This window comes from Deltaproteobacteria bacterium (assembly GCA_026712905.1).
Classification (GTDB): domain Bacteria; phylum Desulfobacterota; class Binatia; order UBA9968; family JAJDTQ01; genus JAJDTQ01.
In genome coordinates this window covers 1-56,931 of record JAPOPM010000067.1, presented here as the reverse complement: position 1 = coordinate 56,931, position 56,931 = coordinate 1, and the positions used below count along the sequence as shown (strand labels likewise).

The 56,931-nt window shown below is 67.3% G+C and carries 53 protein-coding genes (1 of these 53 only partly in view); 30 read left to right on the top strand and 23 right to left on the bottom strand.

Annotated features, from left to right (window positions below; all coding sequences use genetic code 11):
• A protein-coding gene (locus OXF11_05280; GenBank protein ID MCY4486514.1) for an iron-containing redox enzyme family protein crosses the window boundary here: on the bottom strand, positions 1-580 show its 5' portion. Its footprint begins 89 nt before the window's first position; only the first 580 of its 669 coding nucleotides appear in the window; it begins with the start codon at positions 578-580; its stop codon lies beyond the left edge, outside the window.
• A 112-nt stretch (positions 581-692) separates the two neighbouring features.
• Between OXF11_05280 and OXF11_05275 the strand changes: the two genes are divergently transcribed.
• The 5 genes from OXF11_05275 (at position 693) to OXF11_05255 (ending at position 6,186) form a co-directional block, all read left to right on the top strand.
• The gene (locus OXF11_05275) at positions 693-1,862 is read left to right on the top strand and encodes an amidohydrolase family protein (protein ID MCY4486513.1); all 1,170 of its coding nucleotides are present in this window, start codon (positions 693-695) and stop codon (positions 1,860-1,862) included.
• A gap of 58 nt (positions 1,863-1,920) precedes the next feature.
• A complete protein-coding gene (locus OXF11_05270; protein ID MCY4486512.1) occupies positions 1,921-3,381 on the top strand; it encodes a hypothetical protein in 1,461 nt (486 codons plus the stop codon).
• A gap of 69 nt (positions 3,382-3,450) precedes the next feature.
• Positions 3,451-3,933, top strand: coding sequence for a CinA family protein (locus OXF11_05265; protein MCY4486511.1), 483 nt, complete (start codon positions 3,451-3,453; stop codon positions 3,931-3,933).
• A 16-nt stretch (positions 3,934-3,949) separates the two neighbouring features.
• Positions 3,950-5,284, top strand: a complete 1,335-nt coding sequence (locus OXF11_05260) for an amidohydrolase (GenBank protein MCY4486510.1) — start codon at positions 3,950-3,952, stop codon at positions 5,282-5,284.
• Positions 5,285-5,427: 143 nt separating this feature from the next.
• Positions 5,428-6,186: an outer membrane beta-barrel protein gene (locus OXF11_05255; GenBank protein MCY4486509.1), complete on the top strand. Its 759-nt coding sequence runs from the start codon at positions 5,428-5,430 to the stop codon at positions 6,184-6,186.
• 58 nt (positions 6,187-6,244) lie between these two features.
• On the opposite strand, the gene OXF11_05250 is transcribed toward OXF11_05255, so the two are convergent.
• Entirely contained in the window at positions 6,245-7,612 is a 1,368-nt protein-coding gene (locus OXF11_05250) for a sodium:alanine symporter family protein (GenBank protein MCY4486508.1), read from the bottom strand.
• Between the two features lie 73 nt (positions 7,613-7,685).
• The gene (locus OXF11_05245; protein ID MCY4486507.1) at positions 7,686-8,969 is read right to left on the bottom strand and encodes an amidase; all 1,284 of its coding nucleotides are present in this window, start codon (positions 8,967-8,969) and stop codon (positions 7,686-7,688) included.
• A 119-nt stretch (positions 8,970-9,088) separates the two neighbouring features.
• Here OXF11_05245 and OXF11_05240 point away from each other — a divergent pair, with 119 nt between their 5' ends.
• The 3 genes from OXF11_05240 (at position 9,089) to OXF11_05230 (ending at position 10,133) form a co-directional block, all read left to right on the top strand.
• Positions 9,089-9,493: a VOC family protein gene (locus OXF11_05240; GenBank protein ID MCY4486506.1), complete on the top strand. Its 405-nt coding sequence runs from the start codon at positions 9,089-9,091 to the stop codon at positions 9,491-9,493.
• A gap of 66 nt (positions 9,494-9,559) precedes the next feature.
• Positions 9,560-9,784, top strand: a complete 225-nt coding sequence (locus OXF11_05235) for a type II toxin-antitoxin system prevent-host-death family antitoxin (protein ID MCY4486505.1) — start codon at positions 9,560-9,562, stop codon at positions 9,782-9,784.
• Positions 9,771-10,133: a type II toxin-antitoxin system VapC family toxin gene (locus tag OXF11_05230; GenBank protein MCY4486504.1), complete on the top strand. Its 363-nt coding sequence runs from the start codon at positions 9,771-9,773 to the stop codon at positions 10,131-10,133. The genes OXF11_05235 and OXF11_05230 overlap by 14 nt, the downstream gene beginning before the upstream one ends.
• A gap of 4 nt (positions 10,134-10,137) precedes the next feature.
• On the opposite strand, the gene OXF11_05225 is transcribed toward OXF11_05230, so the two are convergent.
• The 6 genes from OXF11_05225 to OXF11_05200 form a co-directional block, all read right to left on the bottom strand.
• Positions 10,138-11,817, bottom strand: a complete 1,680-nt coding sequence (locus tag OXF11_05225) for an iron ABC transporter permease (GenBank protein ID MCY4486503.1) — start codon at positions 11,815-11,817, stop codon at positions 10,138-10,140.
• A 123-nt stretch (positions 11,818-11,940) separates the two neighbouring features.
• Complete coding sequence (locus tag OXF11_05220) at positions 11,941-12,669, bottom strand: SDR family NAD(P)-dependent oxidoreductase (protein MCY4486502.1); 729 nt, start codon at positions 12,667-12,669, stop codon at positions 11,941-11,943.
• Between the two features lie 126 nt (positions 12,670-12,795).
• Positions 12,796-13,524 carry an SDR family NAD(P)-dependent oxidoreductase gene (locus tag OXF11_05215; GenBank protein ID MCY4486501.1) on the bottom strand — a complete coding sequence of 243 codons (729 nt, stop codon included), beginning with the start codon at positions 13,522-13,524 and terminating at the stop codon, positions 12,796-12,798.
• Between the two features lie 597 nt (positions 13,525-14,121).
• Positions 14,122-15,423, bottom strand: coding sequence for an MATE family efflux transporter (locus tag OXF11_05210; GenBank protein ID MCY4486500.1), 1,302 nt, complete (start codon positions 15,421-15,423; stop codon positions 14,122-14,124).
• 67 nt (positions 15,424-15,490) lie between these two features.
• Entirely contained in the window at positions 15,491-15,895 is a 405-nt protein-coding gene (locus tag OXF11_05205) for an FxsA family protein (protein MCY4486499.1), read from the bottom strand.
• A gap of 15 nt (positions 15,896-15,910) precedes the next feature.
• Entirely contained in the window at positions 15,911-16,786 is an 876-nt protein-coding gene (locus OXF11_05200) for a cobalamin-binding protein (protein MCY4486498.1), read from the bottom strand.
• Between the two features lie 151 nt (positions 16,787-16,937).
• Between OXF11_05200 and nuoB the strand changes: the two genes are divergently transcribed.
• The 7 genes from nuoB (at position 16,938) to OXF11_05165 (ending at position 22,122) form a co-directional block, all read left to right on the top strand.
• On the top strand, positions 16,938-17,438 hold the full coding sequence (gene nuoB, locus OXF11_05195) for an NADH-quinone oxidoreductase subunit NuoB (protein MCY4486497.1): 501 nt from the start codon (positions 16,938-16,940) through the stop codon (positions 17,436-17,438).
• Positions 17,439-17,561: 123 nt separating this feature from the next.
• Positions 17,562-17,870, top strand: a complete 309-nt coding sequence (locus OXF11_05190; protein ID MCY4486496.1) for a non-heme iron oxygenase ferredoxin subunit — start codon at positions 17,562-17,564, stop codon at positions 17,868-17,870.
• A 64-nt stretch (positions 17,871-17,934) separates the two neighbouring features.
• Positions 17,935-18,258 (top strand): Grx4 family monothiol glutaredoxin, encoded by a 324-nt coding sequence (grxD, locus tag OXF11_05185; GenBank protein ID MCY4486495.1) that lies wholly within the window; start codon positions 17,935-17,937, stop codon positions 18,256-18,258.
• A gap of 28 nt (positions 18,259-18,286) precedes the next feature.
• Positions 18,287-18,688: a group 1 truncated hemoglobin gene (locus OXF11_05180; protein ID MCY4486494.1), complete on the top strand. Its 402-nt coding sequence runs from the start codon at positions 18,287-18,289 to the stop codon at positions 18,686-18,688.
• Positions 18,685-19,638, top strand: coding sequence for a VIT1/CCC1 transporter family protein (locus OXF11_05175; GenBank protein MCY4486493.1), 954 nt, complete (start codon positions 18,685-18,687; stop codon positions 19,636-19,638). The genes OXF11_05180 and OXF11_05175 overlap by 4 nt, the downstream gene beginning before the upstream one ends.
• 36 nt (positions 19,639-19,674) lie before the next feature.
• Positions 19,675-21,234, top strand: a complete 1,560-nt coding sequence (locus tag OXF11_05170) for a SagB/ThcOx family dehydrogenase (protein MCY4486492.1) — start codon at positions 19,675-19,677, stop codon at positions 21,232-21,234.
• 90 nt (positions 21,235-21,324) lie between these two features.
• Positions 21,325-22,122: a hypothetical protein gene (locus OXF11_05165; protein MCY4486491.1), complete on the top strand. Its 798-nt coding sequence runs from the start codon at positions 21,325-21,327 to the stop codon at positions 22,120-22,122.
• A gap of 132 nt (positions 22,123-22,254) precedes the next feature.
• Here the strand turns inward: OXF11_05165 and OXF11_05160 are convergent, their stop codons facing one another.
• Positions 22,255-23,784: a mercuric reductase gene (locus OXF11_05160; GenBank protein ID MCY4486490.1), complete on the bottom strand. Its 1,530-nt coding sequence runs from the start codon at positions 23,782-23,784 to the stop codon at positions 22,255-22,257.
• 112 nt (positions 23,785-23,896) lie between these two features.
• The gene (locus OXF11_05155; protein ID MCY4486489.1) at positions 23,897-24,595 is read right to left on the bottom strand and encodes a TVP38/TMEM64 family protein; all 699 of its coding nucleotides are present in this window, start codon (positions 24,593-24,595) and stop codon (positions 23,897-23,899) included.
• A 285-nt stretch (positions 24,596-24,880) separates the two neighbouring features.
• On the opposite strand from OXF11_05155, the gene OXF11_05150 reads away from it, so the two are divergent.
• The 4 genes from OXF11_05150 to OXF11_05135 all read left to right on the top strand — a co-directional run bounded on the left by OXF11_05150 (position 24,881) and on the right by OXF11_05135 (position 28,791).
• The gene (locus OXF11_05150) at positions 24,881-25,555 is read left to right on the top strand and encodes a TIGR04282 family arsenosugar biosynthesis glycosyltransferase (protein MCY4486488.1); all 675 of its coding nucleotides are present in this window, start codon (positions 24,881-24,883) and stop codon (positions 25,553-25,555) included.
• Positions 25,556-25,801: 246 nt separating this feature from the next.
• A complete protein-coding gene (locus tag OXF11_05145; protein MCY4486487.1) occupies positions 25,802-26,530 on the top strand; it encodes a hypothetical protein in 729 nt (242 codons plus the stop codon).
• Positions 26,531-26,575: 45 nt separating this feature from the next.
• Positions 26,576-27,154: a hypothetical protein gene (locus tag OXF11_05140; protein MCY4486486.1), complete on the top strand. Its 579-nt coding sequence runs from the start codon at positions 26,576-26,578 to the stop codon at positions 27,152-27,154.
• Between the two features lie 176 nt (positions 27,155-27,330).
• Positions 27,331-28,791, top strand: a complete 1,461-nt coding sequence (locus OXF11_05135; protein ID MCY4486485.1) for a mannose-1-phosphate guanylyltransferase/mannose-6-phosphate isomerase — start codon at positions 27,331-27,333, stop codon at positions 28,789-28,791.
• Here the strand turns inward: OXF11_05135 and OXF11_05130 are convergent.
• The 7 genes from OXF11_05130 to OXF11_05100 all read right to left on the bottom strand — a co-directional run bounded on the left by OXF11_05130 (position 28,749) and on the right by OXF11_05100 (position 40,754).
• The gene (locus OXF11_05130) at positions 28,749-30,455 is read right to left on the bottom strand and encodes a hypothetical protein (GenBank protein ID MCY4486484.1); all 1,707 of its coding nucleotides are present in this window, start codon (positions 30,453-30,455) and stop codon (positions 28,749-28,751) included. The genes OXF11_05135 and OXF11_05130 overlap by 43 nt on opposite strands.
• A 68-nt stretch (positions 30,456-30,523) precedes the next feature.
• Positions 30,524-32,488: a tetratricopeptide repeat protein gene (locus OXF11_05125; protein MCY4486483.1), complete on the bottom strand. Its 1,965-nt coding sequence runs from the start codon at positions 32,486-32,488 to the stop codon at positions 30,524-30,526.
• Entirely contained in the window at positions 32,469-34,910 is a 2,442-nt protein-coding gene (locus OXF11_05120) for a tetratricopeptide repeat protein (GenBank protein ID MCY4486482.1), read from the bottom strand. Before OXF11_05120 ends, OXF11_05125 begins: the two co-directional genes overlap by 20 nt.
• Before the next feature lie 127 nt (positions 34,911-35,037).
• Positions 35,038-37,509, bottom strand: coding sequence for a tetratricopeptide repeat protein (locus tag OXF11_05115; GenBank protein ID MCY4486481.1), 2,472 nt, complete (start codon positions 37,507-37,509; stop codon positions 35,038-35,040).
• An 82-nt stretch (positions 37,510-37,591) separates the two neighbouring features.
• On the bottom strand, positions 37,592-38,719 hold the full coding sequence (locus tag OXF11_05110) for a glycosyltransferase family 2 protein (GenBank protein MCY4486480.1): 1,128 nt from the start codon (positions 38,717-38,719) through the stop codon (positions 37,592-37,594).
• 122 nt (positions 38,720-38,841) lie between these two features.
• Positions 38,842-39,804, bottom strand: a complete 963-nt coding sequence (locus OXF11_05105) for a hypothetical protein (GenBank protein MCY4486479.1) — start codon at positions 39,802-39,804, stop codon at positions 38,842-38,844.
• A 74-nt stretch (positions 39,805-39,878) separates the two neighbouring features.
• Positions 39,879-40,754, bottom strand: a complete 876-nt coding sequence (locus tag OXF11_05100; GenBank protein MCY4486478.1) for a polysaccharide deacetylase family protein — start codon at positions 40,752-40,754, stop codon at positions 39,879-39,881.
• Positions 40,755-41,150: 396 nt separating this feature from the next.
• On the opposite strand from OXF11_05100, the gene OXF11_05095 reads away from it, so the two are divergent.
• The gene (locus OXF11_05095) at positions 41,151-42,281 is read left to right on the top strand and encodes a nitronate monooxygenase family protein (GenBank protein MCY4486477.1); all 1,131 of its coding nucleotides are present in this window, start codon (positions 41,151-41,153) and stop codon (positions 42,279-42,281) included.
• A gap of 184 nt (positions 42,282-42,465) precedes the next feature.
• Here the strand turns inward: OXF11_05095 and OXF11_05090 are convergent, their stop codons facing one another.
• A complete protein-coding gene (locus tag OXF11_05090; protein ID MCY4486476.1) occupies positions 42,466-43,278 on the bottom strand; it encodes an enoyl-CoA hydratase/isomerase family protein in 813 nt (270 codons plus the stop codon).
• 4 nt (positions 43,279-43,282) lie between these two features.
• Positions 43,283-44,161, bottom strand: coding sequence for a polysaccharide deacetylase family protein (locus tag OXF11_05085; protein MCY4486475.1), 879 nt, complete (start codon positions 44,159-44,161; stop codon positions 43,283-43,285).
• A 234-nt stretch (positions 44,162-44,395) separates the two neighbouring features.
• Here OXF11_05085 and OXF11_05080 point away from each other — a divergent pair, with 234 nt between their 5' ends.
• The 6 genes from OXF11_05080 to OXF11_05055 all read left to right on the top strand — a co-directional run bounded on the left by OXF11_05080 (position 44,396) and on the right by OXF11_05055 (position 51,009).
• Entirely contained in the window at positions 44,396-44,680 is a 285-nt protein-coding gene (locus OXF11_05080) for a hypothetical protein (protein MCY4486474.1), read from the top strand.
• Positions 44,681-44,685: 5 nt separating this feature from the next.
• Positions 44,686-45,105 carry a retropepsin-like aspartic protease gene (locus OXF11_05075; GenBank protein MCY4486473.1) on the top strand — a complete coding sequence of 140 codons (420 nt, stop codon included), beginning with the start codon at positions 44,686-44,688 and terminating at the stop codon, positions 45,103-45,105.
• 49 nt (positions 45,106-45,154) lie between these two features.
• A complete protein-coding gene (locus OXF11_05070; protein ID MCY4486472.1) occupies positions 45,155-45,802 on the top strand; it encodes a hypothetical protein in 648 nt (215 codons plus the stop codon).
• Positions 45,803-47,088: 1,286 nt separating this feature from the next.
• Entirely contained in the window at positions 47,089-47,295 is a 207-nt protein-coding gene (locus OXF11_05065; protein ID MCY4486471.1) for a hypothetical protein, read from the top strand.
• Positions 47,296-47,438: 143 nt separating this feature from the next.
• On the top strand, positions 47,439-48,872 hold the full coding sequence (locus tag OXF11_05060; protein MCY4486470.1) for an efflux RND transporter periplasmic adaptor subunit: 1,434 nt from the start codon (positions 47,439-47,441) through the stop codon (positions 48,870-48,872).
• A 4-nt stretch (positions 48,873-48,876) separates the two neighbouring features.
• Positions 48,877-51,009 carry an ABC transporter permease gene (locus tag OXF11_05055; protein MCY4486469.1) on the top strand — a complete coding sequence of 711 codons (2,133 nt, stop codon included), beginning with the start codon at positions 48,877-48,879 and terminating at the stop codon, positions 51,007-51,009.
• Positions 51,010-51,015: 6 nt separating this feature from the next.
• Here OXF11_05055 and OXF11_05050 read toward each other — a convergent pair whose 3' ends face one another.
• Positions 51,016-51,744, bottom strand: coding sequence for a glutathione S-transferase family protein (locus OXF11_05050; protein ID MCY4486468.1), 729 nt, complete (start codon positions 51,742-51,744; stop codon positions 51,016-51,018).
• Positions 51,745-51,930: 186 nt separating this feature from the next.
• On the opposite strand from OXF11_05050, the gene OXF11_05045 reads away from it, so the two are divergent.
• The 4 genes from OXF11_05045 to OXF11_05030 all read left to right on the top strand — a co-directional run bounded on the left by OXF11_05045 (position 51,931) and on the right by OXF11_05030 (position 54,354).
• Positions 51,931-52,335 carry a VOC family protein gene (locus OXF11_05045; protein ID MCY4486467.1) on the top strand — a complete coding sequence of 135 codons (405 nt, stop codon included), beginning with the start codon at positions 51,931-51,933 and terminating at the stop codon, positions 52,333-52,335.
• 59 nt (positions 52,336-52,394) lie between these two features.
• Positions 52,395-53,006, top strand: coding sequence for a DNA-3-methyladenine glycosylase I (locus OXF11_05040; GenBank protein MCY4486466.1), 612 nt, complete (start codon positions 52,395-52,397; stop codon positions 53,004-53,006).
• An 87-nt stretch (positions 53,007-53,093) separates the two neighbouring features.
• A complete protein-coding gene (locus tag OXF11_05035) occupies positions 53,094-53,477 on the top strand; it encodes a DoxX family protein (protein MCY4486465.1) in 384 nt (127 codons plus the stop codon).
• A 70-nt stretch (positions 53,478-53,547) separates the two neighbouring features.
• On the top strand, positions 53,548-54,354 hold the full coding sequence (locus OXF11_05030) for a symmetrical bis(5'-nucleosyl)-tetraphosphatase (GenBank protein ID MCY4486464.1): 807 nt from the start codon (positions 53,548-53,550) through the stop codon (positions 54,352-54,354).
• Here the strand turns inward: OXF11_05030 and queG are convergent.
• Positions 54,335-55,423, bottom strand: coding sequence for a tRNA epoxyqueuosine(34) reductase QueG (gene queG / locus OXF11_05025; GenBank protein ID MCY4486463.1), 1,089 nt, complete (start codon positions 55,421-55,423; stop codon positions 54,335-54,337). The two genes, OXF11_05030 and queG, sit on opposite strands and share 20 nt — an antisense overlap.
• Positions 55,424-55,514: 91 nt before the next feature.
• Positions 55,515-56,603 (bottom strand): ornithine cyclodeaminase family protein, encoded by a 1,089-nt coding sequence (locus tag OXF11_05020; protein MCY4486462.1) that lies wholly within the window; start codon positions 56,601-56,603, stop codon positions 55,515-55,517.
• Positions 56,604-56,931 lie beyond the last annotated feature (328 nt).

The window sequence follows — 56,931 nt, the reverse complement described above, 5'->3', positions numbered from 1 at the left end:
GCTCGGTGGTACAGAACCGGGCGATGACCTGGGCCGCCAGCGCGGTGTGTTCCTGGTCCGCCACCGCGTGCACGGTAAAGAACTCCCGGTGGTGGTCGTTGACGCCGTACTGCCGTGCAAGGCAGTCGTCGAACTCCGCCGCGTAGCGGCCCACCATGCTCTCGTTCACCAGCGCGCTGGTGCGGGTCTCGGCGGGTGAGCCCAGGAACATGCCCCGGAGAATGGCGGCGGCGTGAGCCTGGCACTCGAAGATGGGCAGCGCCTGGGCGAAATCCCCATCGGTCAGGCCGATGGAGAGGCCGAACCGCTTCATCAGGTCGGGATGGGTCTGTTCTTCGGTGAAGGCGTGGAGGTAGAGCTCGAAGAGCTCCTGGTTGTGGGCGTTCTTCGCCATGCACAGGGTGAATCCCTTGTTGATGGCGATGTTGAGCAAGTAGTGCTGCAGCGCGAAGCCCTGGAGCCGTCGGGTGGTCAGGGTGCCCTCGCGCAGGTCCGTGAAGTACCGGCAGGCCATCAACCGCTCGACGCCCGGTTGGATGATCTCCCCGATGATCGAGTCGACAAATGCTTGAGATGTCATGGCGCCCGCGACCGTAATGGAACGGGAGCGGTGCTGTCAAGCGCCGCCGCCGGTTGAAGCGGGCGGCGAAACAGGGAATAGTAACCGGACACTCGCCGAAAGGAGCGCCGCCATGTGGAAGGGATTCAAGGTCATGGACGCGGACGCGCACATGCATGAGCCGCAATACCTCTGGGAGCGATACGTCGAGCCCGCCTACCGCGACCAGGTGCCCAAGGTGGCGTTCATGGACGGCGCCTTCATGGTCTACGAGCCGGACGGCCGCATCATCCCCAAGACGGAGAAGCAGCCCAAGCTGCCGCGCACCGCGTGGGCGGACATGGAGGCCAAGTACGGCGAGCAGTACCGCACGTGGTGGTCCTCGGAGACCCGTCTCAAGGACATGGACGCCCACGGATGGGACGTGCAGGTGCTGCTGCCCACGGGCAACAACGGAAACTTCGCGTACCGCGTGGCCCTGAAGGACGCCAAGCTGGGCGCCGCCATGTGCCGCGCCTACAACAACTGGTGCCGGGACTACTGCGACGCCGATCCCAAGCGGCTGAAGTTCGTGGCGGTGCTGCCGGGCGCGGACACCGTGGACATGGTGGCGGAGGCGCGGCGCGCGGTGGAGGAACTGGGGGCGGTGTCGGTGCGCAACCCCTTCCTGCCCGAGGACCGCTGGCTGCACGAGCCCGAGTACGACGCCCTGTGGAGCCTGGCGTGCGAGCTGGATTTTCCCATCTCGGTGCACGGCGAGTACCGCCAGCGCCGCTTCCATCCGTTTGCGGGCGGTAACCGCGGCAACGTAGACGACCGCGACATGCAGCAGCTCGCCCTGCGCGGCCTCGACCACGCACTGGGCTTTCCCTGCGACAACATGGCCACCATGGGGCACTTCATCTTCACGGGCATCCTGGATCGCTTTCCGAAGCTGCGGCTGGGCATCCTCGAGTCCAACGTCGGCTGGGTGCCTTTCTGGCTCGGACGCATGGACGAACACACCCACGGGCGCAACAGCGTCATGGGCAACGCGGTGGAGCGCCTGCCCATGCTACCGAGCGAGTACTTCAAGCGCCAGGTCACGGTGACCTGCGACAGCGACGAGAGCGCGCTGTCCTACGCGGTGGACCACCTGGGCGGCGAGAACATCGCCTGGAACACCGACTATCCGCATCCGGACGCGCCGCGGCCGGAGAAGGCCCTGCCCGACTTCGACGCACAACCGATCGCGGACGAGGCCAAGGCCAAGATCCTGTGGGACAACGCGGTGACGCTGTTCGGCCCGCGCATCCTGGCGTAACAGGACTTTGATAAACGGTGGCGGCGTCCGGTGCGGGCGCCGCGCAGGCGAGCGACACATGGACGAGATCCGATTCGTAGACACCACGTTGCGCGACGGCCACCAGAGCCTCTGGGCGGAGCGCATGACCACGGGCATGATGCTCCCGGTGGCCCGGACCATGGACGAGGCGGGCTTCGACGCCATCGAGCTGATGTCCGCCTCGCACCTCAAGAAGTGCGTGCGCGAGCTCAAGGAGGATCCCTGGGACCGGGTGCGCATGGTGGCGGAACGCATCACGCGGACGCCGCTGCGGCTCATGGCCGGGAGGGTCAACGCCTTCGAGATCACGCCCGTCTCGGTGTACGAGCTGTTCATCGAGCGCATGGCGGCCAACGGTATCCGCCAGGCGCGCATCTCCGAGGAGTGGAACGAGCTGGAAGGGTGGCGGCGCAAGGTCGGCATCGCGCGCAACAACGGCCTGGAGCCCATCGTGAACCTGATCTACTCGGTGTCGCCCAAGCACACCGACGAGTACTACGCGCGCAAGACCCGCGAGGCGGCCTCCCTGGGGGTGCCGTTCCTGTGCCTCAAGGATCCCGGCGGCCTGCTCACCCCCGAGCGCACGCGCACCCTGGTGCCGATGATCTTCGAGAATGCCGGCGGCATCCCGGTGGAGCTGCACACCCACTGCACCACCGGTCTCGGCCCACTGTGCTGCCTGGAAGCGGTGAAGCTCGGCGTGCGCACGGTGAACACGGCCGTGCCCCCGCTGGCCAACGCCTCGTCGAACCCGTCGGTGTTCAGCGTCGCCGCCAACCTGCGCGCCTTGGGCTACACCTGCGCCGTGGACACGGACGCGCTCGAAGCCGTGTCGGAGTTCTTCACCGCGGTGGCGCGCCAAGAGGGCTTCCCCGTGGGCGCGCCGGTGGAGTACGACTACGCCCAGTACCAGCACCAGGTGCCCGGCGGCATGATCTCGAACCTGCGCCACCAGCTCGCCAAGGTGGGGCTGGAGCACAAGGCGGAGGAGGCCCTCGACGAGGTGGTGCGGGTGCGGGCGGACCTGGGCTACCCCATCATGGTGACGCCGCTGTCCCAGTTCGTGGGCAGCCAGGCCGCCATCAACGTCATCGTCGGCGGGCGCTACGAGGAGGTCACCGACCAGATCATCCAGTACGCGCTGGGGCTCTGGGGCAAGGAAGGCGCCGACACCATGGATGCCGGCGTGAAGCACAAGATCCTGGACCGCCCCCGCGGCAAGGAGATGGCCCGGTGGGTGCCGCCGGACCTCACCATCCAGGAGGTGCGGCGCAAGCTCGGCGGCCCGGGCGTCACCGACGAGGAGCTGCTGCTGCGCTGGATGCTGAGCGCGGAGGAGATTGCCGTCATGCGTGCCGCCGGCCCGCCGCGGGAGTACCGGAACGCCCACGCACCCATGGTGACCCTCATGGAGCAACTGGCCCACCGCGGCCGCTACAGCGACATCCACGTGCGCCGTCCGGGTCTGTCCCTGTCGCTGCAGCGGAGCGGGGCGTAGCGCCAGTGGGCTTCCGGGCGGCGTTTTGCACTGCATGGAGAGAACCGGAAACCAGGAAGGGGAGAACCCATGCCGGATCTGACAACCCTCGGACGTACGGTGGGCGAACTGCTCAAGGAACGGAACGAGACCGTGGCGGTGGCCGAATCATCCGCCGGCGGCCTGATCTCGGCGGCGCTGCTGTCGTTGCCCGGGGCCTCCGCCTACTTCGTCGGCGGCGGCGTGATCTACACGCGGCACGCGCGCGCGGGGCTGCTGATGATGCCCGCCGACCAGGTGACGGTGCGCGGCAGCACCGAGTCCTACGCGCTGGACTGCGCCCGGCTCATCCGCGATCGCCTCGGCACCACCTGGGGCCTCGCGGAGAGCGGCGCCACCGGGCCCACGGGAAACCGCTACGGCGATGCTTCGGGGCACGGTTGCATGGCCATCGTCGGGCCGGTGGAAAAGGCCATCACCGTCGAGACCGGCCGGCCCGACCGGGAAGCCAACATGTGGGCCTTTACCGAGGCCGCGTTGGGACTGCTGGAGGAAGCGCTTCGCCGGCGGTAGCGCGGGACGCGACACCATGAACTCCGTAGACGACCTCAAGGCGGAGGCCTGCCGCGTCATCGATGCGCGCCGGCAGGAAATCATCGACCTCGGCGAAGCCATCCTGCGGCAGCCGGAGACGGGCTTCAACGAGGTCAAGACCGCCGAGCTCATAGCCGGCCGGCTCCGGTCTCTCGGCCTGGAGCCGCGGCGAGGTCTCGCCGTCACTGGTGTCAAGGGCCGCAAGGACTGCGCCCGGCCCGGCCCGGCGCTGGCGATTCTCGGGGAACTGGACTCGCTCAAGGTGTTCGATCATCCCCATGCCGATCCGGACACCGGCGCGGCCCATGCCTGCGGCCACAACGCGCAGGTGGCGGGCATGGTGGGCGCGGCCATGGGGTTGCTGTCCGCCAAGGTGCTGCCGGAACTCACCGGCGCGCTGGTGTTCTTCGCGGTGCCCGCCGAGGAGATGATCGACGTGGACGAGCGCCTGGAGCGCAAGGCGCGGAACGAGATCGAGTTCCTCGCGGGCAAGGCGGAGCTCATCCGGCTGGGTCATTTCGACGACGTGGACCTTGCGATGATGTTCCACACCAAGACCGACACCCTCGCCTCCCACGTGGCGGGCTCGTCCAACGGTGCGCTCATCAAGAAGATCCGCTTCATCGGCAAGGCGGCCCATGCCGGCGGCAGCCCCCAGACCGGCATCAACGCCCTCAACGCCGCCTCCCTGGCCATGACCGCCATCGCCTACCAGCGCGAGACCTTCTACGACGACGACACCATCCGCATCCACCCGATCATCACCAAGGGCGGCGAGGCCGTGAGCGCGGTGCCGGCGGAGGTGAAGATCGAGACCTTCATCCGCGGCAAGACCATCGAAGGCATCGTCGACGCCAACCGCAAGGTGGACAACGCGCTCCGGGGCGCGGCCATGGCCGTGGGCGCGTCGGTGGAGATCGTGACGGTGCCGGGCTATCTGCCCCAGACCAACGACGAGACCATGGCCCGGCTCTGGGGCGACAACGCCGCGCGGCTCTTCGGTCCCGGCGGCTTCAAGCGCACCACCGAGCACCGCACCAGCAGCACCGACTTCGGCGACGTCGCGCACATCATGCCGGCCGTGCATCCCTACGTCGCCGGCGCCTCCGGGGGCGGCCACACCAACAACTACCTGCTGGTGGACAAGGACTCGGTGTACGTGAAGTCGGCCAAGCTGTTGGCCATGACCGCCATCGACCTGCTGCACGACGACGCTGGGGCGGCGCGCCGCGTCCTCAAGGAAAACAGGCCGCGCATGACCCGACAGGAGTACCTGGAGTTCCAGCGCAGGCTCGACGCCACCGAGGTGTTCAAGCCCGGAGGAGAGTGACCAGGCCGGACGGCGACTGTCCTGTGTGGAGTGCTGCGCCCGACCGGTTCGGGCCGCGGGCGATGCAGGGACGGCCAACGGGTTCCGGGAGACCCCCGCGCGCCGGTGTGGTACAAGATCAGGACCGAAGAAAGGAGTCGTCCATGCCTAAGCAGCCTCACCCCGCGGGCCTCGGAAACGTGCTCTACGCTCTCGTGCTGGCAGGCCTGATCCCGTTGCTGGCTTCCACTGCCGCGGCGCAGAGTGGACTCTACTTGGCGGCGGATGTCGGGTTGGCGCGTGGTTCGACCTCGGACTCCAACACGGAGGTCGGCCGGGGTGACATCGACTTCGATTCCGGTCTCGGTTACAGCCTGGCCGTGGGCCTGGGCTGGCAAGGGCTGCGTCTTGAGGGCGAGGCGACTTGGCGGCGCACGGACGTGGACGGCCTCGACTACGACCGGCTCGACCTCGGGGGCTTGGGGGACCTGGAAGACCGGGTTCGCAAGCTTATCGACGACAACGTGAAGGGCAACCAAACCACCGTGGGCTTCATGGCCAATGCCTGGTACGACCTCGACCTGGGTGTGGGCCTGGCGCCGTATGTCGGCGGCGGCTTCGGCGTGAAGTACGTCCGCTATGACATCGATCTGCCGGTGGAGTTGGAGTTGCCGACCATCCCTGGTCTTTCTCCCACCGCCTCCCGCGCGCTCAATGAATTCGGCGTCGGCGACGGAGACTGGGTGCTCGCCTACCAGTTCGGTTTGGGGTTGGGGTACCGACTGCTGGATTCCATGGTCCTGCACTTGGGTTACCGGTACATGGGTACCGGGGATCCCAAATTCAAGTGGGACGACGGTTCCACGGTCAAATCGGAACTGCGGAACCACGTCTTCCGCGCCGGCCTCCGCATCGGCTTCTGAGGTCGGGCGTCCGTCCGAGGAGTGGAGTTACGGGGTGCGCCAAGCGCACCCCGTCTATCTATGCCGCCTTGTCGAAGTACTCCCGGGTGACCTTGAACACCATCGGTGCCAGCAGCAACAGGCCGATGAGGTTGGGCACCGCCATCAGGCCGTTGAGGGTGTCCGACAGGTTCCACACGAACCCTACCTTCACGTTGGCGAACGTCAGTGCCGCCAGCACCCACAGTCCGCGGTAGACCAACAGGCTGTTTTCGCTGAACAGGAACTGCCAGCAGCGTTCGCCGTAGTAGGACCACCCGAGGATGGTGGTGAAGGCGAAGACCGCCAATGCCACGGTGACGATGTAGCTTCCGCCGGGCACGGCGCTTTCGAAGCTCGCGGAGGTCAGCACCACGCCGGTGAGGCCGCCGCCGTCCGCGCCCGTCAGGGTCCAGGCCCCGGACGTCAGGATCACCAGGGCGGTCATGGTGCAAACGACGAGGGTGTCGATGAAGGTCCCGAGCATGGCGATGATGCCCTGGCGCACCGGGCTGTTGGTCTGCGCCGCCGCGTGGGCGATGGCCGCGGAGCCCAGGCCGGATTCGTTGGAGAACACGCCGCGCGCCACCCCGAAACGGACCGCCGCTGCCACGGCCGCCCCGGCGAAACCCCCGGCTGCCGCTGCCGGAGTGAAGGCGTGGGTGAAGATCAGCGCGATGGCCGCCGGCACCGCGGTGATGTTGATGATGATGACCAGGAGCGCGGCGCCGATGTAGAGCACGATCATGGCCGGCACCAGCTTGCCGGCGACTTCGCCGATGCGCTGGATGCCGCCGATGACCACCACGCCCACCAGCACCGCCACGATCACGCCGGTGATCCAGGTGGGGACACCGAAGCTGTCGGCCAGCGCCGTGGCCATGGAGTTGACCTGCACGGCGTTGCCGATGCCGAAGGCGGCCACCGCGCCGAAGACGGCGAACAGAAGGCCCAGCCACTTGCCCAGCTCGGGGGCGAACGCGCCCACGCCGTTGCGCAGGTAGTACATGGGCCCGCCCACGTGCATGCCCTTCCCGTCCACCTCGCGGTAGGTGACCGCGCAAACGGCCTCGGCGTACTTGGTGGCCATGCCGAACAGGGCGATGAGCCACATGTAGAAGATCGCGCCCGGACCGCCCAGCGCGATGGCCGTGGCCACGCCGGCTATGTTGCCGGTGCCCACCGTGGCCGAAAGGGCCGTCATCAGCGCGTTGAAGGGTTTGACCTCGCCCTCGCCCGCGGCGCCGCTCTTGTCGAAGAGCAGCCGGAAGCCGTAGCCGACCTTGCGCCACGGCATGAACACGAGCCCGAGGGTCAGGAGCACCCCCGTCACGCCGAGCATTCCCAGCATCGGCGGACCCCAAGCGAAGGCGTTGACGGAATCGATGAGCGCGTTCAAACGTTCCATGGCATTCCCTCCGACTCAAGTCATGCGTTGCGGCACTCCCCGCGGGGCCGTGGGCATCTTCATCCCATTATGCTCAACTCGACAACGCCGTCAATAGCGATCGGCTGATTTCAAACAGGCGATGATCCCGGCAACGATGCCCCACCAGTTGCAGCCCCACCGGCAGCCCGGAGGGTCCGGTGAAGAGCGGCAGCGTCACGCACGGCAGGTGGGCCCATGTCGCGAGGATGTTGAAGGCCGTGTCGCCGGTGTTGTCGAGACCCACGGGCGCCTCGCCGGTGGCGCTGGGGGTCAGCAGGACGTCGAAGTCCTCGAGCGCCTCGTCCAGCCAAGCCCGGCATGCCGCCATGACTCGCTGCCCCTCCCGGTATTCCTCGTAGGACACCGCGGGCCAGTCCTTCATCTTCCCTTGCTGGAACTCGCTCAACAGCTCGAAGTGGTGGGTGCGCTCCCACGTCAGCGCGCGTGAGATCTCGTAGTCGCTGACCCGGCGGCCCATGGGCTCGAACTCGGCGAAGGGTCCGCCCAGGTCGAGGTCGGATACCGCGGCGCCGGCCCTGGCGAGATCGGCGGCGGCGCCTTCCACCTGCGCCTTGGTGTAGTCCAGCGCCTTGTCCCACAGGGGCGTGCGGCACAGGCCCACGCGCAGGTCCGTCACCGAGACCGGACTCAACGGCAGCACCGGCTCGCCCGTCACCGCCGCCCGGAACAGCGGCAGGTCCTCCACAGCGCGGCCGAACAGCCCCACGGTGTCGAAGGAGCCGGTGTTCTCCTTGACCCCCTCGTTGCTGATCTCGCCGTAGCTGGGCTTGTAGGCCACGCAGCCGCAGAACGACCCCGGCCGGATCACCGACCCCAGGGTCTGCGTGCCGAAGGCCATGAAGGCCATGAAACCCCCCACCGCCGCGGCCGAGCCGCTGGAAGAGCCCCCGGGCGTGTGCGTGGGATCGTGGGGGTTCCGGGTCTTGCCCGGATGGCGGCTGGCGAACTCGGTGGTTACGGTCTTGCCCAGGAGTACGCCGCCCGCGGCGCGGGTGAGCGCCACGCACGCGGCGTCCGCCCGGGGCCGAAAGCCCTCCCAGATGGGCGAACCGTAGCCCGTGGGCATGTCCGCGGTGTCCATGATGTCCTTGACCGCGAACGGAAGACCGTGCACCGCCCCGCGGCTCGACGCGCGGTCGCGCTCCCGCGCCTGCGCCACCGAATAGTCCGGGTCCAGGTGCATCCAGGCCTCCACCGCCGGCTCCCGTTCCTCGATGCGCTCCAGGCACGCGCGCGTCAGCTCCTCGGAGGTGACCTCTCCCCTGGCGACGCGCGCCACCGCTTCACTGGCCGAAAGTCTGCATAGATCGTTCATGGGTGGTATCCTCTGGCTGTTGTGTTGTGATGGTGATGACGGAAACTCCCGCATAACACGTTTGCCGGCGGGATTCGATTGAGCGCGCCACGAGGCCTTGCAGGCACAGGAGGCAGGACATGATCAAGACCAAGGGACTCTACCACAGCGGCATTCCCGTCAACGACATCGACCGGGCGGTGACCTTCTACCGCGACGTGCTGGGCATGGAGGTGGCCACCATCGCCCGCGACGACCTCCGGGGACTGGGCCGCGCCGACATGCGCTCCGGCAACAGCATCGTGGTGCTGTTCCAGCGCCCCACCCCCATCGACCGCGACGCCCTGGCCGAGGACGGCGTCACCCACCAGGCCTTCTACGTGGACGGCGACGACTTCGAAACCGCCGAAGAACGCATGCGCGAGGCCGGCGTCCGCATCCACGAAGTGCCCGTGGTGGAACGCCGCTCCGGCCGCGGCTTCTACTTCTTCGACCCCGACGGCAACCTGCTGCAGCTCTATGCGCCGCCGAAGAAGGCAGGGTGAACCCAAACTGGACAAAAGATGTGGCTGGTCATATATTATGTCCAATCCCGAAAGGGGGGACCAACCATGAAAACCATTGGGGCCGCAAAATTCAAGGAGCAGTGTTTGGCACTGCTGGATAACCTCGATGCCGAGGGATTGATCGTTACCAAGCACGGCAAACCCGTGGCGCGGATAGTTCCCTACGACCGGCAGTGCGCCGACCTCATCGGCAGCTTGCGCCACAAGATCGCGATCAGGGGCGATATCTTCAGTACGGGCGTTCGCTGGGACGCCGATGCTCAATCTTGATACGCACATCCTGGTCCTGGCGATCAACGGTGAACTCCGGCCGTCCGAGCAGGCAGTGTTGACCCGGGACCCGTGGTCCGTTTCCGCGATCGTGTTGTGGGAGTTGGCCAAGCTCGTTCAACTCGGCCGACTGGACATGGACCTCGATGACCGTGAAGTAACGCGAGTCCTCAACCGCCTGCAGGTGTGGCCCATCGATCTCGCGATCGCCCGAGCCTCGACACGGCTTGATTTCAGAAGCGATCCCGCTGACGAGATCATAGCCGCCACCAGTATGGTTCACCGCGTGCCGTTGGTTACGCGCGACCGCGTCATGCGTCGTTCGAAGATGATTCCGCTGGCCGCGTAACCCTCTACCGCTCCCGCCGCGACACCAGCAGGTGCAGCCCTAGGGACAGGGCGAGCATGAGCACGCCGATGACGGCGCCGATGCCGAAGGAGCCTTCGTCGAAGGCGCGCTGGAAGAGCAGGGTGGAGAGCACCTCGTTGCCGTAGGTGAACAGGATGATGGCGCCGGCGAACTCCCGCAGATAGATCTGGAACAGCAGGATCCACACCGAGAAGAGGCCGGTGCGCAGGAACGGGATGACGATGCGTACGATGGTGCCCAGGGCGCTGGCGCCGGACGTCCACGACGCTTCCTCGAATTCCTTGTGGAACTGAAACAGGAACGGGCTCAGGGTCCGCAGCGCGAACGGCAGGTAGTTGCCGATGAAGTAGAGCAGCAGTATCCACAGGGTGCCGTAGACCGGGGTCTTGATGTAGGCCCACACGAAGCCCACGGCCAGGATGGTGCCGGGGAAGGCCAGCGGCAGCATGGCGGCGGCCTCGATGGGCCCCTTGAGCTTGACGCCGCTGCGCACCAGCAGGTAGCCGAGGCCCAGAGCGATCAGCACCGTGGCGGTGGCGCCGGTGAGGCACAGGATCAGGGTGTTGGTGAGCGCGCGCCAGAACACCGTGTCTTCCAGGGCGGCGGTCCAGTGCCGAAACGTGAGCTGGGTCAGCAGGTCGAGGCTCGGGGAGGCCACGAACTGCGAGAAGGAGAGCAGCAGGATCACCAGTGCCGGCAGCAGGATGACCACGGCGAAGTAGAGCGAGCAGCACACCAGGGCGACGTAGCGCCACCCGCCCAACCGATGGACGTTCTCCGGCCGGGCCTTGCCGGTGACCGTGACGAAGCTCTCGGCGCGCCGCACCAGGTGACGGTAGAGGAACAGCGACACCAGGCTCAGGGGGATCACCATCATGGCCAGCGCCGCGGCCGTGTTGTAGTAGATCAGCGACTGGTAGTCCGAGGCGATGAGGTTGAAGATGGCCGAGGTGAAGACGAAGATGCCGCCGGGCGCGCCGATGATGATGGGCACTTCCAGCGTGATGAGGCCGATGACGAAGACCAGCAGGAACGAGGAGAGGATCAGCGGGCGCAGCACCGGCAGGGTCACGCGTCGGAGCGTTCCCATGACCGTGTTGCCGCAGGCGATGGACTGCTCTTCCAGCGACGGGTCCATGAGCCGGAACGCGTTCAGGGCGATGAGGAACACGATCGGCGACTCGTACAGCACCATGATGAAGATCATCCCGGGGAACGAGTAGATGTTGAACAGGTTGGTGCCGAAAATCTCGCGGAAGAGCACGTTGATCACGCCGATGCGGGGGCTCAGAAGCAGGATCCAGGCCAGCGCCGCGATGATCACCGGGAAGGCCCGGGGCACGATGCCGAGCTTGGCGAACACCCGGCCGAAGGGCATGTCGGTGCGCTCCACCAGGAACGCCATGGTGACGCCCAGCAAGACGGAGATGGCGGCCGTCGCGAAGGCGAACACCAGCGAGTTGAAGACCAGTGTGGGGATGTCCGCGGGGATGCTGATGGTGAGGGCGCGGATCCAGTTGGCCAGGGTGACGTGCCCCGCGGCCACCGGCGAGGCCGACCAGAAGCTTCCGAAGACCAGCGCCAGCACGGGGACGAGGATGACGACGCCGATGACCACCATCAAGATGGCGTATACGGCCCGCATGGCGTTCTCGGTGTGCATGCCTCCGGTCTCCGTTGTTCGCAGCGGTCCCTTCCTGGGGCGTTCCCCCGGAACGTTACCTCACCCGTGCCGCTCCAATGGACATTTCCGTGCCTTCCGCCGTCAACCCGCACGCGCCCGTCGCTACGCGGTGCGCAATAGGAATAGCTGCCCCGAGATGTAGCGCGCGGCGTCCGATATCAGGTAGCGGATCAGGCCCGTGATCTCGTCCTTCTGGGTAAAGCCCCCGAGGAGCGGAGACGTGTCCTGCTTGCGGGTCCACTGTTCCTCGGACATGCCCGCCCGAGCCATGTCGGTCTCGGTGGCGCCGGGTCCGATGGCGTTGGCGGTGACGTTGTAGGGCGCCAGTTCCATGGCGAGGGTCTTGGTGAATGTGATGACCCCGCCCTTGGACGCCGCGTAGTGGGAGCCCATGGCCTGACCCGTGACCCCGCGGCCCGAGGCCACGTTGATGATGCGGCCCGATTTGCGCTCGGCCATGTGGCGCGCTGCCGCCTGGGAACACAGGAAGAGCCCGGTGAGGTTGACGCGGATGACCCGTTCCCATTCCTCCGCCGGCATCTCCAGCACGGGGCAGCGCTTGATGACCCCGGCGGCGTTGAGCTGCACGTCGATATGGCCGTACTTGTCGACGGCCGCCGTGACCATGCCGTCCACGCTAGCCTTGTCGCCAACATCCACCTGCACGGCAAGAGCCTGACCCCCGGCTTTTTCGATGTCCGCGACGAGTGCCTGCGCCCCCTCGCCGTTGTAATCCGCCACCACGACGCTGTGGCCGTCCTCCGCCAGCGTCCGGCAGATGGCCGACCCAATACCGCCGGCGCCCCCGGTTACCACCACGACCTGTGACATGTTACCTCCAACAAACCGCGTCCCTCGACTCCGTTTCGCTGACGCCTGTCCTGAGCCTGACGAAGGTCCCAGGACAGGCGTCAGCGAAGCAGAGTCGAAGGACGCATTTCAAACTTCAAACGGGTGCTACGGCGTCCGCAGCAGGAACGTCTGTCCCGTGACATACCGCGCCGCGTCGGACACGAGGTAGCGCACCAGGCCCGTGATCTCGTCCTTCTGCGTCAACCCGCCGTGCAACGGGTCCAGGGCCACGATGGCCTGCCATTGTTCCTCGGTGTACCCGGCCCGGGCCATGGGTGTGTTGGCGCGCCCGGGGCAGATGTTGTTGACCAGGATGTTGTCCTCGGTGACCTCCACGGCCATGGTCTTGGTGAAGGCGATGACGCCGGCCTTGGAGGCCGCGTAGTGCGCCGATTTGGGAGCGCCGGCGATGCCGCGTCCCGACGCCACATTGAGGATGCGCCCGCCCTGACGCGCGCGCATGGCCGCGGCCGCGGCCTGGCTGCACAGGAACACGCCCCGCAGGTTCACCCGGATCACGCGGTCCCACTCGTCCTCGGCCATCTCCGCGATGGGGAAGCGTCCCATGAGGCCGGCGAAGTTGATCTGCACGTCGAGTTGCCCGTAGGCGTCGAGGGCGGCCTGCACCATGGCTTCGACGCTCTGCTTGTCGCCCACGTCCACGCCCACCGCCATGGCCTCCTTGCCCTCCGACTTGAGCCTGGCAGCCAGCGCCTCCGCGTCATCCTTTCTGAAATCGGCGACCACCACCCGCAGCCCGTCTTCCGCCAGCGCGGCGCAAACCTCGGATCCCAAGCCTCCGGCCCCTCCTGTTACGATAACGACATCGGCCATGCGTACGTGTTCCTCCTTTTCGCGGTTCAAGCCTGGAGCACGGGACGGCATACGATTCGAGCCGTGCCCGTCCAAGCCAGCCGATCCATATCCCGACATCAACTGAAAAGCAACCCGCAAACCGGGCTCGCCACACTCCGCCCGGAGGACAGTTGGCATACACGGCCCGAATCGTCATTCCCGCGAAACAGGCTGTGTGAAAACTCATGAGGCAACTACGTAACGGAACGTCATTCCCGCGAAAGCGGGAATCCAGGGGTGGTGGTGGGGCACTGCAGCGGCGTTTTCCCGCCTCGCCACCCCTGGATTCCCGCTTCCGCGGGAATGACGTTCCGTAGGGTCCTTGCCTCACGGGTTTTGACACAGCCTGGGAAGCGGGAAACGCCGCGACCCGGCAGCGCCACCCCGAAGAGTCATTCCCGCGAAAGCTTGCCCTCGACCCCGATCGGGGGCGGGAATCCAGGCGAGGTGAGGCGGGGAATGCGTCCATTGCGCCCCTCTTCACCCCTGGACCCCCGCCCCCGATCGGGATCGAGGGCAAGCTTCCGCGGGAATGATAACGCTGTTCGTCAATGCCACTTCGCGCCCCGAACACGCTCACCCGCTCCGCCCTGCGTGGTACGCCGCGTACGCTCCCTCCCACCGCCGGCTGAACAGGCGCCACAGGTTGGCGGCCACCCGCTGGGCCATGAACAGGCTGAACCCCGCCCACACCCCGAAAAGGCCCAGCTCGAGGTGGAAGGCGAGGCCGGTGAGGGGCACGAACAGGAGCAGGCCGCCCGCGAGCATCGCCCACATGAGAAAACGCGTGTCGTGGGCGCCCAGCAGGAATCCGTCCGAGGCGAACGCGATGCCGTTCAGGGGCTGGAACACCACCAGCAGCAGGAAGGCTTCGGTGCGCACGAGATTCGTGACGGCGGCGGCGTCCGTGAAGAAGGCCAGGAGCGGCTCCTGGAGGGTGAAGTAGGCCGCGCCGAAGACGGCGCCGCCGGCACAGCCCCAGCCCACCAGGAGCCGACCCAGGCGTAGTGCTCGCCGGGCGTTGCCCGCCCCCAGGTGCCGCGCCACCAGCGTCTGCCCGGCCACGGCCAGCCCATCGATGGTGTCGGAGCAGAAGATGAAGAGCTGGAAGACGATCTCGTAGGCCGCGAGGTACACCGGCCCCATGCGCGCCAGGATGGCGGTGGAGAAGACCAGTGAAAGGCGCAGCCCGGCGGTGCGCACCGCCAGGTCCCCGGCGATGCGCGAGAGGTTGCGGAAGCGCCGCAGCCGGAGCTGCCGGCTGCTGAGTTCATAGGGTCCGGTGTAGTCCGAGAACCACAGGAGGCGGGCGTACGCGGCGATGCCCAGGCCGTGGGCCGTCACCGAAGCCATGGCCGCGCCCCGCAGGCCCAGGGCGGGGAACCCGAAGCCGCCGTAGATCAGCGCATAGTCCAGCACGATGTTGGTCCCGCTCATGGCGAACGCGACGAGCATCGGCGACACGGTGTTCTGGACGCCGCGCAGGAACCCCACGGCCGCGTAGATGGAGAAGAGCATGGGGATGGCGGCGCAACGGATGCGGAAGTAGGGGATGCCGAGCTCCGCCACGCCGGGTGTCGCGCCCATGATCGCGTAAAGCTGGGGCGCGAACAGGAAGCACAGGGAGGCCACGAAGGTCCCGCCGGCTACCGCCACCACCAGGGCGTGGCGGAAGATCTCGCCGCAGGCCTGGTAGTTGCGCGAGCCGTACTGGCTCGCCACCAGGCTCGTGGTGCCGAAGATCAGGAACGCGAAGATCCAGCTCACCGCGCCGATGAGGCTCGTGGCGATGGCCTTGGCCGCCAACGGCTCCACGCCCAGGTGGCCGATCATGGCCGTGTCGACGATGTTGAGAACCGGCTCGCTGGCAATGGCCAGGGACGCGGGGACGGCGAGGCGCAGGAGCTCTCGCCCGTCGGAGGCCGGGGATGCGGGCGTAGGAGCGTCAGTAATGGCGCGGTCCGCCTTGCGTGTAGATGCGCACGCGCGCGCTGGCGCGGTCGAAACGCCGCCGCAGCCAGCGTTTGAACGCGTTCCGGGTGGTGGGGATGAGCATGAGGAATCCGAACGCGTCCGTGAGGATGCCCGGCGTGATCAGCAGCAGGCCCGCCACCAGGATGATCACCCCGTCCATCATCTCCTCGGCCGGCACGATTCCCTGGCTCAGGTTGCGCTGGATCTGTCCCAGGGTGCGCAGCCCCTCCAGCTTGGCGAGGAACGCCCCGAGCACTCCAGTGCCGAGCACCAGCAGGATGGTGTTGAGCCCGCCGATCATCGAGCCCACCTGGATGAGCAGGTAAAGCTCCACCAGCGGAACCACGGTGAACAGCAGCAGAAGTCGTGGAAACATGGCGTCAGGTGTGGTTTACGCGGCTGCGTCGTGAATGAACCCGGCGAGAATTTCCAGGCCGTCCACCAGCCGCGGACCGGGCCGGTTGAAGTATTTGGCGCCGTCCACCGCGAAGACGCGCCCGCCCGCCACGGCGGGAATGCCCTGCCACGCGGGCAGGTCCTTGAGCGGTTCCCACTCCTTCGAGGTCCGCTCCCGGTCGAAACCGCAAGGCATGAGCACCAGCACCTCGGGCGCGGCCTCGATCACGTCCTCCAGGGATACTCGCTCGGAAGGCTTGTGCTTCACGGCCAACACGTCCTCGCCGCCGGCCAGCTCGACCATTTCCGGCACCCAATGGCCGGCGCTGTACAGCGGGTCCAGCCATTCCAGGCACGCCACCCGCGGCCTGACCGCGCGCTTCGCGGCACTCTCCGCCACCTGTTTTACGCGTTCTTCCAGAGACCGCGCCAGGGTCTCCGCCCGCGCCGCCGTTCCCGTGGCGTTGCCCACCCGCCGTATGTCCCTCAACATCTCGCCCAGGGAGTTGGGGGACAGCGACAGCACCCGCGCCGGCGGTCTGAGCGTACCCGCGGCGGCCATGACGTCGTTGTATCCCACGGCGCACACGTCGCACAGTCCCTGGGTGAGAATGACGTCGGGGTTGATGCGCTGCAACAACTCCAGGTCCAGGCTGTAGAGCCCCTCGCCACGGCCCACGTGCCTCCGTACCGCTTCATCGATCTCCCGGCTGGTGGATTTGTCGGAGTCGATACGGCCGCGCACCACCACGGGCCTCCGGCGCGCCTCGGGTGGAAAGTCGCATTCGTGGCTCACGGCCACCACCGCGTCTCCCAGTCCCAGGGCGAACGCGACCTCGGTGGCGCTCGGCAAGAGCGTGCAGACCCGCATGTATCCACTCTTAGGGGAGCGGGCGGTATATTGCAATTGCGACCGAACCGTGTTGGAGTGCCGCGACGCGGACTTGAAAGGCGTCTTCGGGTGTTCTATCCTGACCCTTCGGGACCGCGTTTCGACGGCCCTTTCCACTCAGGAGGTTTTGATGCCGATTACCAACAGTCTCCCCGAGACGGTGTTTACCACCCGTGTCGATGATCTGTTGAACTGGGGCAGGGCGTCGTCCCAGTGGTACATGTTGTTCGGGTTGGCCTGTTGCGCCATCGAGCTCATGCAGACGGGCGGGCCGCGTGCCGATCTGGACCGGTTCGGCTGCGTGCCCCGGGCGACGCCGCGCCAGTCGGACCTGATGATCGTGGCCGGCACCTTGACCTACAAGATGGCCAAGCGCACGCGGCTGCTTTACGACCAGATGCCCGACCCCAAGTACGTCATCTCCATGGGAAGCTGCTCCAACTGCGGCGGACTGTTCCAGATGGCCTACTCCGTGTGCAAGGGGGTCGACAAGATCGTGCCCGTGGACGTGTATGTCCCCGGCTGCCCGCCGCGCCCCGAGGCCCTGACCGAAGGGCTTCTGCGGATTCAGGACAAGGTCATGCGCGAGCGCTGGCTGGTCAAGGGGTCCGCGGCGGCCGAGGCGCGCTGAGGCGCGAAGCACCGCGGCCGCGTCCCCGCCGCGGTCCATTCATTTCAAATCAAGCGGATACAGGCGGCGGCGCCGGGTCGGCGGACCTTGCGGCCGGTCGGAGAATCCAAAGGGAGGAATCGCATGGCTGAGTATGTCAAGGTCGCGACCACCGAGGAGGTGGAGCCCGGCAAGCCGAAGCTGGTGGAAGTCAACGGCCGCCGGGTCGCGCTGTTCAACCTGGAAGGGTCTTTCTACGCCATCGACGACGTCTGCACCCATCGCGGCGCGCCGTTGTCGGAGGGCGAGGTCATGGGCAAGGAGATCCAGTGCCCGTGGCACGGCGCCATGTTCGACATCACCACGGGCGAGGCTTCGGGTCCGCCCGCCGACGAGGGAGTCGACAAGTACAACGTGCGCGTTTCCGGGTCCGATATCGAGGTCGAGGTCTGACGCGCCGCCCGGGCGCCGGCGGCCGTTTTCGGTGAGCAAACCCTCATAAGGGAGGTACATGACGATGGCGGATGACGTTCTGGGCAGGATCGAAGAGCAGGTGAAGAACAACCGGGTGATGGTGTTCATGAAGGGCACCCCGAACTTTCCCCAATGCGGCTTCTCCGCCCACACGGTGGAGATCCTCCGCGCCCACAATGCGGAGTTCGAGAGCTTCGACGTGCTCTCCGACCCGGCGGTCCGGGATGGCGTGAAGCAATACTCGAGTTGGCCCACCATCCCGCAGGTCTACATCGACGGCCAGTTCGTGGGCGGCTGCGACATCGTTCACGAGCTGCATGAACGGGGCGAGCTGGACGCACTGCTCAAGCCCGCCGCGAAAGAGTAGCCGAAAGCGGGAGAGAACCACGGCTTCATTGTTCGACGAGATCGGCGCGGAGCGCCTGCGGGAGGTCATCGAGGTCTTCGTGGACCGGATCTTCGATGACCTCATGATCGGTTTCTTCTTCCGCAACGCCGACCGCGACCGGGTCAAGAAACTGGAATTCCAGTTCACCGCGCGGGCGCTCGGCGCCGACATCGAGTACGAAGGGCGTCCGCTCGAACAGGCCCACGCGCCGCATCCGATCATGGGCGGCCAGTTCGCGCGCCGGCTGCAGATCCTGCGCGAGACCCTCGACGAATTTCACGTGCCTCCGGCCGTGCAAACGGCGTGGCTGGACCACACCGAGAGCCTCCGCTCCCTCATCACGCGCGACCGCGGCTCCGACTGCGACCCCGCCGAGGCCCGGCGCAAGGCCTTGGCCCATCCCTCATGACGGAACCTCGGAACGACCCGCAGGTGCTCAAGGTGGCGCGGGACGAGGCCTTCGACATGGCGCTTTACGTGCGCCTCCGCGAGATGGAGACCGGGGAGGTCCACAACGTTTTGAGCCGCCTCGTCACCGTGGAGCGGGGACACGTCGCCTTCTGGGCCGACTTCGCCGGCATCGAGGACAGCACCCTGGACCGGGTGCAGCGCCTGCGGCTGGGCCTTCTCGTGCTCTTGCGGCGCTGTTTCGGCGTCGCCATGACCTTCCTCATCCTGGAAGCCATCGAGATCTACGGCGTCAAGAAGTACTGGGTTCTGTGGGACCGCTACAAGGACACGCCCTACGGTCCGCGCATCCGCGGCATCCTGCGCGACGAGTTCGGCCACGAGGACGAGATCGTCGCCGGGCTCACCGGCAGACGGCTGAACCCGGAACGCGTGCGCGACATCTTCCTGGGCCTCAACGATGGCCTGGTGGAGGTCCTCGGTAGCGTCACCGGCTTCTATGCCTCTTTCGGCCATCCCGCCTACGTGGCGGTGGCGAGCCTCACGGTGGCGGTGGCGGGCTCCATTTCCATGGCCGCGGGGGTGCTGGCCTCGTCCCGCTCCCAGCGCGAGGTCCAGCGCATCGAGAACGCCAAGCGCCACTTCTTCGATCCGGAGCTGAAGCCGCCCGAGGAGACGCGCCCGCTGTCGGCCGCGGTTGCCGTGGGCATCTCCTACTTCGTGGGCGCCATGTTCCCCATCCTCCCGGTGCTTCTGGGAGCGGTGAGCCCGGTGTGGTCGATAGCGGTGGGCGGCGCCATGGTGGTCGTCGTGACCGCGCTCCTGTCGGTCATGTCGGGCATGGAGGTTCGCCCACGGGTGCTTCAGAACCTCCTCCTGGTGTTCGGCGCCGTGGCCGTCACCTATGTTCTGGGAACGCTTGTCAAGGACTTCTGGAACATCAGTGTGTAACGATCCGCACGGGCCACCGAGGGGTCCGGAGGCTCCATGAGCAATCGAGACATCGCCGCGGCGCGCGCCTACCACGAACGCACCAAGCATTCGCTCACGAGCGTGCGCGGCGGTCCCCACTATCTGGATTGGGACAACCAGCCACGTCCGTTCAAGGTCTACGAGAACCTGGAGTCGCTGCCGCTGGAGCCACACCTCCAGTCCACGGACGTGCCGGCGCTACGCGCCATCTCCGAGGCCGCCCCGGAGGCGGAGCGCGGCGTGACCCGCGCGGAGCTGGCGGAGGTGCTCTTCCTCTGCGCCGGGGTCACGCGCCGGCGGCGCTACTCCGGCGGCGAGATGCTCTTTCGCGCGGCCGCGTGCACGGGCGCGCTCTACCACATCGACGTCTACGTGGTCGCGGGTCCGTTGGCCGACCTGGACGCCGGCGTGTATCACTTCGCCCCGGACCGCTTCGCGCTGACCCCCCTGCGCGCCGGCGACCACCGCGGCGTCCTGGTGGAGGCGAGCGGCGGCGAGCCCGCCGTGGCCCAGGCCCCGGCCATCCTGGTGCTCACCTCGACGTTCTGGCGCAATAGCTGGAAGTACCGCGACCGCACCTACCGGCACTGCTTCTGGGACGGGGGCACGCTCCTTGCCAACTGCCTTGCCGCGGCTTCGGCCCGCGGCATCCCGACGCGAACGGTGATGGGTTTCGCGGACGCGCCGGTGAACCACCTGCTGGGCCTCGATCCCGAGAAGGAAGTGTCGCTGTGTCTCGTGCCCCTGGCCCGTTCGGCGTCGTCCACGCCACCGTCCGGGGAGAGCCTGCCGACCCTCGACTTCGTCACCCGCCCCCTGTCCGCCCGCGAAGTGGATTACCCGTCCATCCGGGAGGTGCACGCGGCGTCATGTCTGGAGAGCGGCGCCGAGGTCCGGCGGTGGCGCGAAGCCGAGGCCGGCGCGCCGGACGGCGGCGGGGGAGCCGAGGCCGGCGTGACAGCGCCCGACACCGCGCCCCGCGCGCTGCCCCCGGCCTTCGACTCTCCCGCGGCGCTTCCAGCCGGCAGCATCGAGCAGGTGATCCTGCGCCGCGGCTCCACGCGCCGGTTCTCCCATGAATCCATCACCCTCGCGCAGTTGTCCAACGCCCTGCATTACGCCACCCGAGGGGTGCACACCGACGTCGACCCCGACGCGTCCCGTGCGCTCAGCCGGCTCTATCTCATCCTCAACAATGTGGACGGTGCCGCGCCCGGCGCCTACGTGTTCGACCGCGACAACGGGCGCCTCGATCTTCTCAAGGAAGGGAGCTTCCGCAAGGAGGCCGGCTTCCTCGGCCTGGGCCAGGAGATCCCCGCCGACGCCAGCGTCAACGTCTACTTCCTCGCCGACCTCGAAGCGGTGCTGGAGCGCTACGGCAACCGCGGCTACCGCCTCGCCCAGATGGACGCCAGCGTCGTCGCCGGCCGCCTCTACCTGGCGGCCTACGCCCAAGGGTTCGGCGCGTCCGGGCTTACGTTCTTCGACGACGACGTGACCGCGTTCTTCTCGCCCCACGCCGCCGGCAAGAGCGTCCTGTTCCTGATCGCGTTGGGCCGGCGGCTGCGCAAGTAGGCGAAAGGGCCCCGGTCGGTATCGAATTGGCGCACGCAGCCGTGCGTGGCGGGCCGGCGCGCGGTCGGCGGGAAAGCGAGGTTGATTCGTATGGTCACGAACGGGGAGACTCCACGAAGGGTCCGTCTGGCCGCGGTCATGATCGCGGTCGGGATGTGGATGGCCTCCGGGGCCGCCATCGCCGGCGACTTCTACTTGCGCGGCGGCGTCGGTCTCGACCGGCCGGGCGGCACCACGTTCATGGATGAAGACTGTTCCACCACCACCCCGGCGGCACTGTACGGCTGCGGCACGGGTGGAGACGGCGCGCCGTACCGGTCGCGCGGCGACTTGGGGACGGTGCCGGCGCTCGATCTCGGGCTGGGCTACGCGGCGGCCGCGGCGCGCTTCGAGGTCCTGGTCGGATATCGGCCGCGCTTCGAGTTCAAGGGCCGCGCCAATTTCCTGGCGCCGGAACTCCGGCAATCGGTCTCGGCGAACCTGTCCTCCGTTTCCGGAATGCTTGCGGCCTTTGGCGACTTCTCCAGGCTGGGGCTGCCCACCCTCGGCCCCCTCGATCCATTCATCGGCGTCGGCGTCGGCGCGGTCCGCACCCACATCGGGAATACGCGCATGACGTTTCCGGCGACGACGACCATCGCGCCGGGTGGAAGCCGGACGGATATGGCCTGGATGGCGACGGCCGGGGTCGCGCTGGCACTGAACGACCGCGTGACCCTCGATCTCGCGTGGCGCTATACGGACCTGGGTGAGATCCGCACGGCGCGGGGCGACGGCCGGGTGGTCTGGCGCGACGGCAGCCGGGAGCCGTTGCCGCTCGATCTGGCGCCGACCCGCGCGAGGCTCGCGGGCCACGGAATCCACCTGTCGCTGCGCTACGCATTCTGACGCGCGTGGTACCCGCCACTGGGGGGCGACCGCAGGTCGCCCCTACAAGTCATCGCGCCTTGCCGACGACAACAATCCTGCGCAACTGATGCCGGGAATTTGCGGGACACCGGTACCAGCCGGGATCGGCCGCTATCTCCGGGTCCATGCCAGCCAGCGCTGAAAGATCTTCTTCACCGTGGGGGTCAGGCGAGTACGGTTGTAGGCGTCGCCGGTCTGCTTGATGGCCTCGGCCTGGGTGGGGTAGGGGTGGATGACGTTGGAGACGGTGCCGAGGCCCACCTTGCCGGCCATGGCCAGGGTGATCTCGCTGATCATCTCGCCGGCGTGGCGCGCGACGATGGTGCCGCCGACGATCTTGTCCGTGCCCTTCTTCACGTGGATCTTGACGAATCCTTCCTCCTCGCCGTCCGCGAGGGCCCGGTCCACTTCCTTGAGCTCGCGGGCGTAGGTGTCGATGGCCACGCCCTGGCTCTCCGCGTCGCGCTCGTACATGCCCACGTGGGCGATCTCCGGGTCCGTGTAGGTGGCCCAGGGCATGATCAGCGAGCTCAGCTTCTTGCTCTTGTAGAAGAGCGCGTTCTGGATGATGATGCGCGCGGCCGCGTCGGCCGCGTGGGTGAACTTCCAGTCCATGCACACGTCGCCGCCGGCGAAGATGCGCGGGTTGGTGGTCTGCAGGTAGTCGTTCACCACCACGCCCCGGAACGGGTGGAACTCGACGCCGACGCCTTCGAGGTTCAGGCCGTCCACGTTGGGCGCGCGCCCGGCGCCCACCAGGACCTCGTCCACGGTCACCGAGTCGCTGTGGCCGTCGGCGTCGTAATGGATCACCTTGTGGCCGTTCTCCTTGGTGACGCGGGTGAGAGCGCTGTTGAGCACCAGTTGAATACCCTCCTTCAGGAACTGCTGCTGGACGATCTCCGCGGCATCCGCGTCCTCTCGATTCAGGATGTGATCGCCATTGTGGAACAGCACCACCTGGCAGCCCAGGCGCTGGAAGGTCTGCGCCAGCTCGCAGCCGATGGGGCCGGCGCCGATGACCGCCAGCCGTTCCGGGCGCTGGGTCAGCGAGAACACGGTCTCGTTGGTGAGGTAGCCGGCGTCCTCGATGCCGTCGATGGGCGGATGGGGGGCTACCGCCCGGGCGCCGGAGGCGATGACCGCCTTCTTGAAATGGAGCGACTGGCCGTCCACTTCCACCGTCTCGGGTCCCGTGAAGCTCGCCTCGCCCAGGAACACGTCGACGCCCAGTTCGGAAAAACGCTTCACCGAGTCGTGGTGGCTGATGTGGGAGCGGATGCGGCGCATGCGTTCCATGACCGCCGCGAAATCCACCTGGACGTCGTCCGGACGGCCGATGCCGAACATGTCCGCGTCGCGGATCTCCGCCACCACGCGCGACGAGCGGATGATGCACTTGGAAGGCACGCAACCGACGTTGAGGCAGTCGCCGCCGAGATAGTGCCGTTCGATCAGCGCGACCTTGGCGCCGAGGCCGGCGGCACCGGCCGCGGTCACCAGCCCGGCCGTGCCCGCGCCGATGACCACCAGGTTGTAGCGTCCGGTCGGTGTCGGGTTCGTCCAGTCCGCGGGGTGGGTGTTGGAGCCCAACACCTGGTTGTATTCGTCCTGCGGCGACAGTTGTGGAATGTTGCGCATCGGTTCGTTCTCCCAACCCCAAGGATAACACTGATTCTGGCCATCGTCCGAAACAACGTGTCCGATTCGCGATGGAACGCCGGCCGGACCAGCGGAAGGCGCGCCCCGGCGCCTATGACGTTTTTGCCTGCTTGCGCTTGTTGACCAGTTCGATGGCCTTCTTGGCGATGAGCGGGAACAGGCCCAGCAGCGCGAAGGACAACAGGAGCGTCGGCGACAGGATGCCCGCCAGCGAATCGATCTGGGCCAGTTGGGTTCCGGCATTCACGTAGACGATGGTGCCTGGAAACATGCCCAGTTGGCTCACGAAGAAGAACTGCACCGTGCGGATGGGCGTTAGCCCCATCACGAGATTGATGACGAAGAAGGGGATTACCGGGATCAGCCGCATGGTGAACAGGTAGAACATGCCCTCGTTGGCGATGCCGGTGTTGATGGCTTCCAGCCTGTCGCCGAACTTGCCTTGAATGCTGTCTCGCAACAGGAAACGCGCCACCAGGAACGCCAGGGTGGCGCCGATGGTGCTGCAGAAGGAGACGATGATGGTGCCGGTGATCACCCCGAAGAGCGCGCCGCCGAGCAAGGTCATGATGGCGGCGCCCGGAAGCGAGAGCGCGGTCACGGTGATGTAGATGGCCGCGTAGGCGGCGATGGTGACGGAGGGGTTCTCCAGGTAGTAGCCCTGGTAGGCGTCGCGCTGCGCCTTGATGAATTCGAGGTTGAAGTACCTCCCGAGGTCGAAGACGAAGAACGCCGCGATGAGTGCGGCGACCACCACCACCAGCGCTATCTTGACGATCCGTTGATTCATGGACGATGTCTCCCGGTTGTCTCGGAAATCCGCTGGTCCCGCTGCATGTGCCGTTCCGGCTCCGGTCGTGGTGGTCATCGAAGGCGGTCCTCGTCCGGCTCCGGTGACCGCGGCCGCCGGCTGCCCCCGAGAGGCGGGATTGCGTCAGTGCGTCCAAATATAGTTGATTTGGTGTCGCAGGTAAATTCCGTGAGCAGCGAATCCTTACGTCGACGTTCGCCGGGTGCTTCCCGCAGGGGATCCGCGCCGGAGTCCGCCGGTCCCGGCAGGCCGGCGGTGGCGGTCATGGGGCGCGCGCCGCGGCCGGGGGCGGTCAAGACCCGGCTGTGCCCGCCACTGACCCCGGTGGAGGCGGCGGACTTCTACGCGTGCGTGCTCCAGGACGTGCTCGAAGACCTGGCGCGTTCGGCGCGCTGGGACACCTGGATCGCTTACGCCGAGCGCAGCCGGGGCTATTTCACGCGCATGCGGAAGCACGGCATCGCCCGCCTGCCGCAGCGCGGCGCCTCCCTCGGGGAGCGCATGCACGCGGTCTTCGCCGACCTGTGCCACGCGGGCTACGGGCCGGTGGTGCTCGTGGGTAGCGACATTCCCACCCTGGCGTCGTCGTCGGTGGAGAGGGCGTGCGAGTTGCTGGAAGGAGGCCGGTGCGACGTGGTGCTGGGGCCGGCGGACGACGGCGGCTATTATCTCATCGGTCTCAACCGCCCGGCGGCGGGTCTCTTCAGCGGCATCGCCTGGAGCACCGCCGCCGTGCTCCGGGAGACTCTCGAGAAGGCGCGGCAACTGGGGCTGCGGGTGCGCATGGTCCCCGGCACCTATGACGTGGACGTGGCCCGGGACCTGGAGCGTTTGCGGCGCGACTTCAGTGCTTCCTCCGAGCTGTGCACCCACCATCCTCGGACCTGCGCCTGGCTGCGCCGGCGGAACGATCCCCCGGCCGGCCATGGGCCCGCGTGACCACGTCCGCCGGCGCATCCCGGCGCGGGTAGAGATCGGATGCCCTGAGAAAGGGTGCCTGTTTTCCATATCCCCGGACATCCGTGCTAACCTTCTTCCATGCTTGGCTACCGCGCAGCACACCGTGTTGAAGTCTTGCCGCCGGCGGCGAGGGAGGCGAGGACCTTCCGCGAACGTCGCTCCCGATCGCGCCGAAGCTGGGTTTTCGGCGCGTTTTCGGGGGCGTGGCGGCGTCCGGTCCTCGCATTGCTGGCGCTCGCGTGTCCCGGTCTGTTGGGCGCGGCGCCGTCCGTCGCGGCGTGGGGGGACGCCTACGTGGGCGCGTTCCTCTCCGCCGCCCGCACCGAGAACCGCATCGTCGATCCCAGCGGCTTCGGAAACTGGGGCCGCTCCGGGTGGGCCACGGACTACGACGCCGGCGAGGTGGGTTGGGGCGTTCTGGCGGGAAGGAAATGGACCCTGGACCGGGTGCCTCTCAGGCTGGAGCTCGACGCCGTCGGCGGCAACATGTCCGCGCAGTCGGACCGGGTCGATCCCGCGGGGCGCGACGAGACCGTGCGGGCGTCGGTCGAGTGGGCGGCCACCGCGCGCCTGGGGCTGGAGCACCGGGAAGGGCCGCTGACGGTGTTCATCAACGGCGGCATGGCGCTTGCCAGGATCACGAATACGTTGACCGACATCGACTTCGCCCCCGGCGTGCCGCGTTACTGGGACCCCGACGATTCGTTCGCCGATGCCGCCACGCGGATCGGCTGGGTTCTCGGCATCGGTTTCGAGACGCCGGAGGTGGACGGTTGGCGCTGGCGCGTGGACGGCTCGTACCTGGGGTTCGGACGCAGAACCTACCGCGTCAACCATTCCGGGAACAACCCCTGCGGGCCCGGCGGCCCGCGCGAGCCATGCCCCTACTGGGTCGAGAATCACATCGTCGTCGTGCGCCTCGCGCTCATCCGCCGGTTCGACCTATGGCCCTGACGGCGGCGTGGTCACCGGCCTTCAGCCGCGCGAACGGCTCGTAACATGATGGGCGCCGTCCTTCTCCCTCTTCACATCGCCGCGGGCGCCACCGCCTTGATGGCCGCGGCGGCGGCGCTCGTCACGGAGAAGGGTGGTGCGCGCCACGTGCGCGCGGGACGCGTCTACGCCGCCTCCATGGCGCTGGTGTGCGTGAGCGCGCTTCCGCTGGCAGTGCTGGGGTCGGACGTCGTGCTGTTGCTGGTGGCCGTGTTCAGCTTCTACTTCGTGTTCGCGGGTTGGCGCTTTGCCCGGAACGCGAGCGGCCGGCCGCGGACGGTGGACTGGGCCGCGACGGCGCTCATGGGTCTTACCAGCTTGGCGATGTGGGGCTACGGCGCCACGCTCTGGCAGCGTGGAGACTCGGCGTGGATCACCATGGCGGTCTTCGGCGCCATCGCGGCCGCGCTGGCCGCCGTCGACTTCCGGCATCACCGGGCGCCGCGCCGGAGCGCCGGCAGCGCATCGCCCGGCACCTCACCAACATGCTGGCCGGGACCATCGCCACCGTCACCGCCGTGGTGGTGGTCAACGTCGACACCCAGCCCGCGTGGCTGGCGTGGATCCTCCCCACGGTGCTGTTGACCCCGTTGATCGTCTGGTGGAACGTGCGCGTGAAGCGCGGCGGCGGCCCGCCGCGGAACTCCTCCGCCGGTGAGTGAATTCGGCGCGAGACCCCGCCGCGGGCACCTGTGTGCCGGCGCGTTTCCTCTGGTATAGTCAGCCCTCGCGTTGTGGAGCTGGAGATCGAGATCGCTGAAATGAGCCACGTCCTGTTCCCCGTGATCCTTTCGGGCGGCGCCGGAACCCGGCTCTGGCCCGTGTCCCGGGAGCTTCACCCCAAGCAGTTCCTTCCGCTGGTGGACGAGCACACCCTGCTGCAGGCCACCGTCCGTCGCTTGGCCCCGCTTGACGGTGCGCGCGCGCCCATCGTGGTATGCAACGAAGCCCACCGGTTCATGGTGGCCGAACAGCTCAAGGCCGTCGACGTCACGCCGTCGGCCGTGCTGCTGGAGCCGGCCGGACGCAGCACCGCGCCGGCCATTGCCGCGGCGGCGCTGCAAGCGCTGGCGCTCGGCGACGGGCGCGAAGATCCCATCCTGCTGGTGCTCCCGGCGGACCACGTCATCCGCGACCAGAGCCAATTCGCGCGCGCCGTTGGAGCCGCCGTGCGGGAGGCCGCCCGCGGGCATCTCGTGACCTTCGGCGTCCCTCCGACCTATCCGGAAACCGGGTACGGTTACATCAAGACGGCCGCCCCCACCGGCGTCAGCGAGGGCGGCCGCCGCGTGGCACGGTTCGTCGAGAAGCCCGACGCGGCGGACGCGGCCCGCTATGTCGAGGAAGGCGGGTACTACTGGAACAGCGGCATGTTCGTCTTCCGCGCCGCCCGCTATTTGAGCGAGCTCGGCACGCGTGCGCCAGCGGTCCGCCAGGCCGCCACCCGCGCCTACCGGAAGGCGGCGGCGCACGCGGGGTTCCGCTGGCTGGACGCGGAGGCATTCTCGCATTGTCCGGCCATCTCGGTGGACCACGCGGTCATGGAGCACACCTCGGACGCCGTGACGATCCCGCTCGAGGCCGGATGGTCCGATGTCGGCTCCTGGGCCGCTCTGGCGGATCTCGGCGAAACCGACGCCGACGGCAACGCGGTCCGGGGCCAGGCGGTTCTGGAGGGCGTCCGGGACACCTACGTGCACGGCGGCGGCCGTCTGGTGGCCGCGCTGGGGGTGTCCGGCTTGGTCATCGTGGACACGCCGGACGCGGTGTTGGTGGCGCGCCGGGACGCGGCCCGGGACACCGGCAAGGTGGTGGCGCGGCTCCGCTCGCAGGGGCGGGAGGAGCACCGCGCCCACCGCAAGGTGCACCGGCCCTGGGGCTCCTTCGACTCGGTTCACGGCGGCGGCGGCTTCAAGGTCAAGCACATCGTCGTCCAGCCCGGTCAGTCCCTGTCGCTGCAATCCCACGAGCACCGCGCGGAGCACTGGATCGTGGTGCGCGGCACGGCCACGGTGACACGAGGGGACGAGTCCTTCACCCTGAAGCAGGACCAGTCCACCTACATCCCCAGGGGAACGAAGCACCGGCTCGCGAATCCGGGCGCCGGCCCGCTGGAGCTGGTGGAGGTGCAGACCGGCGGTTACCTGGAAGAGGACGACATCGTCCGCTACGAGGACGTCTACGGCCGCGCGGACCCGCGCGAGCGGGAAGGGGAGGGCTGACCGGAAGGACGGGCCGGAGCATCCCACCTGAACTTCTGTCCGCCGGGAGGCGGCGGAGGATCCGTGAAGCGGATTGCCCATTGGTCCGGCGGCACGGGGCCGTCCGGATCGATCCGCGGCAGGACGTATCGCTCGGCTTCGTACACGATGATCGGCGAGTAGCCGCGCCACTGGCGGACCGGCCTGTCGTTGTCGATGCGCCGCAGTATTCGCAATGGGCCGAAGGCCCTCTCCAGCGAATAACCGGGAATGGATGCCCGCGGGTTGTCGGCCACGATGTGACTGACCGTCGCCTCGAGAGCCGCCGCGTCCGGGATCACGTCGCGACCGGACTGAAGATCATAGAAAGGGATGCGCCGGTGCAGGTAGTAGTAGCCGGGGGTGATGAGGTACTGGCGGCCGATATGCCAGACCGACTTCACATCCGGGGCGGTGGCGAGATAGCGGTACGCCGCGAACACAGGGTCCTGCCGGCGCACGAACCAATGGTAGGGGGCCTCGCCCGACCACGCCTTATACGCCCATTGCTGGTACGGCAGCCAGTTGAGGATGCCGGCCAGCGAGGCCGCCGCCACAACCACGGCAGCCGGGACGGTGATCCGGAACCGGCGCAGGTCTCCCCCGGCCAGCCGTACCACAAGGTCCGCCCCCAGCAGGATCCAGAGCGGGACGACGACGAAGACGAACCGGTATTCCTTGTGCGCCTCCAGCGAATGGATCACCAGGAGCACCGTGATCAGCGCGAGCACGAGTCCGTAACGCCGGGGGTTGCACCAGGCCGCCAGGATGCAGAGCACGCTCACCCCCCCGCTCGCAAGCGACAGCCACAAGACGAACTGGTACACGGGGCTCTCGTCGCCGCGAAACGCTCTGACGAAGAGATTGTAGCGAAGGTTGGTGAGGTAGGAATGGAACAAGACGCCGTCCCATGCGACGGCGTCGAAGATCCCGGCCGCGAGGGCGAACGCGGCCGCGGCCAGGACCAGCGTGAACTTCCGGCGCGTTCGCAGGAACACCACTCCCAGCAGCAGCAAGGACAGCGGCGCGTACTGCATGCGCACGGCCACCGTGAGCACCGACAGGAAGGCGGCGAGCCACACCGCCCGGTTGTCGTCGAGGGACGGCCGCAGGCCGAGGGCCAGCAAGGCCAGGAGCGGGGCGGCGGCGACGAACTCGGTCATCGGCTTGTGGGCAAACCCGGCCAGTTCGTACCACAAGGCACACGCCACCAGGGCGACCCGTGCCGTGCTTTCGCCATAGTGCCGCCGCGCGAATACGTACATGGCCGCGGGAATCACGAGCGAAACCGCGCACAGCACGAGCTTGACGCCGCCGACGTACCAGAACGGCTGGCCCAGTCCGATCAGGTCGAAGGCCTTGAGGACCCCGGCGATGGCGCCGGGGACCAACCACGGGCGCGCGCCGTAGAAGTATTCCCAGTAACGGATGCCGTAACCGAAGACCAGGCGGTGGGCCGGCTCCAGGTACTGCATGATCTCGTCGGGATGGAGGACGAACTCCCCGTACAGGGCCACGGCGGCACGCACCGCGAAGGCGACTACGAGCACCGCGGGAAGGTACTTCCAAGGGCGTTCCTCGCACGGCTGCATGTGCAGCGACAGGTCGAGCGCGGCCTGCATGCGCGACGCCGGCCTCGATGGCACGGCGCGGCGACGCCTTCTTTCCGCTCTCCTTTGCTTTGTGGTCACGTCGGGCAAGAGTCCCGTTTCTCCTACTGTCCGCGTCGCCGCAGGCGTTCCCGCACCTCCTTCAGCCCGGCCCGGGCCAATGCAAGGTCCGGGTCCAGGTCCAGGGCGCGCTCGAAGCTTCGGCGGGCGTCTTCCAGCCGGTCCAGGCGCTGCAGGGTCGCGCCCAGGTTGGCATGGACGCGGGCGTTGCCGTCATCGAGCGCCGCCAGTTTCCGGTAGAGGTCCAGCGCCTCACTGTAACGCGCGTCGGCGAAACGGCCCCAAGCGGCGCTGTCGAGTGTAGTTGCGAAGAGGCGCCGGAGGCCCTCGGCCGCGGATGAGGGCGGCTTGAGGGCCAGCGACCGTTCCAGCGCGACGATGGCCTCCTCGTGGCGCTGGAGCCGGAACAGGGAGTAACCCAGCCCGGCATGGGCCATGGGGAAATCGGGAAATTCCGCCGCCACCCGGCGGTAGGCGACGATGGCTTCCTCGTAGCGCTCGCGCAGCCGGAACGTATCGGCGATGTGCTGGAGCACGTCGCGACGGTGCCGGCCGGTATAGTCGCGCGGCCGCAGTTCCAGGGAGCGGCGGAAATGGTCTTCGGCCTCGTCATAGCGCTTGAGCTTCCGGAGCTCGAGCGCGGCATGGTACCGGGCGGCCCAGGACCCCGGATTGGTGGCCGCCGCATGGGTAAACAGGGTTGCGTCGTCCTTGTAGACGCCGGACTGGAGCCACGAGGCCGCTCCCAGCACCGCGAGCACCACGCCGGCAAGTCCCGCCGCCGCCTTCTTCCAGGGGTGCGCAAGCCGGGCCGTGCCGCGGGCGGCCCCACCCGCAACGAGGATGAGGATGCCGGTCCCGGCCAGGTACTGGTAGCGGTCCGCCGCGAACGACATGTTCATGTAGCCGAAGTCCTTGAAGCCCAGCACCGGCGCCAGCGTGAGTGCGAAGAACAGCGCGCACGCCAGCGGCCCGCGTCCGATGCGGTGCCGCGGGAACCAGAGCGACGCGAAAACGGCGAACGCGGCGACGAGGGCCGCCCACGCCAGCGGACCTTCCAGGTCCCACTGCGGATACAGGAGGGCCAGGTGGAACGGCCACAGCAGTTTCCCCGCGTAGAACCACAGCGACTGCGCGGCCATCAACGTACGCTGGGTGACCGAGTAGTCGAAAGCCAGGCTCACTCTCTCGTAGATGGCCAGATCCACGGCGGCGAGGGCGACGGCGAGGAGGAACAGGGGCACCAGCCGCGCGCAGTCCGTCCCGGTAACGCGCCCGTGTCGCCACCAGTGCCAGACGAGCAGGGCGGCGGGGAACGTCACCACGATGGACTTGCACAACATGCCGGCCGCGAACAGCGCCATCACCAGGAGGTAGTTGCCGGCGCGCGGTGCGTCCACGAAGCGCAGCCAGGCGCTGAAGGCCATGAGATAGAACATGGCCGATAGCAGGTCCTTGCGGGCGATCACCCAGGCGACGGATTCCACGTGCAAGGGGTGCACCGCGAACACCGCGGCGATGAACCACGCGCCGGGCACGGAAAGTCGCAGCAGCAGACGCCACAGCAGCACCGTGTTCACGAAGTGGAGGATCAGGTTGACGGCGTGGTAGCCGGCCGGGGCGAATCCCCAGAGCTTGTGCTCGATCCAGAAGGTCGTGTAGAGCAGCGGCCAGTAGTGGTCCTCGCCGACGATGCCCTGCCGGTACGCCGTGCCCGGAGCGAACCACAGGTCCACGATGCCGCCCCATTCCCGGATCGCGTCCAGGGTGGTGATGATGACGTCGTCCCAGACGAAGCCGAAACGGGTGGCGGGGAAGTAGCTGACCGCGATCATCAGGGCCAAGGCCGCCGCCGCCAGCGCGTCCGCGCGCGTGAAGCGGGCGGAGACCAGGGGACCCGTGGATGCGGCGGGCACGTCCCCACGGTGCCGGGACGCCTGCGCCGCCGCGGTCCTCTTCTCCGCGGCCCTCTTCTCCGCGGTCCCTTTCCTACTCTTCCGGCTTGCCATGGCCTTGGCCTTGTGCCTGCCCGGTTCGTTCCAGCGCCCTTCGCGCCGCCTGGAGCCCGGCTTGCGCCGAGGCCAGGTCGGGTTTCAGGGCGGCGGCGCGTTCGAAGTGCGGCAGCGCCTCTTCGGGCCGGCCCAGGTGATACAGCGTGGTGCCGATGTTGGCGAGGATGTTCGCTTGGTCGGGGCGCAGCTCGAGCAGGGCGCGAAACAGCGTGAGGGCCTCGTCGTAACGCTTCTGGCTGAAGCGCGCGACGCCGAGGAAGTCCAGCGCCGAGGCGTTGCGCGGGTTCATGGCGTGGGCGCGTTCGAAGTGCCCGATCGCTTCCTCCGTGCGGTCCAGCGCCCGGGCCGCGCGTCCCGCCAGCACGTGGCGGGCAACGACGGCCAGTGACTCCGGTTCCAGGTCGATGGAGCGTTCCAGGGACTCCAGGGCCTCGTCGTAACGCTTCATGGCGAACAGCGCGGTTCCCAGCCCGGCGTGCGCGGGGCCGTAGTCCGGATCGACCTGGAGGGCGGCGCGGTACGACGCCACGGCGTCCTCGTAGCGCTTGCCGCGCCTGAGCACCTCGGCGGCGTGGTGATGGGAGGCCGCCTGGTCGGGGCGCAACTCGCGCAGGCGGCGCAGATAGCCGTCGGCCTCCGCGGTGCGTCCCTGGGTGTTCAGCAGTTGCGCCAGGCGGCCCAGGGGACGCGCGTCCCCCGGGTCCATGGCCGCGGCGCGGCGGAACCGTTCGGCCGCCGCGTCGAACCGGTTGAGCTTGGTCAGGCTCTCACCCAGGATCAGATGGAGCGTGACCGCCACGGACGCGTCGGGGTCCAGGGCGAGTGCCCGCTCCAGAGCGGAGACGGCGTCCTCGTAGCGCGTCAGGCGGAACAGCGTGTCGCCCAGCCCGGCGTAGGCCAGGGCGTAGCGGCGGTCCACCTCGATGACGTCGCGGTAGGCCTCCACGGCCTCCTTGTACCTCCCTTGCCGGCGCAGCGTGTCGGCCAGGTTCTGGCGCGAGTTCCGGTCGCGCGGTTCGTGTTGCATGCCTTGGCGGAGGACCTTCTCGGCCTCGTCGTAGCGCTTCAGGTTCAGCAGCGACAGCCCGAGGTTGGTGTAGCCGGCGACAAAGTCCGGACGCTGCGCCACCGCGACCCGGGCCGCGGCAAGGGCTTCCTCGTTGCGCCCCTCCAGGATCAGGGCCTTGGCGAGATTGAGGTGCGCGTCCCGCGCCTCGGGATTGCTGGCGGCGATGTGGCCGAAGAGCGCGACCTCGTTCCGGTAGACGCCGGACTGCGCCCAGGTAAGAGCCCCGAGCACGACCAGGACCGCGCCGAACGCGCCCTGGACGGCCGCCCTGGGAGCGCCCGTCAGGCGGCCGGCTGCCGTCACGCCGGCGCCCACCAGCACCGCCATGACGCCCAGGCCCGCGAGGTACTGGAAGCGGTCGGCGACGAAAGCGAACTGCATGTAGCCGTAGTCCACGAATCCCAGGACCGGGGACAGGGTCAGCGCGAAGAACAGCGCGCCCACCAGCGGCCCGCGTCCGATGCGCCCGAGCCCGAGCCACAGCAGCACCGGCAGCGCGCCCGCCGCCAGCACGTAGGCCCAGGCGAGAAGATCGCCGGCGCGGATGTCCCACAGCGGGTAGATCACCGCGAGGTCGGCGGGCCACAGCAGCTTGCCGACGTAGAACCACAGGGCGCGGCACGCGATCAACAGCCGCTCGGCGAACGTGTAGTCCAGGGACAGGGGCTCGCGCGAGTTGTAGAAGGCCAGGTCGCCGGCGGTGATGAACAGCCCCACCACGAAGAACGGCGCGAGCCGCGCCAGGTCGGTGAAGGTGACCTTGTCGCGTTGCCACCAGTGCCAGATCACGAGGGCCGCGGGCAAGGTGACCACCACCGACTTGGACAGGAGTCCCGCGGCGAACAGTGCCAGGGCCAGGCAATAGCGCCGCCATTCCGGCACTTCGGTGAAACGTATCCAGGTCAGCAAGGCCGTGACGTAGAACAGCGTCGAGAGCAGGTCCTTGCGCTCCATGATCCATGCCACCGACTCGACGTGCAGCGGATGCACGGCGAACACCGCGGCCACGGCCCAGGCACCGGGCACCGCCAGCCGGGATAGCAGGCGCCACACCAGCAGGCAGTTGGCGAGGTGAAGCAGCACGTTGACGAGGTGGTAGCCCATGGGCGCGAGTCCCCACAGCTTGTGCTCCAGCCAGAAGCTCGTGTACACGATCGGCCAGTAGTGCCCCTCCTTCTTGATGTTCGCCGGATCGAACCAGACGCTCCAAAGCCCGGACCAGTCGTGGATCACCGGTTCTTCCACGAAGATGGCGTCATCCCAGACGAACCCGGCCCACAGCGCGGGCAGGTAGCTGACCAGCACCATGAGCCCCAGGGCGGCGGCGCCCAAGGCCGTGGTGCGCGACATCCCGGGCCACCGGAACCGCCGCTCTTCACCGGACGGCGGAGGGGGCGGGGTCTGCCGTTTCGCGGGCTTCGAAGCACGCCGTTGACGGCGGGTCGGCCTTTTTTCCTTCGTCTCCATCGCAGCACGCCTAGGGTTGCGGTTGTGCCCGTTGCTCGACCACCCGGCGCATGTGCGCCGCTCCTTTCCGTGCCCCCTCCAGGTCGGGCTTGAGGGAGAGCGCCCGTTCGAAGCTGGTCAATGCCTCGCCGGGACGGCCCAGGTGGTACAGGGTGGCGCCGATGTTGGCGTGAGTCTGCGCTCCCGTGGGGACCGCCTCCGCCAGCCTGCGGTAGAGTTCCAGGGCATCGGCGTAGCGACGCTGTTGGAAGCGGATCATCGCCAGGCGGTCCAGGGCTTCCTGCTGGCGCGGGTCGTGATCGAGGGCGCGCTCATGGTGTTCGGCCGCGGCTTCCGTCTTCCCCAGGGCCTGCTGGGCGCGGCCCAGGAGCACGTGCAGCGTCCCCGCCACCGGCAGTGCGGGGTCGAGCCGCAGCGCCCGCGCCATGGCCTCGATGGCCTCCGCGTTCCGTTTGACCTGTAACAGCGCGATGCCCAGTCCGGCGTGGGCGGGAGCGAACTCCGGGGCGATTCCGATGGCCGCGCGATACATTTCCATGGCGCTCTCGAAGCGCTTCCGGGCGCGCAGCGCCTCCGCCGTCACGTGAAGCGCGGCCGCGTCGCTCGACGGCAGCGTCCGGGCGCGCTCCAGGAGCCGGTCGGCCTCCGCGCCGCGTCCCCGTGTGCGATACAGCCCGGCCAGCTCCACCAGCGGCAACGGGTTGCGCGCGTCGATCTCCGTGGCTCGGCGGATATACGCTTCCGCCTCGTCGAGCCGTCCCAGGGCGCGGAGCGACTTGCCGGTGAAGAGGTGCAGAGAACCCGCCATGGCCGTGTCCGGCTTGAGGGCCAGTGCCCGGGTCGTGGCGGCGACCGCCTCCTCGTGGCGCTTCAACTCGAACAGCGCGGTGCCCATGCCGCCGTAGGCCAGCGCGCTGTTGCGGTCGATGCGGAGAGCGGCTCGGGACGTCGCGACGGCCTCCTCGTAACGCTTCGTCTTGCGCAGCAGTTCGGCCAGGTTCTGCCGCGCCGAGCCCTTGCGCGGATCGAGCTCCACGGCGCGCCGGAGATGCGTTTCCGCCTCGTCGAACCGTCCCTCCTTGAGCAGTCCGCGTCCCACGTTGGAATGGGCGCTCGCGGAGTCGGGCCGGTGGCGGAGGGCAAGACGGCTGGCCGCCAGTCCCTCTTCGGGCCGGTCCGCCTCGAACAACGCGCTGCCGAGGTTCAGATAGGCGTCGCGCGCGGCCGGGTTCAATCCGACGATGTGGCTGAAGAAGGTGACCTCGTCCCGGTAGATGCCCGACTGCGCCCAGCTCAGCGTCGCGAGCACTGCCAGGATCAGGGCGAACGCTCCCCGGGCCGCCATGCCGAGAACACGCGGCAGCCCGCCCGCGGCCCGGACGGCGGTGCCGACGAGGAGCGCCATCAGGCCCATGCCGGCCAGGTATTGGAAGCGGTCGGCGACAAAGGAGAACTGCATGTAGCCGTAATCGATGAAGCCCAGAACCGGCGCCAGTGTCACGGCGTAGAACAGCACGGCGGCCACGGGCCCTCGGCCCAGGCGATGGCGGCCGAGCCACAGGAACGCCGCCACGGCCGCGGCGGCGACCACGTGGGCCCATGCCAGTGCGTCGCCGGCGCGAACGTCCCACAGCGGGTAGATCACCGCCAGGTCCGTCGGCCACACGAGCTTGCCGGCGTAAAACCACAAGGCGCGGCCGGCGATGAGGATCCGCTCGATGAACGAGTAGCCCAGCGCCAGCGGCTCCCGTCCGCTGTAGAACACGTAGTCCGCAACGGTGAGGGCCAGTCCGACGGCGAAGAACGGCGCCAGGCGCGCCAGGTCCGCGGCGCTGATCCGATCCCGTTGCCACCAGTGCCAGATCAGGAGCGCCGCGGGCAGGGTCACCGCCATGGACTTGGAGAGGAGGGCCGCGACGTACAGCGCCAGGGAGAGGCCGTAGCGGCTCCAGGTCGGAGTATCGACGAAGCGGATCCAGGTGAGCGCGGCGGCGAGGTAGAACAGCCCGGACAGCAGGTCCTTGCGCTCGATGAGCCATGCCACCGATTCCACGTGGAGCGGATGCACGGCGAAGACCGCGGCCGCGGCCCAGGCGCCGGGCACGGCGAGGCAACGGAGCAGCCGCCACACCAGCAGGGTGTTGAGCCAGTGCAACAGCAGGTTGACGACGTGGTACCCGATGGGCGCGAGGCCCCACAGCTTGTGCTCCAGCCAGAAGCTCGTATAGACGACCGGCCAGTAGTGTCCTTCGTTGCGGATGTCCGCGGGCGAGAACCAGATGTTCCACAGCCCGGACCACTGGTGGATGACCGGCTCCTCGGAGAAGATGACGTCGTCCCAGACGAAATCGCCCTGGAGCGCGGGCAAGTAGCTCACCGCCACGAGAAGCCCGAGTCCGAGTGCCGGCAGGGCGTGCCGGCCCGGGGAACCGCCGGTCCGGTCGCCGTCGTCCGCGGACTGTCGTTGCCAGGCGCTTGTCATCCGTTGCTTCTCGGGTCGTTGGCGCGGCTCGCTCACATGCTGTCGCGGGCGCGCGGCTGCCGGAGTCCGCGGGCCATGCGCATCAGCGCTCCGGCGGCGGGAGCTTCCGGTAGACGTAGAGGTCGGCGACCACGAAGTTCACCACGCTGCCGAGGGCCACGCCGAGAAAGAACGCCCACAGGCGGTGGCGTCCGAACAGGGCGACGTAGCTGGTCAGGAGCGCGTAGCTGCCCACGTTCACGCCCAGGCCGATGACGCTGCTGGCCGCGAACCGCGCCCATTGCTCCAGATGCGGCTGCCGCTCCCGCCCGCTGTACGTGAAGCCGCGGTTGAGCGCCCAGTTCCAGCTCACCGCGGGCCAGAAGGACAGGAAACGCGCCAGCCGGTGCTCCACGCCGGCCCACTGGAGCCCGAGGTAGCAGGCGAGGTCGACCATCAGGCCGCTGGCGCCCACCACGCTGAAGCTGGGGATGCGCGCCATGCTGCCGAAACGGTAGTCGTACAGCCGCGAAAGATGGCGCAGGAAGCGGACCTGCTGCCGCCAGTTCATCTTGCTGGACCCGACGCTGCGGTCGTGGAAGTCGATGGGAATCTCCCGCACCCGCAACCGCCCGCGCACCATCAGCTCCAGCGCGATCTTGTACCCCATGGGCCGCAGTCCCCCGAGCTCCGGCAACGCGCTGCGGCGCGTAGCGAAAAAACCGGACATGGGGTCGGCACAGTCCACCAGGGGACGCGCCATCCAGGTCGCCAGCCGTGAGTTGAGCAGGCGATAGAGGCTCCAGGACCGGTCCACGGCTCCGCCGAGGGTGTAGCGGCTGCCGATGACCATGTCGCAGTCCCGCGCCAGGTCCGCGAGCATGTCGGCGATGCGTTCGGGCGGATGCGACAGGTCGGCGTCCATCACCACCAGCCGGTCGAAGCGGCACTGCCGGATGCCCTCGAGCACCGCCAGCGACAGGTCCCGCGGCCCGTCGCGCCGGACCACGATCCGGACCGGCAGACGGCGGGCGAGTTCGTGGACCGCCTCTTCGCTGCCGTCGCCGGAATCGTCGTCTACGAGTAACAGCTCCCACTTGATGCCGGTCTCCGCCAGGGCCGCGTCGATGCGTTCCGCAAGCGTGGGGATGTTGCCCACCTCGCGGAACGTCGGAACGACGATGGAAAGCGTGTCTTCAGCGCCGGGAGTGCCATGGGTTGTCTTCAACATGCTCGTGTCATTCGGCTTGTCCCGCGAAAGGGTAGTCTAGAGAAAAATTTTATGTAGATAAAGCGATCGCACTCGCAAGGGTGAGCCGGCAGCGTCGCGTCGGCGTCCACGGCGTGGAAGGTTCACGGGGTTCTCTGCCGCGCATCGAGCCCCGGCGTGGACGCGCCCCGGCGCGTGGCCAGCTCGGCGTAACAGTAAGCCAGGGACAGGGCGCGGTGGGGTCGCCAGCGTTCCGCGAAGGCCCGCATCTCGTCTTCCGTGGCCTTGCCGGTCCTGCCCAGCAGGCCCTGGGCTACGTACTTGACCACCCCCAGGTCTCCCGCCGGGAACGTATCCGGGCGTGCGAGGCCGCGCATCAGCGCGATCTCCGCCGACCAGCGCCCAATGCCCTTGATGGCGGTCAAGCGTTCCACGACCTGCTCATCGGACAGCGCGGCCAGCCGGCCGGCGGAGTCTTGAAGCGCCGCGTCCGAGGCAAACGCCTCACCGAGCCGGATCAGCGTGCCCGCCTTGGCGTTGCTCAGCCGGAAGCCGCGCATGGCTTCAAGGGACTGCGCGGCGAACCGGCGCGGCTCGGGGAACGCGTAGTAGGTGCGTCCCTGACGGCGCCGCCGGCGTCCGAAGCTTTCGACCAGTGCCTTCTTGATGGAGTACGCGAAGCCAAGGTTGACCTGCTGGGAAAGGACGGCGGTGACCAGCGCCTCGAACAGCGTCGGGCTGGCGGTCACGCGCATCCCGCGGAAGCGGCGTACCATGGGCGCCAGCATCGCGTCCTTGCGCGCCATTCGGTAGAACGGCCGGAGATCGAGGTCCGTGCACAGAACGTGGCGCAGTTGCGTCTCGAAGCCGGGGAGTTGGAGAGCGACTCTCGAAGGGCTCTCCAGGGCTACGGCCAGCCGCGGCTTGGCCACGGTGCCGGCATTGGTCACGGTGGCCAGTGCGAGCTGGCGGCCGACCGCCAGCAGGCGCCGATAGCGGCCGGCCTCGACGAGATCGACGTTCTCGCTCGCGAAGCGCATGAAACGCGCCACCGTGAAGTCGAACGAATACGGCGCGCGCGGGACGATGTCGAAGGCGTAGGTCATGGAACTCTCGGGACGCCGGCCGGCGGCGGGGTCCGGCCGGCAACGCGGGCCATGAGGGGTCGTCGGACGGCGTCCTACGGACTCCCCGGATCCTCGTAGTAGTGCTCGTAGTACCAATCGGCGATCTCGCCCCCGGTGGTGAGCCAGACACCGTCGTGGGAGCGGATGTACTCCAGCGCGAGGTCGAGATACTTGATGCGCAGGGGGACGCCGATGATGAACGGGTGCAGCGGGATGCACAGGACCGTGCCGTTGCGTTCGCCGTCGCGGTAGAGCACGTCGAACTGGTCGCACACCTGCCGGAGGAACTCGCGGGGGGTGTAGTTGGAGCGCAGGAAGAAGTTGATGTCGTTCAAGCCCTGCTCGTAGGGCATGGCGATCATGCGGCCGGTCTTCACGCGCATGGCCACCGGCTGATCGTCGAAGCCCCAGTCGCACAGGTAGTCGAAACCCGCGGCCGCGAGGTGGTCCGGGGTGTCGAAGGTCTCGGCGAGCGCCGGTCCGAGCCAGCCCCGCGGCGCCTTGCCGGTGGCCTCGCCGATCTCGTCGCGTACCTGCTTCATGACGGACAATTCCTCCGCCGCGGGATAGGCGGTCAGCGGAAGGTTGTTGGTGACGCCGTGGCCCAGCCACTCCCAGTCGCGCTTGACGCCCTCCTCGATGATCTCCCGGTGGTGGATGCACACTTCGGAGTTCAACTGGGCGCTGGCGCGGACCCCGTGCTTGTCGAGCACGTCCATCATCCTGAACACCCCCACCCGGGCGCCGTAATCGCGCTGTGCGTAGCCGCGCACGTCCGGCACCTTCGACATCCCGAAGTTGGGGATGGGCTGGTCGATGTGGAAGTACTCGATGTTGGGGCTCACCCACACGGCCACGCGGGCGTCGTTGGGCCACCGGAGCCGGGGCCGCGTGGTGATGGGCTGATAGTCGTAGCGGCGGTTTTCCATGTGTCGTTCCTCTTGAACGCCGGATTTACGAGCGGTCGGCTGCCGCACCAACGCATCATGCCTTGCCCCGCGGCGGACTTGCAACGCGCGATGACTTGTAGGGGCGACCCGCGGTCGCCCCCCGGCGGCGGGCACCACGCGAGGAAGACCCCGGGTCAAATCCCGCGGTGACGTAACGCCGCCGACGGCAAAAAAACCAGCAAATTAGCGCAGCTACTGGCGGGGCGCGAGCCTACCATGGACGACGCCCGGCTGTCCATTGTGCGATTCCTCGGGTGATGCGGGCCGGGTCATGACCTCATGGTTTCCGGTGGTGTCGGTACCGTGGTCCTTGGCAAAGCGCGGCGCGACGCGTTAGAGGGGGGGATACACGTCAAGACGCGACGGGAGCTTGCCATGGCGAAGTTGAAGACCCCCTTGTGCGATCTGCTCGGCATCGAACACCCCATCATCCAGGCGGGAATGGGATGGGACAGCCGCGGCTCCACCACGCCGCCGAAGCTGGTGGCGGCGGTTTCCGAAGCGGGCGGGCTCGGGGTCATCGGCGGCAGCCCGCTCAAGCCGGAGTTCATAGGCGAGCGCATCCGCGCCGTCCGGGAGCTGACGGACCGCCCCTTCGGCGTGGACATCACGCTGCCGCGGCTGGCGCAGACGCCCTACGCGGACGTGGGCAACGTGCGTGAGTTCCTGGAACGCACCCACCCCGAGCACGTGGGCTTCGTACACGACGCCATCGAGGGTTTCGGGTTGGAGACCCAGGGTCCGGACCCGTGGTCCAAGGTCAAGACCCCGGACATGGTGCAGCGGCAGTTGGACGTGATCCTGGAGGAGGGCGTCCGGGTGCTGGCGGTGGGCCTGGGAGACACCGCGGCGGTGGTGCCCGTGGCCCACGAGCGCGGCATGAAGGTGCTGGCGCTGTGCGGCAACGTGAAGCAGGCGCTGGGGCACGCGGCCAACGGCGTGGACGTGATCATCGCCCAGGGCTACGAGGCCGGCGGGCACACCGGACGGATCGCCAACTTCCCGTTGATACCCCAGGTGGTGGACGCGGTCAGCCCCACGCCCGTGGTCGTGGCCGGGGGCATCGCCGACGGGCGCGGCCTGGCCGCGGCGCTGAGCCTGGGAGCGGTGGGGGTGTGGTGCGGCACGGTCTTTCTGGCGAGCGCGGAGAGCGAGATCCACGCCGACTACAAGGCCCAGCTCATCCAGGGCCGCACCGAGGACTTCGTGCTCGACCGTTTCCCCAGCGGCAAGCCCAGCCGCCACTATCGCAGCCCGGTGATCCGCAAGTGGGAGGAATCGGGGCTGCAACCCCTGGAGATGCCGTTCCAGGGGGTGCTCAACGACCAGTTCCGGGTGGCGGCGGAGCAGGGAAGCCGGGTGGACGTGATGAGCGTACCCGGTGGACAGATCGCCGGGCTCCTCGGAGAGAAGGACGTGCGGCCGGCGGCCGAGATCATCGAGGCCATGGTGCGGCAGGCAGCGGAGGTGCTGAAGGCCGGTGCCGACTTGGCCGCGGGTGATTGAAGTTGACCCACACAACGCGAGGACAGCTCAGGGGAAACCGATCCCGTCAAGTACGCAGTCTTGCTGCACCGGCTGTGGGCCATCGGCGAGGAAGGGCGCCAGACCCTCCAGCGGGCGGGGCTGAGACGGTAATCCGTCATTCCCGCGGAAGCGGGAATCCACGGGTGGAGAGGGGTATGCTGCGTCAGGTATCGGAGCGCCGGTAGCCGGGGTTGGTGCCGCCGCTCTGGGAACGCAAATAGTTGTCCACGTCCGAGAACGTGTCCATCATCAATTGTTGGCGCGCGGCCACGAGTTGGTCCGTGCGTAGCGCCTGCGACCAGGGGAGGTCCTTGCCCACCTGCACGGCGATCTTGGCGGAAGCCAGCGCGGCGGGATGGCGCGAGCCGATCTCACTGGCGAGCTGGAGAGTGACTTCCTCGAGCTCGGCCTCGGGCACCGACGCCGACACCAGCCCGAAGCGGTCCGCATCCGTTCCCGAGAAGTTCCGGCCGCTGAAGTGCATGATGGCCGCCTTCTTGGCCGGAATCCCGGTGTGGTACAGGGAACTCAGGGCCATCTGGCCGAAGCTGCCGCGCACGATCTCGGGCATGCCGATTTTGGCGGTGTCCGCGGCGATGGCGATGTCGTGGCACGTCATGAGCGCCATGCCGCCGCCGAGGCAGTGGCCGTGCACCTGGGCGATGGTCACCTTGGGGTAGTTCCGGAAGCTCTCGTAGAAGAGCATGTTGGGGTGGGAGCGGTCCCAGTCCCGCGGCGGCTCCTTGTGGAGCGTGCCCAGGTCGCGCAGGTCCGCCCCGGCGCAGTAGCACGGTCCGTTGCCGCGGGTGACCACGACGCGCACGTCAGGGTCGGCGCGCACGGTCTCCAGCGCATCGAGGATCTCGCCGGTCATGGCCTGGCTCAGGGCGTTGCGCTTCTCGGGCCGGTTGAAGCTGATCCGCGCGACCCCGCCGCCGAGCCGTTCCAGCACGATGTAAGACCAGGCTTGAGCCATTCCGTTACCCGTCCACCCGTCCCGGCGCCTCGTAGTAGTGTTCGTAGTACCACTCGGCGATCTCGCCCGCGGTGGTCTTCCACACGCCGTCGTGGGAGCAGATGTAGTCGAGCGCGCGGTCCAGCGCGCCGATGCGGAACGGCATGCCCGTCACGTAGGGGTGCAGCGGGATGCACATGACGCGGCCGCCCTTGTCGCCCTCGCGGTAGAGCGTGTCGAACTGGTCGCACACGATCCGGTAGTACTCCGCCGGCGTGTGGTTGGCGTGCACGAACATGGAGATATCGTTGATGCCCTGCTGGTACGGCACCACGATCATGCGCCCGGCCTTCACGCGCATGGGCACCGGCTGATCGTCGCAGCCCCAGTCGCACACGTACTCGAACCCCTCCGCGGCGAGGATGTCCGGCGTGTCGTAGGTTTCCGCGAGCCCCGGGCCGAGCCACCCCTTGGGCGCTTTCCCGGTGGCGTGGGTGATGATGTCGCGCACCTTGCGGATGACCTTGCGCTGCTTCTTGGCGCCGTAGCCGTTCATGCGCGTGTTGTTGTTCATGCCGTGGCCGAGCCACTCCCAGGAGCGCTTGTTGCCCTCCTCGATGATGGCCGGGTGCTGCGCGCACACCTCCGCGTTCAGCAGCACGCTGGCGCGCATCTCATAGCGGTCGAACACATCCATCATGCGGAACACGCCCACCCGCGCCCCGTAGTCCCTGACCGAGTAGGACTGCACGTCCGGCAGTGCCTCGTTGATCCTCGGGATGCCCTTGTCGATGTGAAAACACTCGATGTTGGGTCCCAGCCAAAGCGCCACTCGCGCATTCCCCGGCCAAACCAACCGCGACCGCTGGACGATCGGACTGTAGTCGTAGCGTGTGCTGAGCATCGGCGTCGCCTCCCCGCCGGCGCCTCGTTAGCGCGGCGCCGCTCATTTCAGGTTGCAGGTTGCAGGTTGCCCGTGTGTCCATGATCTACCAGATCGCACTGCGGGTGGCGAGAGGTTGCTTTTTGTTACTTGGTCAGACGACGGTTCTTGATTCCGGTCACCTGCAAGGTATCATGTCCTGGAAGGGTCGGCGCACGCGAGTCTAGCCGGCGGATGAAACTCAGGAGGACTGCCATGATCAGGAAGTTTCCGAACCGCGGTACAGGCGCCGAAACCGTGAACGAGACCGATATCCTTGAGAAACTCCGTGCTTTTCGTGCTCGGGTGGACCGCATGGAATCACAGCAGGAACGGTTGGTGAAGAGTCACCCAGATCACTGGGTTGCCCTGCATTCCGGTGACTTCGTTCTCGCGGAGTCTCTGGACGACCTCCTGAAGATGTTGCAAGGTCAAGGTGTTCCCGCCGCCGAGGCCGTCATCAGGTTCCTCGATTCGAATCCAAAAAACATGATCCTTTGACAGCCGTGATCCGGGGAAGCTTCGACCACCAGGGCAGGCCTTGCGTTCAGGGCTGGCTCGTCCTGCCTCGCTTGAACATTCAAGGAGACGTTGAGTTCCTCGTCGACACCGGCGCGGATTCAACCACCATTCATCCATTCGACGGACAGAAGCTTGGCGTGCCCTTCGAAGAGTTGCTGAGCGAGATCCTCTCGATCGGTATTGGAGGCAGCCAGCCGTATTTCCTGGAACATGCCATTCTCATGTTCGAGGACGACGCACTCGTGCGTCAGTATAGTTCCGAGGTCTTGATCGGTAAGCCGTCTGCCACGTCCAGCAGGCTGCCATCACTGCTTGGCAGGTCTCTGCTGAGTCACTGGCGCATGGTGTACGATCCGACGGACGATTTGCTCACCATGACACATCGAGGATACGTCAGCGCGTAAGCGCAGCACCTGTCGCCTTTGCCCTTGCCTGTTGCCGAAGTGGGACAAGATGGAATTTGTTGAGCTGGAACGGCGTTTCCGCCGTCTGACCGACGCGGAACTCGAAGATGCGGAGCGTTTTACCTACTGGGACCCGCAGGGCTTGGGTTCCCGAATAGGTTGGCCGGAACTCTTGGCGCACGACCGGATCGTGCTGTTGGCGGAGGCGGGGGCCGGGAAGACCGACGAGATGAAAGAAAGGGCGAAGCGCTTGGTTAAAGAAGGGCGGTTCGCATTCTTTCTGCGTCTTGAGTTCCTCGATGAGGAACCGGTGACTGACGTTCTGTCGTCGGACGAGGAGGAGAGATTCGAAGCGTGGAAGGCTGACCACGGAGCAACAGCGTGGTTCTTCCTCGACGCCGTGGATGAATTGAAGCTCATCGACGGCAGGCTCGACCGAGCGCTTCGCCGATTCTCTAAGGACCTTGGTGAACTCATCCACAGGGTCCGAGTCATCATCTCCTGTCGCCCCAGCGACTGGCGTCCTGTCGTCGACTTGATGACGGTGAAACAATGGTTGCCGGTAGGCACGGAAGACCGCGAGGATACCCAGCGATTATCCGACGATTCCTTTCTCAGTCCACTCAAGTACGAACGTCGGGAAGACACGGGTGCCATCGAGGAAGGAACCGCCGTTGCGACCTCCAAGGCCTCTTAGAGCGTTTGTAGGCAAGTATGGCAAAGGAAGCTGGCGTGGGTTCAGCATCGGGAATGACCAACTGCGCCGGCTTGCACACGCGAAACTGGCACCGGTCATACGCGAATGTTGGGGAGACGCTCCGATCAACGACGACGTACGCGACCTCCTGTTAAGGGCGATTTGGCTTGGCCCTGTGAAAGACTGTGCTGACTTGGCCGGGTCCGTGGCCCTTGATGCAGCGAACTCCGTCTACGATCGCATTATTGCCGTCCGAGCCTTGGTAACGTGCGGTCGGAACGACGACGCCCGCAAGGTGGCTGATGGCATGATCGCCCAGCCGCAATATTGGCCCAACAAGATCATTCACGGGGTTGTGGGGGACTTGTTTCCGCGGGTCCTCACGGTCGAAGAGCTCATTGCGCTGATGGAGAGAGCGCCTGACCCGAGTGGGAGTGATAGCCTTGGGTGGGTTGCTCAAGAAATCGTCAAGGCCGTCGAGCCCGAGTCCGACTTGGCAGTGACATTGCGTGACGGGCTCACCGACTTGATCTGGCGAGGGCGCCGACAGACGCACGCGTTCTATGAAATTCAAAGCCAGTTCCATCACCTTGCACCGGCGCTCGCAGTGCTGTGCGGTCGGAAATTGTCAGAAGCGACGAACCCATGGGACGCCGCTTTGGTACGTTCCTGTGTGATTGCCTCCAGATTCGGTGGCAAGGATTGGGATGCACGTGAACCAGTTGGTAAGCTCAGGAAGTACTTCAACGCGAACGCTGAAGCACGAAGGGATGCTTTCTGGGCCGAGTTGGCGTTCATGGACGAGGTCGTCCCGACCGAAGACGACTGGTATCGGCTCTATCACGCAACGCATGACGGCTTGGTCAGCAGCCTGACCGAGCTGGATCGACCTTGGCTCGTGGAAGCTCTTTCAGACGAAACCCGGCCGGAAAGACGTGCAGTGGCGCTTCATGCTCTGATCGATGAGTGGCGTGGACAAGGGCGCCCTCGGTCGGAGTTGGAGGTAATTCGCGCAAACCTGCGTGGAGATGAGGGACTTGTTCGGATACTAATGGCGCGCACGGCGCGCCGTAAGCCAAGCCAGACGACGAAGGACAATCGGCGTAGGCAAAAGCGGCAAGAGGGCGTCTGGGCTCGCCAAGAAGAACGACGTCTTCAGGATTGGAAGGAATGGCGTAACGGTTTACTCGATAATCCGGTCGATGCCTTTTCCCCGAAGAGGCAAGGGAGGACGCTGGAAAACCTACTTGCCAACCCTTCAGCAAGTGGCGCAGGCGGATCGAGAGTTGAAGCAGCTTCTCATTCCCCGGCTACTCGCAGAGTTGAAGTCCTGGCCAAACATCTTCGCGGACGAGACGGGCCCACGAATCAACCTCGGCGAGCTCGTCAAACACCTGAAGGCCAAGGCACGGAATATCGAGTACGAGAAGTCCTTCGATGTCCGAGTTGCCGTCTTCGGGCTCGACCTCACCGCCCGTGACATCAGGCCGTAAGCCCCTCTTTCCCTGTTCCCTTCTACCTGCCAACTGCTGTAAATTGCCGCATGAATTGCCGTCCAGCCCCGTCTCGGGCAAGGAAACCGTCCGCCGTCTAATGACAGGGGTGTAGCCATCGTGGCGGCAACGGAGCGACAGCGATGAAGCGGATCCTTTGGATCATAGCTCTTGTCCTGGTCCTGTTGGGAGCCGGGGGCGCGGGGCTGTTCTGGTATGACCCGGCGCTGGTGGAGAGCAACGTGGGCTCGATGCGCGGCGGGCTTTCCTCGCTGACGAGCAGGCTCCTTCCGGCGGAAGAGAAGAAGAACGTCTTTCCTTTCCGGCTGGCGGAGGTCGAGAGGGGCGAGATCTTCTCCCGCATCACCACGACCGGCACGGTGAACCCGGTGTCGTCGGTGACCGTCTCCACCCAGGTGTCCGGCACCATCAAGGATCTCCCGGTGGACGTGCCCATGCGCGTCAAGAGGGGCGACCTGATCGCGCGGCTGGACCAGGACCTGTTCCGGGCGCAGTTGCTCCAGGCGGAAGCCAAGGTGGCGAAGGCCAAGGCCAATCTCGCCAAGGAGCTGGCGGGCGTCGAAATGCTGAAATCCCGGGTGGCGGCGAGCATCGCGGGGGCGAAGGCGGCGTTCGAGAACCTGGAGGAGAAGCACCGGCGCAACAAGGACCTCGTGGGCCGCAACCTGATCTCGCGGGACCAGTACGAGTCCATCCAGGCGGAATACGAACGCGCCGCGGCGCGCTACCGGGAGGAGTCGGCCCGGGTGGACGAGGTCAAGGTCAAGCGGGCGGTCATCGCGGGCATCCGCGCGGACATCCAGCAGGCGGAGGCCGAGTTGGAGATGGCGCGGGTGCGGCTCAACCGCAGCGTCGTCGTCGCGCCCATCTCCGGCGTCGTTATCCAGAAGACCGTGGAAGCCGGGCAGACGGTGGCCGCGAGCCTGTCGTCACCGCCGCTGGTGAAGATCGCCGAGCTGGAGGAAATGAAGGTCTCCGCCTTTGTCGACGAGGCGGACATCGGCAGGGTGAAGGTCGGACAGGAGGTGGAGTTCTCGGTGGACTCGTACCCGCGGCGCACCTTCGAGGGCAAGGTGGTGCGCATCTTCCCGTCGCCGCTGATCAAGGACAACGTCGTCACCTACGACACCGAGATCCGGGTGCCCAACAAGGACCTGGCCCTCAAGCCAGGCATGACGGCCAACGTCACCATCATCCTCGCCCGGCGGCAGGACGTGCTCATCGTTCCCGGGGCCGCCTTGCGGATCAGCGGACGGGACATCCGTCAACTCTACCCCGACATGCCCAGGCGGGGGGGTGGGCGGCGGCGCGGCCCGCCCAGCGCCGAGCAGAGGCGCCGGTGGATGCTGGAGGGCCGCGGCGGCGTGTGGGTCTATCGGGACGACAAGCCGGCGCGGGCGCGCATCCGTTTCGGCGCCACCGACGCCAAGAACATGGAGATCGTCTCGGGTCTCGAAGTCGGCGACCAGGTCATCGTGGGGATCCGCTCCGAAGCCATGAAACGCGTCACCAACACCACGTCACGGGTGCGCTCGCGCATCCTCGGAGGTCTCTGACGCCGTGGACCGGTCGCCCGTCATCGAAGTGGACGGCGTCACCAAGGTCTACGATCTTGGGGAGCAGAAAGTGGAGGCCCTGAAGGGCGTGTCGCTGACGATCTTCCAGGGAGAGATCGTGGCGCTCATGGGGCCTTCCGGCTCGGGCAAGTCCACCTTCATGAACCTCCTGGGTTTTCTGGACCGGCCGAGCACGGGCAACTATCGCTTGAACGGCGAGGACGTCGGCGCCCTTTCATCCGACGACATGGCGTGGGTGCGCAACCACGAGATCGGTTTCGTCTTCCAGAACTACAACCTCCTGGCTCGCACCACCTCCGTCGAGAACGCCGAGTTGCCGGCTCTCTACAACGGTACGTCGTCCGCGGCGGGACGGCGCAAGGCGCGGGAGGTGCTCGCGCTGGTGGGTCTGAGCGAACGGGAAACGCACCGGCCCACGCAGTTGTCCGGCGGCCAGCAGCAGCGGGTGGCCATCGCCCGGGCGTTGCTCAACGATCCCCGGATCATCCTGGCGGACGAGCCCACAGGGAACCTCGACACCCGCACCGGCGCGGAGATCATCGAGCTCTTCAAGACGCTCAACCGGGAAAAGGGCATCACCATCGTCTTCGTCACCCATGACCCCGAAGTGGCGTCCCACGGGCAGCGCATCATCCACTTCAAGGATGGCCTCGTGGAACGGGAGGAGGCGGGAGGCAAGGCGGGGTTCGGCGCGGTGACGGCGTCGCCGGAGGAGGATGCCGGGGCTTCGGGCGAGGGCGTTGGAGCCGGCGCGGCCAACGACGTCCTTGACCTCGGCGACTCCGGCAACGGTAACGGTGTCTCCGATGGTGAAGACGCCCGCAACGGCAGCGGCGCCCGCAACGGTAACGGCGGCGACAACGGCAACGGCGGGGGTCGCCGTCGCCGGGGTTTGGGCGCCGGCGTGCGCGCCAACGTGCGCATCGCGTTGCGCGCCATCCGGGTGAACAAGCTCCGCTCGGCCTTGACCATGCTGGGCGTCATCATCGGGGTCGGCGCGGTCATCGCCATGGTGGCCATCGGCGAGGGGGCCAAGGCCAGGGTCGCCAAGCAGATGGAGCGCCTCGGCAGCAACCGCGTGTCGGTCTATGCCGGCGCGGTGACCCGTGGCGGCCGCCGTGTGCGGGGCGCACGGATCACGACGCTCACCGAGGCGGACGCCAAGGCCATCCTCGCGGAGGTGCCGGGAGTGGTCCGGGTGGCGCCCCATGTCCGGGGCTCGGCGCAAGTGGTCTACGGCAACAAGAACTGGCATCCGGGCTTCACCGGGACCACCCCCGATTACCTCGAGATCATGAACTGGGGTGTTGATTCCGGCTCCAACTTCACCGAAGACGACATGCTCCTGAACCGCAAGGTGGCCCTGATCGGGCAGACCGTCGCCAAGGAGCTCTTCGGCGACGAGTATCCGTTGGGTCAGACCATACGGCTCAAGCACGTTCCGTTCGAGGTGGTGGGGGTGCTGAAGGAACGAGGGACGTCTTCGTTCGCCGGCGACCTCGACGACGTGGTCATCGTGCCCCTGCGGACGGCGCAACGAAAGCTCCTGGGAATCCGGTACGTGCGCGGCATCGAGGTGAGCGCCGAGAGCAAGCAGGCCACCTCCGACGTGCAGGACGGCATCACCGCGCTGCTGCGGGTGCGCCACAAGATCACCGGCACCAAGCTGGACGACTTCCGGGTGCGCAACCGTACCGACATCGTCGAGGCGGCCAACGAGGCCGCCAACACGCTGGGCTACCTGCTGGCGGGCATCGCCGGCGTGGCGCTCATCGTGGGCGGTATCGGCATCATGAACATCATGCTGGTCTCGGTGACCGAGCGCACTCGGGAGATCGGCGTGCGGTTGGCCGTCGGAGCGAGGCGGCGGGACATCCGCCGCCAGTTCCTCACCGAGGCCATGGTGCTGAGTCTCCTGGGCGGCGCCGTGGGCATTCTCGCCGGCGCCGCTGCTTCGTTGGGGCTCTCCTACATGGGCGGTTGGCAGATCGTCATCTCGCCCGGCTCCATCCTGCTGGCGTTCGCCTTCGCCGCCGCCATCGGCGTGTTTTTCGGTTTTCAACCCGCCAACCGGGCCGCGCGCCTCAATCCCATCGAAGCGCTGCGCTACGAGTGAGCCGCCCTACGCGGGCGCCTTGAAGGAATGGGCCGTCTGATAGGCCTCGGTGGCCTGCATCCGCGCCCACCACGCGCCCAATGCCGGACGCGTGTTCCAATCCACCAGCCGTTCCAGCTTGTTGGCCTCGAAGCGTTCGATGAACGGCGCGATGGAGCAGTCCGCCAGCGACATGCGCTCCCCGGTGAGCCAGGGGCGGTCCTGCAGCGCCTGCTCCACGTCGTCCAGGATCTCGGCGAGACGCGCCTCCGCGTACGCCATCTGCTCCTCGGAAATGCCGTTCCGGAGGCGATCTCTCAAGAGCGCCCGCTTCGGCTCGGTGGGTTGCTGCATGACCGCGGCCTCGCGCTCTTCCTCGGACAGGTGCTCGTAGCGCTTCATGCGGCCCTGTTTGATGAAAGAGATGATGTTGACGTTGCGGTGCAGCTCGTGCTCGAAGCGGTCCATCCAGATGCGCATCCGCGCCCGCTCAACCGGGTCTTCCGGCCGCATGGGTACCTCGGGCCAGACGTCGTCGAGATATTCCAGGATGAAATTGGACTCGATGACGATGCGGTCGTCGTGCACCAGCGTCGGCACCACGCCGTTGGGGTTCAGCTCCACGTACCAAGGCTCCAGGTTCTCGAACTTCGCCAGGTTGACGTAGACGCTCTCCCAGGAGAGTTGTTTCGCCGCCAGGGCGATGCGTACGCGACGCGAGCACGTGGAACTCCACCAATGGTAGAGCTTCAGCATGGGGCACCTCCGTGATGAGTGGATTTCGACAGCCGCCGGGACAGGGCCAGCGTACTACGGGCCGGCCAGCCCGTCCATCCATCGCCTCGCCCGGGATTGTTGCCAACTCACGGCGCCACTGGCATACCGATCATTGCGGCACGGCCGCGGATATCCCGGGTTTCCGAACAGATGAAAGGATGATGGATGGGTGCTTCGAAGCATGGAACCTTCAGTTGGTGCGAGCTTCTGACCACGGACGTGGAGGGAGCCAAGAAATTTTATGCCGAGCTCTTGGGGTGGACGACGGAAGCGGTGACCCACGAGTGCGAGGACAGCGACGAGAACTTCGAGTACAACCTGGTGAAGGTCGACGGGGCCGAGATCGGTGGAATCATGGCGGTCCCGGCGCAAGCGCAGGGGATGCCGCCCACCTGGGGCACCTACGTGACGGTGGACGATGTCGACGCGGCCGCGGTCAAGGTACAGGACCTCGGCGGCAAGGTGATCGTGCCGCTGAACGACATTCCGGGCGTAGGCAGGTTCTGCGTCATACAGGATCCTCAGGGCGCGGTGCTGACCTTGATTACCTACCTGCCGGGGCACGAATAGGAATGCCCCGGCGGCGTCGCTGACGCGGTGGAAGTCGGCGGCGCGCGGGAAGCGGTACGATGTCGCTGGCGTCGCCGCCTTCGTCGGACGAGGGGCTTGTACGCTGCGTTTGGGCCAGGACGGAGTTGTCCGTGGCGTATCACGATGCCGAATGGGGCGTGCCGTGTCATGATGACCGGACGCTGTTCGAGTTCCTCGTTCTGGAGGGGGCGCAAGCGGGACTGAGCTGGGAGACCATTCTCAGGAAACGCGACGCCTACCGCCGGGCCTTCGCGGGCTTCGACGCCGATGCCGTGTCCCGCTATGATGCGGCAAAGCAGGGCGAACTGCTGCGGGACCCCGGCATCGTGCGCAACCGGCTCAAGATCGCCGCCGCGGTGACCAATGCCCAGGCGTTCCTCCGGGTCAGGGAGGAGCACGGCACGTTCGACCGCTACGTGTGGCGGTTCGTCGGCGGCCGGCCGCGGGTCAATCGCTGGCGCGGCCACGAGGAGGTTCCCGCGCGCACACTGGAGTCGGAAGCCATGAGCCGGGACCTCGTGGCGCGCGGGTTCCGGTTCGTCGGCCCGACGATCTGTTACGCTTTCATGCAGGCGGTGGGAATGGTGAACGATCATCTCCTGCAGTGCTTTCGGCACCGAGCCATCTCTTACCCGGGCCGCCGAGGTTGAACCGGCGGCCCGAATCTGTCGGGAACCAGTAGCCGGTTCGGTTCGTTCGCGAATCGGACTGACAGAATGTTGGAAAGGAATGCGATCATGGACGGCTTGTCGCGCTACGCGTACGCGCTCATGCGTATTGTCGTCGGGCTTGCGTTCGCGCAGCACGGCGCGCAGAAACTATTCGGCTCCTTCGGCGGCATGGATGGCGGCGGTGCCACCGCCGAGCTGCTCTCCCTTATGGGCGCCGCCGGCATCATCGAATTGGCGGGCGGGCTGTTCGTGGCGCTTGGCCTTTTCGCTCGCCTCGCGGCACTGTTGTGCAGCGGACAGATGGCCGCGGCCTATTTCATGGCCCATGCCGGCCGCGGTCTCTGGCCCATAGAGAACGGCGGCGAGCTGGCGGTGCTCTTCTGCTTCGTGTTCCTGTACATCGCCACCCGGGGACCCGGCGCCTTTAGCTTCGGTCGGTCCCGCCGGTAGGGACAGCGTCCGTGTCGGCCGGCGTGCTGTTGCCGGGCGGCCGCGCGAAGCCTTGCTGCGAAACGACCCCATGGCCACCTACGTCATCGGAGACGTTCAAGGATGCTACGAACCGTTGCGGCGGTTGTTGGACGTCATCGCGTTCGACCCCCCTGACGACCGTTTGTGGTTCGCGGGCGACTTGGTGAACCGCGGTCCGGACTCCCTGGCGGTTCTGCGATTCGTGAAGGGCCTCGGCGCGGGCGCGGTGGCGGTCCTGGGCAACCATGACTTTCACCTGATGTGTCGCGCGGAGGGAATCTCTGCGGCCAAGCGCCAGGACACCCTGGACGACGTCTTGCGCGCGAGCGATCGCGACGAGCTGGTGGGCTGGCTGCGCGGCCTCCCGTTGATCCACCGAGAGGCAGGTCACGTGCTCACCCACGCGGGCCTGCTGCCGCGGTGGAGCCTCGACACCGCCGTAGAGTTGGCGCGCGAGGTCGCAACACGGCTGGGCGGCGCCGACTATCGGAGCTTCCTGCGCCACCAGGTGGGACAGGGGCCGAGCGCGTGGTCCGATGACCTGGTCGGCCCCGACCGCTGGAATTGCATCGTCAGCGTGTTCACGCGCCTGCGCTGCTGCACCGTGGACGGGCACATGGCGCTGGCGTTCTCCGGGCTCCCCGCCGACGCGCCCGCGGGTTATAGCCCGTGGTTCGCCTGGCCCCGCGAGGGGGTGGAGGAGACGATCCTGTACGGGCACTGGGCGGCCTTGGGGCTGCATCGCCAGAACGGCGCGGTGTGCCTGGACAGTGGTTGTGTCTGGGGCGGGTCCCTTACCGCGTTGCGTCTCGATGACGGGCGGATCTTTCAGGTGCCTAGCGCGGTGCCCGGTTAATTTCTGGCGTCCGTTTTTGTTGGTGTTGTTCCAGCGCCCACGCCACGTGTTCCCGCACCAGCGGCGACGGATCCTCGCGCCGCTCTTGTAACGCCTCGACGATGCGTGAGTCGTACGGTGCGTTGCCCAATGCCACGGCCACGTTGCGCAGCCAGCACGCGTAGCCGATGCGGCGAATCGCGCTTCCTTCCGTGAGCCGCAAGAAATCGTCCTCGCTCCAGCGGAACAACTCCACCAGCTCCGGGGCGTCGAGCCCGTGCCGGGACTGGAAGCCGGGCTCGCGCGTAAAGTGCGCGTAGCGGTTCCACGGGCACACGAGCTGGCAGTCGTCGCAGCCGTAGACGCGGTTCCCCACGAGGGGCCGCAGCTCCGGCGGGATCGACCCGCGCAGCTCGATGGTGAGGTACGAGATGCAGAGGCGCGCGTCCAGTTGGTAGGGGCCGGTGATGGCGCCGGTGGGGCAGGCGTCCATGCAGGCGTGGCAGGTGCCGCAGCGGTCCTCGGCGGCTTGGTCCACGGGCAGCGCGAGGTCCGTGTAGATCTCCCCCAGGAAGAACCACGATCCGCTACCGGTGTGGATGAGGTTGGTGTGCTTGCCGATCCAGCCCAGGCCGGCGTTCCGCGCCAGCGGCTTCTCCAGCACGGGCGCGCTGTCGGTGAAGACCCGGTAGCCGAAGGGTCCCGCCTCCCCGATGATCCGGTCCGCCAAGGCCTGCAGGCGCTTGCGCACCAGGCGGTGGTAGTCCCGTCCCAGGGCGTAGCGGGAAACGTAGCCCAGGCGGGCGTCGCCCAGCACCTGCCACGGGTCCGCGCCGTCCTCGGGGAGGTAGTCCATGCGCGCGGCAATGACCCGCGCCGTGCCCGGCACCAGCTCGGCCGGGCGCGAGCGCCGCGTGCCGTGCCTTGTCATGTAGGCCATCTCGCCGTGGCGTCCCTCGGCGAGCCAGCGCTTCAGCAGCGCCTCGTCGCCGCTCAGGTCAGCGCCGGCGATGCCCACCTGCTGGAAACCCAGCTCGCGCCCCCACGCCTTGATGCGTTGCGCCAGCCGGGAGAGGTCGGTCTCGGTCATTGCATGGGACACGGGTGGCCTCTCCGGCAAATTCGCGTCATCGTCCACGGGCCTTCTTCGCCGTCGGCTGTCCGTGGCGCGGGCCACCGGATCACGAGGCCGGCGAGTACCCCCTGGCGAACCACGGCTCGAGATCGACCGAGAACCATTCGGCGGGAAGCTCCCGGCCCACGCCGGTGGCCCGTGCCTTGTCCAGCAGCATCTTGCCCACGGCCGCGAACTGGATGGCCATGCCGGAATTGTTCTTGTAGTAGATGATGTCCCCGGGGTCGCGCCGGCCGGGCGCCGTCCCGTTCACCACCTCGCCCAGTTCCACCACCTTGTCCCAAGACGTCTCGCCGGCCTCGATGGGATCCAGGAGTTCCTTCTGCCGGTTGGCGTGAACGCTTTCGCGCCCGTTGACCACCACGAGATCGCTGCGTGTTATGGTCCGACGGTCCACTTCGTGGCGTTCGAACACCACGTCGCTGTTGACGATGGACACCACCGTCTGACCCGGTTCCAGGTCCGCGCCGTCGAACACCGGACCCGACGAGTTGGTGGCGCAGCAGATTACCTGGGAGCCCTTCACCACCTCGCCCGGCTCCGAGGCGGCGGTCACGGGGATGCCCAGCTCGTCGCCGAAGCGCGCGCAGAAGTCCTCCCGGTGTGTGCGTGAAGGGCTGTACACCTTCATGCGCCGGAGGGGCAGGGCGGCCGCCAGCGCCCGGGCGTGCAACTCCGCCTGATGGCCGGTTCCGAACAGGCCGGCCACATGCGAGTCCGGGCGCGCCAGCAGCCGGACGGCGGCGCCGCTCGTGGCGCCCACCCGCAAGGGCGAGATGGTGCCGTCCACGATGATCCCGAGAAGCTCGGCGGTCTCCAGGCTGTAGATGAGAAACTGCCCCCAATAGCGCCCGGTGGGGTGCTTGAACTCCACCCGGCGGGTCTCGTCGTCCTTTTCCTCCGTGAGCCGGGAGTTCAGCCGCAACGCCGCGACGCCGTACTTGGGCAGCGCGCCGGCGTGGATGTTGGCGAAGTAGTTCGCCTTGGGGTCGGGTGTCGGGCAGGAGTAGCGCAGCCGCGGCGGGTTGACCCCGTTCCCCCGCCCGAACTCCCGGAACACGTCCTCCATCAGGTCGATGCACTCGTCCATGGAGAGCAGTTCCTTGGCCTCCTCCTCGTTGATGATCATCACCATGCGCTTCGTCCCTCCGTTCGCGTCGTGATCGGAATCTTCCGGAATCTACTACGAAACGGATGCACGGGTCCATTTGGCTGTGTCAAAACTGATGAGGCACAGCCCCTTCGATTCGTCATTCCCGCGAAAGCGGGAATCCAGGGGCGGCGAGGCGGGGAACGCCGCTGCAGTGCCCCACCACCACCCCTGGATTCCCGCTTTCGCGGGAGTATCTGTGATGGAAAACAAGGGCTAAGCGGGCTCAGGGCGGAGGGTGGGTAACCACGGGGTACTGCGGCGCGCGATGGCATGGAGTAGCAATAAGAGCTTGCGCATCACGGCCACGAGG

Coding starts and splice junctions, on each gene's coding strand:
- OXF11_05250 (MCY4486508.1), bottom strand. CDS start 7,612: ATGGAACGTTTGAACGCGCTCATCGATTCCGTCAACGCCTTCGCTTGG.
- OXF11_05120 (MCY4486482.1), bottom strand. CDS start 34,910: ATGTCGCGCACCACGGCCTTGGGCGCCGCCGCCCTGGGGCTCATGGTG.
- OXF11_05095 (MCY4486477.1), top strand. CDS start 41,151: ATGGCGAAGTTGAAGACCCCCTTGTGCGATCTGCTCGGCATCGAACAC.
- OXF11_05045 (MCY4486467.1), top strand. CDS start 51,931: ATGGGTGCTTCGAAGCATGGAACCTTCAGTTGGTGCGAGCTTCTGACC.
- OXF11_05050 (MCY4486468.1), bottom strand. CDS start 51,744: ATGCTGAAGCTCTACCATTGGTGGAGTTCCACGTGCTCGCGTCGCGTA.
- OXF11_05080 (MCY4486474.1), top strand. CDS start 44,396: ATGATCAGGAAGTTTCCGAACCGCGGTACAGGCGCCGAAACCGTGAAC.
- OXF11_05165 (MCY4486491.1), top strand. CDS start 21,325: ATGGTCACGAACGGGGAGACTCCACGAAGGGTCCGTCTGGCCGCGGTC.
- OXF11_05020 (MCY4486462.1), bottom strand. CDS start 56,603: ATGGTGATGATCATCAACGAGGAGGAGGCCAAGGAACTGCTCTCCATG.
- OXF11_05230 (MCY4486504.1), top strand. CDS start 9,771: ATGCTCAATCTTGATACGCACATCCTGGTCCTGGCGATCAACGGTGAA.
- OXF11_05060 (MCY4486470.1), top strand. CDS start 47,439: ATGAAGCGGATCCTTTGGATCATAGCTCTTGTCCTGGTCCTGTTGGGA.
- OXF11_05255 (MCY4486509.1), top strand. CDS start 5,428: ATGCCTAAGCAGCCTCACCCCGCGGGCCTCGGAAACGTGCTCTACGCT.
- OXF11_05265 (MCY4486511.1), top strand. CDS start 3,451: ATGCCGGATCTGACAACCCTCGGACGTACGGTGGGCGAACTGCTCAAG.
- OXF11_05125 (MCY4486483.1), bottom strand. CDS start 32,488: ATGGCAAGCCGGAAGAGTAGGAAAGGGACCGCGGAGAAGAGGGCCGCG.
- OXF11_05160 (MCY4486490.1), bottom strand. CDS start 23,784: ATGCGCAACATTCCACAACTGTCGCCGCAGGACGAATACAACCAGGTG.
- OXF11_05085 (MCY4486475.1), bottom strand. CDS start 44,161: ATGCTCAGCACACGCTACGACTACAGTCCGATCGTCCAGCGGTCGCGG.
- OXF11_05115 (MCY4486481.1), bottom strand. CDS start 37,509: ATGACAAGCGCCTGGCAACGACAGTCCGCGGACGACGGCGACCGGACC.
- OXF11_05175 (MCY4486493.1), top strand. CDS start 18,685: ATGACGGAACCTCGGAACGACCCGCAGGTGCTCAAGGTGGCGCGGGAC.
- OXF11_05275 (MCY4486513.1), top strand. CDS start 693: ATGTGGAAGGGATTCAAGGTCATGGACGCGGACGCGCACATGCATGAG.
- OXF11_05110 (MCY4486480.1), bottom strand. CDS start 38,719: ATGTTGAAGACAACCCATGGCACTCCCGGCGCTGAAGACACGCTTTCC.
- OXF11_05220 (MCY4486502.1), bottom strand. CDS start 12,669: ATGTCACAGGTCGTGGTGGTAACCGGGGGCGCCGGCGGTATTGGGTCG.
- nuoB (MCY4486497.1), top strand. CDS start 16,938: ATGCCGATTACCAACAGTCTCCCCGAGACGGTGTTTACCACCCGTGTC.
- OXF11_05235 (MCY4486505.1), top strand. CDS start 9,560: ATGAAAACCATTGGGGCCGCAAAATTCAAGGAGCAGTGTTTGGCACTG.
- OXF11_05170 (MCY4486492.1), top strand. CDS start 19,675: ATGAGCAATCGAGACATCGCCGCGGCGCGCGCCTACCACGAACGCACC.
- OXF11_05090 (MCY4486476.1), bottom strand. CDS start 43,278: ATGGCTCAAGCCTGGTCTTACATCGTGCTGGAACGGCTCGGCGGCGGG.
- OXF11_05150 (MCY4486488.1), top strand. CDS start 24,881: ATGGGGCGCGCGCCGCGGCCGGGGGCGGTCAAGACCCGGCTGTGCCCG.
- OXF11_05070 (MCY4486472.1), top strand. CDS start 45,155: ATGGAATTTGTTGAGCTGGAACGGCGTTTCCGCCGTCTGACCGACGCG.
- OXF11_05270 (MCY4486512.1), top strand. CDS start 1,921: ATGGACGAGATCCGATTCGTAGACACCACGTTGCGCGACGGCCACCAG.
- OXF11_05190 (MCY4486496.1), top strand. CDS start 17,562: ATGGCTGAGTATGTCAAGGTCGCGACCACCGAGGAGGTGGAGCCCGGC.
- OXF11_05205 (MCY4486499.1), bottom strand. CDS start 15,895: ATGTTTCCACGACTTCTGCTGCTGTTCACCGTGGTTCCGCTGGTGGAG.
- OXF11_05035 (MCY4486465.1), top strand. CDS start 53,094: ATGGACGGCTTGTCGCGCTACGCGTACGCGCTCATGCGTATTGTCGTC.
- OXF11_05140 (MCY4486486.1), top strand. CDS start 26,576: ATGATGGGCGCCGTCCTTCTCCCTCTTCACATCGCCGCGGGCGCCACC.
- queG (MCY4486463.1), bottom strand. CDS start 55,423: ATGACCGAGACCGACCTCTCCCGGCTGGCGCAACGCATCAAGGCGTGG.
- OXF11_05225 (MCY4486503.1), bottom strand. CDS start 11,817: ATGCACACCGAGAACGCCATGCGGGCCGTATACGCCATCTTGATGGTG.
- OXF11_05200 (MCY4486498.1), bottom strand. CDS start 16,786: ATGCGGGTCTGCACGCTCTTGCCGAGCGCCACCGAGGTCGCGTTCGCC.
- OXF11_05260 (MCY4486510.1), top strand. CDS start 3,950: ATGAACTCCGTAGACGACCTCAAGGCGGAGGCCTGCCGCGTCATCGAT.
- OXF11_05215 (MCY4486501.1), bottom strand. CDS start 13,524: ATGGCCGATGTCGTTATCGTAACAGGAGGGGCCGGAGGCTTGGGATCC.
- grxD (MCY4486495.1), top strand. CDS start 17,935: ATGGCGGATGACGTTCTGGGCAGGATCGAAGAGCAGGTGAAGAACAAC.
- OXF11_05240 (MCY4486506.1), top strand. CDS start 9,089: ATGATCAAGACCAAGGGACTCTACCACAGCGGCATTCCCGTCAACGAC.
- OXF11_05040 (MCY4486466.1), top strand. CDS start 52,395: ATGTCGCTGGCGTCGCCGCCTTCGTCGGACGAGGGGCTTGTACGCTGC.
- OXF11_05105 (MCY4486479.1), bottom strand. CDS start 39,804: ATGACCTACGCCTTCGACATCGTCCCGCGCGCGCCGTATTCGTTCGAC.
- OXF11_05245 (MCY4486507.1), bottom strand. CDS start 8,969: ATGAACGATCTATGCAGACTTTCGGCCAGTGAAGCGGTGGCGCGCGTC.
- OXF11_05100 (MCY4486478.1), bottom strand. CDS start 40,754: ATGGAAAACCGCCGCTACGACTATCAGCCCATCACCACGCGGCCCCGG.
- OXF11_05155 (MCY4486489.1), bottom strand. CDS start 24,595: ATGAATCAACGGATCGTCAAGATAGCGCTGGTGGTGGTGGTCGCCGCA.
- OXF11_05030 (MCY4486464.1), top strand. CDS start 53,548: ATGGCCACCTACGTCATCGGAGACGTTCAAGGATGCTACGAACCGTTG.
- OXF11_05135 (MCY4486485.1), top strand. CDS start 27,331: ATGAGCCACGTCCTGTTCCCCGTGATCCTTTCGGGCGGCGCCGGAACC.